At 71.5% G+C, this 56,714-nt stretch carries 52 protein-coding genes (2 of these 52 cut by a window edge); 26 read left to right on the top strand and 26 right to left on the bottom strand.

Annotation, left to right across the window (positions count from 1 at the left end; genetic code table 11):
* The 4 genes from AC1DZC_RS13795 to AC1DZC_RS13780 form a co-directional block, all read right to left on the bottom strand.
* Positions 1–888, bottom strand: the 5' portion of a protein-coding gene (locus AC1DZC_RS13795) for a DUF885 domain-containing protein (protein WP_477043711.1). The gene continues 825 nt to the left of window position 1, outside the view; only the first 888 of its 1,713 coding nucleotides appear in the window; its start codon is at positions 886–888; its stop codon lies beyond the left edge, outside the window.
* A 71-nt stretch (positions 889–959) separates the two neighbouring features.
* The gene (locus tag AC1DZC_RS13790) at positions 960–1,199 is read right to left on the bottom strand and encodes an acyl-CoA carboxylase subunit epsilon (protein ID WP_477039640.1); all 240 of its coding nucleotides are present in this window, start codon (positions 1,197–1,199) and stop codon (positions 960–962) included.
* A complete protein-coding gene (locus tag AC1DZC_RS13785) occupies positions 1,196–1,744 on the bottom strand; it encodes a hypothetical protein (protein WP_477039641.1) in 549 nt (182 codons plus the stop codon). The genes AC1DZC_RS13790 and AC1DZC_RS13785 overlap by 4 nt, the downstream gene beginning before the upstream one ends.
* Positions 1,741–3,336 carry an acyl-CoA carboxylase subunit beta gene (locus tag AC1DZC_RS13780; RefSeq protein WP_477043665.1) on the bottom strand — a complete coding sequence of 532 codons (1,596 nt, stop codon included), beginning with the start codon at positions 3,334–3,336 and terminating at the stop codon, positions 1,741–1,743. The genes AC1DZC_RS13785 and AC1DZC_RS13780 overlap by 4 nt, the downstream gene beginning before the upstream one ends.
* A 104-nt stretch (positions 3,337–3,440) precedes the next feature.
* Here AC1DZC_RS13780 and AC1DZC_RS13775 point away from each other — a divergent pair, with 104 nt between their 5' ends.
* The 3 genes from AC1DZC_RS13775 (at position 3,441) to AC1DZC_RS13765 (ending at position 6,089) form a co-directional block, all read left to right on the top strand.
* Positions 3,441–4,316 (top strand): biotin--[acetyl-CoA-carboxylase] ligase, encoded by an 876-nt coding sequence (locus AC1DZC_RS13775; protein ID WP_477039643.1) that lies wholly within the window; start codon positions 3,441–3,443, stop codon positions 4,314–4,316.
* Between the two features lie 14 nt (positions 4,317–4,330).
* A complete protein-coding gene (locus tag AC1DZC_RS13770) occupies positions 4,331–5,404 on the top strand; it encodes an adenylate/guanylate cyclase domain-containing protein (protein WP_477043664.1) in 1,074 nt (357 codons plus the stop codon).
* 103 nt (positions 5,405–5,507) lie between these two features.
* Positions 5,508–6,089 carry a DUF2867 domain-containing protein gene (locus tag AC1DZC_RS13765; protein WP_477043663.1) on the top strand — a complete coding sequence of 194 codons (582 nt, stop codon included), beginning with the start codon at positions 5,508–5,510 and terminating at the stop codon, positions 6,087–6,089.
* A 6-nt stretch (positions 6,090–6,095) separates the two neighbouring features.
* On the opposite strand, the gene AC1DZC_RS13760 is transcribed toward AC1DZC_RS13765, so the two are convergent.
* On the bottom strand, positions 6,096–6,830 hold the full coding sequence (locus AC1DZC_RS13760; protein ID WP_477039646.1) for an SOS response-associated peptidase: 735 nt from the start codon (positions 6,828–6,830) through the stop codon (positions 6,096–6,098).
* Between the two features lie 113 nt (positions 6,831–6,943).
* Between AC1DZC_RS13760 and AC1DZC_RS13755 the strand changes: the two genes are divergently transcribed.
* Together AC1DZC_RS13755 and AC1DZC_RS13750 are read left to right on the top strand one after the other, a co-directional pair.
* On the top strand, positions 6,944–8,245 hold the full coding sequence (locus AC1DZC_RS13755; protein WP_477039647.1) for a multidrug effflux MFS transporter: 1,302 nt from the start codon (positions 6,944–6,946) through the stop codon (positions 8,243–8,245).
* Between the two features lie 249 nt (positions 8,246–8,494).
* Positions 8,495–11,611: an Ig-like domain-containing protein gene (locus AC1DZC_RS13750; RefSeq protein WP_477043662.1), complete on the top strand. Its 3,117-nt coding sequence runs from the start codon at positions 8,495–8,497 to the stop codon at positions 11,609–11,611.
* Positions 11,612–11,615: 4 nt separating this feature from the next.
* On the opposite strand, the gene AC1DZC_RS13745 is transcribed toward AC1DZC_RS13750, so the two are convergent.
* The 7 genes from AC1DZC_RS13745 to AC1DZC_RS13715 form a co-directional block, all read right to left on the bottom strand.
* Positions 11,616–12,845, bottom strand: coding sequence for a pyridoxal phosphate-dependent aminotransferase (locus AC1DZC_RS13745; RefSeq protein WP_477043661.1), 1,230 nt, complete (start codon positions 12,843–12,845; stop codon positions 11,616–11,618).
* A gap of 94 nt (positions 12,846–12,939) precedes the next feature.
* On the bottom strand, positions 12,940–13,068 hold the full coding sequence (locus AC1DZC_RS13740) for a molybdopterin oxidoreductase (RefSeq protein WP_477039650.1): 129 nt from the start codon (positions 13,066–13,068) through the stop codon (positions 12,940–12,942).
* 161 nt (positions 13,069–13,229) lie between these two features.
* Positions 13,230–13,721 (bottom strand): hypothetical protein, encoded by a 492-nt coding sequence (locus AC1DZC_RS13735; protein ID WP_477039651.1) that lies wholly within the window; start codon positions 13,719–13,721, stop codon positions 13,230–13,232.
* Between the two features lie 157 nt (positions 13,722–13,878).
* Positions 13,879–16,668: a bifunctional acetaldehyde-CoA/alcohol dehydrogenase gene (adhE, locus tag AC1DZC_RS13730; protein ID WP_477043660.1), complete on the bottom strand. Its 2,790-nt coding sequence runs from the start codon at positions 16,666–16,668 to the stop codon at positions 13,879–13,881.
* 174 nt (positions 16,669–16,842) lie between these two features.
* The gene (locus tag AC1DZC_RS13725; RefSeq protein ID WP_477043659.1) at positions 16,843–17,796 is read right to left on the bottom strand and encodes an HNH endonuclease signature motif containing protein; all 954 of its coding nucleotides are present in this window, start codon (positions 17,794–17,796) and stop codon (positions 16,843–16,845) included.
* A gap of 86 nt (positions 17,797–17,882) precedes the next feature.
* Positions 17,883–18,320, bottom strand: coding sequence for a hypothetical protein (locus tag AC1DZC_RS13720; protein WP_477043658.1), 438 nt, complete (start codon positions 18,318–18,320; stop codon positions 17,883–17,885).
* A 246-nt stretch (positions 18,321–18,566) separates the two neighbouring features.
* Positions 18,567–20,285 carry a cation:proton antiporter gene (locus AC1DZC_RS13715; protein ID WP_477039941.1) on the bottom strand — a complete coding sequence of 573 codons (1,719 nt, stop codon included), beginning with the start codon at positions 20,283–20,285 and terminating at the stop codon, positions 18,567–18,569.
* A gap of 86 nt (positions 20,286–20,371) precedes the next feature.
* Here AC1DZC_RS13715 and AC1DZC_RS13710 point away from each other — a divergent pair, with 86 nt between their 5' ends.
* Entirely contained in the window at positions 20,372–20,956 is a 585-nt protein-coding gene (locus AC1DZC_RS13710) for an isochorismatase family protein (protein ID WP_477043657.1), read from the top strand.
* Positions 20,957–20,982: 26 nt separating this feature from the next.
* Positions 20,983–21,651, top strand: coding sequence for an AIM24 family protein (locus AC1DZC_RS13705; RefSeq protein ID WP_477043656.1), 669 nt, complete (start codon positions 20,983–20,985; stop codon positions 21,649–21,651).
* A 4-nt stretch (positions 21,652–21,655) separates the two neighbouring features.
* Here AC1DZC_RS13705 and AC1DZC_RS13700 read toward each other — a convergent pair whose 3' ends face one another.
* The gene (locus AC1DZC_RS13700) at positions 21,656–22,021 is read right to left on the bottom strand and encodes a DoxX family protein (protein ID WP_477039944.1); all 366 of its coding nucleotides are present in this window, start codon (positions 22,019–22,021) and stop codon (positions 21,656–21,658) included.
* Between the two features lie 90 nt (positions 22,022–22,111).
* Here AC1DZC_RS13700 and AC1DZC_RS13695 point away from each other — a divergent pair, with 90 nt between their 5' ends.
* The 5 genes from AC1DZC_RS13695 (at position 22,112) to AC1DZC_RS13675 (ending at position 25,685) form a co-directional block, all read left to right on the top strand.
* Positions 22,112–22,615, top strand: a complete 504-nt coding sequence (locus AC1DZC_RS13695) for a MarR family winged helix-turn-helix transcriptional regulator (protein WP_477043655.1) — start codon at positions 22,112–22,114, stop codon at positions 22,613–22,615.
* A gap of 69 nt (positions 22,616–22,684) precedes the next feature.
* Positions 22,685–23,173 carry a histidine kinase gene (locus AC1DZC_RS13690; protein WP_477043654.1) on the top strand — a complete coding sequence of 163 codons (489 nt, stop codon included), beginning with the start codon at positions 22,685–22,687 and terminating at the stop codon, positions 23,171–23,173.
* Between the two features lie 79 nt (positions 23,174–23,252).
* Entirely contained in the window at positions 23,253–24,098 is an 846-nt protein-coding gene (locus AC1DZC_RS13685; RefSeq protein ID WP_477039947.1) for a DUF4097 family beta strand repeat-containing protein, read from the top strand.
* A gap of 34 nt (positions 24,099–24,132) precedes the next feature.
* On the top strand, positions 24,133–24,924 hold the full coding sequence (locus AC1DZC_RS13680; protein ID WP_477043653.1) for an ABC transporter ATP-binding protein: 792 nt from the start codon (positions 24,133–24,135) through the stop codon (positions 24,922–24,924).
* Positions 24,921–25,685 carry an ABC transporter permease gene (locus AC1DZC_RS13675; protein ID WP_477039949.1) on the top strand — a complete coding sequence of 255 codons (765 nt, stop codon included), beginning with the start codon at positions 24,921–24,923 and terminating at the stop codon, positions 25,683–25,685. The genes AC1DZC_RS13680 and AC1DZC_RS13675 overlap by 4 nt, the downstream gene beginning before the upstream one ends.
* An 80-nt stretch (positions 25,686–25,765) precedes the next feature.
* Here the strand turns inward: AC1DZC_RS13675 and AC1DZC_RS13670 are convergent, their stop codons facing one another.
* From AC1DZC_RS13670 to AC1DZC_RS13655, 4 genes are all read right to left on the bottom strand, one after another.
* Positions 25,766–26,632: a universal stress protein gene (locus AC1DZC_RS13670; protein ID WP_477043652.1), complete on the bottom strand. Its 867-nt coding sequence runs from the start codon at positions 26,630–26,632 to the stop codon at positions 25,766–25,768.
* A gap of 155 nt (positions 26,633–26,787) precedes the next feature.
* Positions 26,788–27,585 (bottom strand): lysostaphin resistance A-like protein, encoded by a 798-nt coding sequence (locus AC1DZC_RS13665; RefSeq protein WP_477043651.1) that lies wholly within the window; start codon positions 27,583–27,585, stop codon positions 26,788–26,790.
* Positions 27,582–28,442, bottom strand: coding sequence for a CPBP family intramembrane glutamic endopeptidase (locus AC1DZC_RS13660; RefSeq protein WP_477043650.1), 861 nt, complete (start codon positions 28,440–28,442; stop codon positions 27,582–27,584). Before AC1DZC_RS13660 ends, AC1DZC_RS13665 begins: the two co-directional genes overlap by 4 nt.
* Before the next feature lie 239 nt (positions 28,443–28,681).
* Positions 28,682–29,686, bottom strand: coding sequence for a glycosyltransferase family 4 protein (locus tag AC1DZC_RS13655; protein ID WP_477039953.1), 1,005 nt, complete (start codon positions 29,684–29,686; stop codon positions 28,682–28,684).
* 202 nt (positions 29,687–29,888) lie between these two features.
* Here AC1DZC_RS13655 and AC1DZC_RS13650 point away from each other — a divergent pair, with 202 nt between their 5' ends.
* Genes AC1DZC_RS13650 through AC1DZC_RS13640 form a run of 3 tightly spaced genes read left to right on the top strand, consistent with a single transcriptional unit; the run spans position 29,889 to position 33,462 of the window.
* The gene (locus AC1DZC_RS13650) at positions 29,889–31,019 is read left to right on the top strand and encodes a glycosyltransferase (RefSeq protein WP_477043649.1); all 1,131 of its coding nucleotides are present in this window, start codon (positions 29,889–29,891) and stop codon (positions 31,017–31,019) included.
* A 14-nt stretch (positions 31,020–31,033) separates the two neighbouring features.
* Complete coding sequence (locus AC1DZC_RS13645; protein WP_477043648.1) at positions 31,034–32,032, top strand: glycosyltransferase; 999 nt, start codon at positions 31,034–31,036, stop codon at positions 32,030–32,032.
* Positions 32,029–33,462, top strand: a complete 1,434-nt coding sequence (locus AC1DZC_RS13640; protein WP_477043647.1) for a glycoside hydrolase family 130 protein — start codon at positions 32,029–32,031, stop codon at positions 33,460–33,462. Before AC1DZC_RS13645 ends, AC1DZC_RS13640 begins: the two co-directional genes overlap by 4 nt.
* 54 nt (positions 33,463–33,516) lie before the next feature.
* Here the strand turns inward: AC1DZC_RS13640 and AC1DZC_RS13635 are convergent, their stop codons facing one another.
* The 4 genes from AC1DZC_RS13635 to AC1DZC_RS13620 all read right to left on the bottom strand — a co-directional run bounded on the left by AC1DZC_RS13635 (position 33,517) and on the right by AC1DZC_RS13620 (position 40,292).
* Positions 33,517–34,446 (bottom strand): bile acid:sodium symporter family protein, encoded by a 930-nt coding sequence (locus AC1DZC_RS13635; protein ID WP_477043646.1) that lies wholly within the window; start codon positions 34,444–34,446, stop codon positions 33,517–33,519.
* Positions 34,447–34,603: 157 nt separating this feature from the next.
* Positions 34,604–36,781: a helix-turn-helix transcriptional regulator gene (locus AC1DZC_RS13630; RefSeq protein WP_477043645.1), complete on the bottom strand. Its 2,178-nt coding sequence runs from the start codon at positions 36,779–36,781 to the stop codon at positions 34,604–34,606.
* Between the two features lie 116 nt (positions 36,782–36,897).
* Positions 36,898–38,766 (bottom strand): glycoside hydrolase family 15 protein, encoded by a 1,869-nt coding sequence (locus AC1DZC_RS13625; protein ID WP_477039959.1) that lies wholly within the window; start codon positions 38,764–38,766, stop codon positions 36,898–36,900.
* A 23-nt stretch (positions 38,767–38,789) separates the two neighbouring features.
* The gene (locus tag AC1DZC_RS13620; RefSeq protein ID WP_477043644.1) at positions 38,790–40,292 is read right to left on the bottom strand and encodes an FAD-dependent oxidoreductase; all 1,503 of its coding nucleotides are present in this window, start codon (positions 40,290–40,292) and stop codon (positions 38,790–38,792) included.
* A 373-nt stretch (positions 40,293–40,665) separates the two neighbouring features.
* Between AC1DZC_RS13620 and AC1DZC_RS13615 the strand changes: the two genes are divergently transcribed.
* From AC1DZC_RS13615 to AC1DZC_RS13600, 4 genes are all read left to right on the top strand, one after another.
* A complete protein-coding gene (locus AC1DZC_RS13615; RefSeq protein WP_477039961.1) occupies positions 40,666–42,123 on the top strand; it encodes an MFS transporter in 1,458 nt (485 codons plus the stop codon).
* Between the two features lie 61 nt (positions 42,124–42,184).
* Positions 42,185–42,910: a VIT1/CCC1 transporter family protein gene (locus tag AC1DZC_RS13610; protein WP_477039962.1), complete on the top strand. Its 726-nt coding sequence runs from the start codon at positions 42,185–42,187 to the stop codon at positions 42,908–42,910.
* An 11-nt stretch (positions 42,911–42,921) separates the two neighbouring features.
* Positions 42,922–43,587, top strand: a complete 666-nt coding sequence (locus AC1DZC_RS13605) for a response regulator transcription factor (RefSeq protein WP_477039963.1) — start codon at positions 42,922–42,924, stop codon at positions 43,585–43,587.
* Positions 43,584–44,825 (top strand): sensor histidine kinase, encoded by a 1,242-nt coding sequence (locus AC1DZC_RS13600; RefSeq protein ID WP_477043643.1) that lies wholly within the window; start codon positions 43,584–43,586, stop codon positions 44,823–44,825. Before AC1DZC_RS13605 ends, AC1DZC_RS13600 begins: the two co-directional genes overlap by 4 nt.
* On the opposite strand, the gene AC1DZC_RS13595 is transcribed toward AC1DZC_RS13600, so the two are convergent.
* From AC1DZC_RS13595 to AC1DZC_RS13585, 3 genes are read right to left on the bottom strand one after another with little or no spacing between them, the layout of a single operon-like run.
* Positions 44,782–45,516, bottom strand: coding sequence for an FAD:protein FMN transferase (locus AC1DZC_RS13595; RefSeq protein ID WP_477043642.1), 735 nt, complete (start codon positions 45,514–45,516; stop codon positions 44,782–44,784). The genes AC1DZC_RS13600 and AC1DZC_RS13595 overlap by 44 nt on opposite strands.
* 24 nt (positions 45,517–45,540) lie before the next feature.
* Positions 45,541–46,041: an FMN-binding protein gene (locus AC1DZC_RS13590; RefSeq protein WP_477043641.1), complete on the bottom strand. Its 501-nt coding sequence runs from the start codon at positions 46,039–46,041 to the stop codon at positions 45,541–45,543.
* Positions 46,041–47,408: a ferredoxin reductase family protein gene (locus AC1DZC_RS13585; RefSeq protein WP_477043640.1), complete on the bottom strand. Its 1,368-nt coding sequence runs from the start codon at positions 47,406–47,408 to the stop codon at positions 46,041–46,043. Before AC1DZC_RS13585 ends, AC1DZC_RS13590 begins: the two co-directional genes overlap by 1 nt.
* Before the next feature lie 112 nt (positions 47,409–47,520).
* On the opposite strand from AC1DZC_RS13585, the gene AC1DZC_RS13580 reads away from it, so the two are divergent.
* Complete coding sequence (locus AC1DZC_RS13580) at positions 47,521–48,024, top strand: DUF2231 domain-containing protein (protein ID WP_477039968.1); 504 nt, start codon at positions 47,521–47,523, stop codon at positions 48,022–48,024.
* Positions 48,025–48,143: 119 nt separating this feature from the next.
* On the opposite strand, the gene pdxR is transcribed toward AC1DZC_RS13580, so the two are convergent.
* Complete coding sequence (gene pdxR / locus AC1DZC_RS13575) at positions 48,144–49,616, bottom strand: MocR-like pyridoxine biosynthesis transcription factor PdxR (protein WP_477043639.1); 1,473 nt, start codon at positions 49,614–49,616, stop codon at positions 48,144–48,146.
* An 81-nt stretch (positions 49,617–49,697) separates the two neighbouring features.
* On the opposite strand from pdxR, the gene AC1DZC_RS13570 reads away from it, so the two are divergent.
* Genes AC1DZC_RS13570 through AC1DZC_RS13555 form a run of 4 tightly spaced genes read left to right on the top strand, consistent with a single transcriptional unit; the run spans position 49,698 to position 52,842 of the window.
* Positions 49,698–50,684: an aldo/keto reductase gene (locus AC1DZC_RS13570; RefSeq protein WP_477043638.1), complete on the top strand. Its 987-nt coding sequence runs from the start codon at positions 49,698–49,700 to the stop codon at positions 50,682–50,684.
* A gap of 39 nt (positions 50,685–50,723) precedes the next feature.
* Positions 50,724–51,353 carry a TetR/AcrR family transcriptional regulator gene (locus AC1DZC_RS13565; protein WP_477043637.1) on the top strand — a complete coding sequence of 210 codons (630 nt, stop codon included), beginning with the start codon at positions 50,724–50,726 and terminating at the stop codon, positions 51,351–51,353.
* Positions 51,350–52,069, top strand: coding sequence for an ABC transporter ATP-binding protein (locus AC1DZC_RS13560; protein ID WP_477039972.1), 720 nt, complete (start codon positions 51,350–51,352; stop codon positions 52,067–52,069). The genes AC1DZC_RS13565 and AC1DZC_RS13560 overlap by 4 nt, the downstream gene beginning before the upstream one ends.
* Positions 52,066–52,842 carry an ABC transporter permease gene (locus AC1DZC_RS13555; protein ID WP_477039973.1) on the top strand — a complete coding sequence of 259 codons (777 nt, stop codon included), beginning with the start codon at positions 52,066–52,068 and terminating at the stop codon, positions 52,840–52,842. Before AC1DZC_RS13560 ends, AC1DZC_RS13555 begins: the two co-directional genes overlap by 4 nt.
* A 36-nt stretch (positions 52,843–52,878) precedes the next feature.
* Here the strand turns inward: AC1DZC_RS13555 and AC1DZC_RS13550 are convergent, their stop codons facing one another.
* Positions 52,879–53,661, bottom strand: coding sequence for a DUF4118 domain-containing protein (locus tag AC1DZC_RS13550; RefSeq protein WP_477039974.1), 783 nt, complete (start codon positions 53,659–53,661; stop codon positions 52,879–52,881).
* A gap of 469 nt (positions 53,662–54,130) precedes the next feature.
* Between AC1DZC_RS13550 and kdpA the strand changes: the two genes are divergently transcribed.
* Both kdpA and kdpB read left to right on the top strand, forming a co-directional pair.
* Entirely contained in the window at positions 54,131–55,795 is a 1,665-nt protein-coding gene (kdpA, locus tag AC1DZC_RS13545) for a potassium-transporting ATPase subunit KdpA (RefSeq protein ID WP_477043636.1), read from the top strand.
* Positions 55,792–56,714: the beginning of a potassium-transporting ATPase subunit KdpB gene (kdpB, locus tag AC1DZC_RS13540; protein ID WP_477043635.1), read on the top strand. Its footprint extends 1,189 nt past the window's final position; 923 of the gene's 2,112 nt are visible here — the first part of the coding sequence; the start codon lies at positions 55,792–55,794; its stop codon lies beyond the right edge, outside the window. Before kdpA ends, kdpB begins: the two co-directional genes overlap by 4 nt.

Genomic DNA, 56,714 nt, shown 5'->3' with positions numbered 1-56,714 from the left:
CGCGACCGCGTCCGCGACCGTCGCGCCCGGCCCGGCGATCTGCGCGGCGACGGCCTCCTGCTCCGCGACCACCCGCGCGAGCTCCTCGAGCCCCCACTGGTACGTCTCGTCGAGGTCGACCGTGGCGCCCAGGAACTGCCGCGACCACAGGGCGTACCGCTCCCGGCCGGCCGCGTCCGACGCGGGCGCCAGCGGTGCGAGCTCGTCGCGCAGGAAGGCCGCGAGCGTCCCGTAGGCCTGCCGGGCGGCCGCCGCGCCGTGCTCGAGCTCGGCGCGCACCAGCGAGCACGCGGCCGACTCGTCGAGGACCGAGTCGACGAGCTCGCCGGTGATGAACGTGGTGAAGAACGACTCCTGCGGGTCGGCCAGCTCGGCGGACTGCCGGGCTGCCTCCTCGACCTGGCGCGCGGGTGCGACGCCGGAGAGGCTGGCGCCGAGTCGCAGCGACTCGATGTAGCCGTCGATCGCGAAGGGCATGGCGTTGAGGCGGGCGGCGATGTTCGACCAGCCCTCCACGGTGTCCGTGGGCATCACGTCGAAGATGTCGCGCAGGTTCTGGACCGGCGAGGCGATGTTGTTCAGGTAGCGGTGCTCCTCGCCCGCGTCGTGCAGCTCGATCGCCAGGCCCAGGCGCTCGCGCATCGCGGCGAGCGTCAGCTCGTCCACCGTGTCGACCGGGGTCTGGTCCTCCAGCGACGCCAGGGTCGTGCGGGCCAGCGCGACGCGCTCGTCGAGGGCCGCGGGCGAGAAGTCGGTCATCTGGTGGTCGTGGCCGGAGATGCCGATGGCGGTCGCTGCGAGTGGGTCCAGGACGGCGTACCGCGTGAGGTAGGACTCGGCGATCCGGTCGATGGGCGTGCTCGCGCGTTCGGCTGACCCCGGCGTCATCATCACGGCGCGAGCGTACTTGCCGGTACGGCATGCCGCAGGCGTTCAGCGCGTGGGCGTACCTCGCGCGGTCAGGCGCGCAGGCTCCAGCGCCAGGCGTCCGGACCTGGGCGCAGCACGTCGTCGCGGACGCCCCGCATCGTCCGGCGGCGGTCCGCCCACGGAGCGGAAACCTTGTCGGCGGCCGTCTCGGCGTGCATCGCGCGCTCCGACGCCGCGGCCATGAGGCCCGCGACGAGCGCCGCGAGCTCGACGTCGTCCGGGGTGCCCCGCACGACCTGCATCTGGGTGCTGTCGGAGGAGTCGCTCACGCGTCGTCGTCCGGCTCGTCGTCGACGTCGTCCTCGTCGAAGTCGAACGGTGCGCCACGGGACGCGCCCCACCCGTCGACGACGAACCCGGCCTCGACGAGCCGGCCGGCCAGCTCGGAACCGCCCTGCTCGACGAGGTCGAGCACCGAGTCGAGCGAGAGGTCGGACGTCCCGACCGGGGGACCGATCAGGAAGCCGAGGTGGAACGTGTCGACCTCGAGCGGCTCGGGCAGGCCGTCCGCGTCGCCCTCGTCCTCGTCGCCCCACGACATGCCGGTGAGGTCGGCGTGCAGGCCGAGGCGCTCGTGCAGCAGGTCGTAGATGCGGGCGTTGAGGCTGCCGATCTCCGACTCGATCGCGAGGATGCGCGGGTCCTCGTCGGCCTCGGTCGAGCCGAACTCGGCCCGGACGCCAACGGCGGTGTCCACGTACCCGTGCAGGGCGGCGGCCAACTGGTCGACGGCGGCGTGCAGGTCGGCGGCGTCCACCCCTTCGAGGGGCGCCGGTCCGTGCGCAGCGTGGTCGTGGTCGTCGTGCTCGCTCATAGGGGGATGTTCCCGTGCTTCTTCGGGGGCAGCGATGCCCGTTTGGTGCGCAGCAGGCGCAGGGCCTTGGTGACCTCGGCGCGGGTCTTGCTCGGGGCGATCACCGCGTCGACGTAGCCGCGCTGGGCAGCGTCCCACGGGTTCACGATGGCCTCCTCGTACTCCGCCGTCAGGCGCCGGCGCTCGGCCTCGACGTCACCCTCGGCGTCGGCCACCTTCTTGAGGGCTCCGCGCTGCAGGATGTTCACCGCACCACCGGCCCCCATGACGGCGATCTGCGCCGTGGGCCAGGCGAGGTTGACGTCGGCGCCGAGCTGCTTGGACCCCATGACGATGTACGCGCCACCGTACGCCTTGCGGGTGATGACGGTGACGAGCGGGACGGTGGCCTCGGCGTAGGCGTAGATGAGCTTCGCGCCGCGCCGGATGATGCCGTTCCACTCCTGGTCGGTGCCCGGCAGGAAGCCCGGGACGTCGACGAACGTCAGCACCGGGATGTTGAACGCGTCGCAGGTGCGCACGAAGCGGGCGGCCTTCTCGGCGGCGTTGATGTCGAGCGTGCCGGCCATGGACATGGGCTGGTTGGCGACGATCCCCACCGGGTGGCCTTCGACGTGCCCGAAGCCGATGAGCACGTTCTGGGCGTACAACGGCATGACCTCGAGAAGTACACCGTCGTCCAGGACGTGCTCGACGACCGTCCGCATGTCGTACGGCTGGTTGTCCGAGTCGGGCAGCAGCGAGTCCAGGGACTCGTCGTCCTCGGTGATCGACAGGTCCGAGACGTGGTCGAAGGTCCACGGGTCGGTGAGGTTGTTCTGCGGCAGGTAGGTGAGCAGCGCGCGGACGTAGTCGAACGCGTCGTCCTCGTCGGAACCCATGTAGTGCGCGACGCCGGACCGCGTGTTGTGCGTGGTCGCGCCGCCCAGCTCCTCGAAGCCCACGTCCTCGCCCGTGACGGCGCGGATGACGTCCGGGCCGGTGATGAACATGTTGGACGAGCCGTCGGCCATGACGATGAAGTCGGTCAGCGCGGGGGAGTACACCGCGCCGCCGGCGGACGGGCCGAGGATGAGGCTGATCTGCGGGATCACGCCGGACGCCGCCACGTTGCGCCGGAAGATCTCCGCGAACTGGGTGAGGGCCGCGACGCCCTCCTGGATGCGCGCCCCGCCGCCGTCGCTGATGCCGATGAGCGGCACGCCCGTGCGCAGCGCGAGGTCCATGACCTTGGTGATCTTCTCGCCGTGCACCTCGCCGAGGCTCCCGCCGAAGACCGTGAAGTCCTGCGAGTAGATGCACACTGGGCGGCCGTCGATCGTGCCGTGCCCGACGACCACCCCGTCGCCGGCGACCTTCTTCTTGTCCAGGCCGAAGTTCACGGACCGGTGCTGCACGAACGCGTCGAGCTCGGTGAACGAGTCCTCGTCCAGGAGCTGCTCGATGCGCTCGCGGGCGGACCGCTTGCCACGCGCGTGCTGCTTGTCGCGTCCGCTCTGCTCGGCCTCGGCCTGCGCCTCGTACCGCGCCTCGAGATCCGCGAGCTTGCCGGCCGTGGTGCGCGGTGCCGCAGTGTCCTTGATGTCAGTCACCCGACGAGGCTAGTTGTCGATTGCCTCCATGCACGTGCAGGCGCATCACGGTGTTCGTCGCGTCGGGGTGTCGGGTTCCCACAACGCGCGACAGGATGGGCGCCATGACAGCGCCTGGTCCCGAGCCCCGCCCCGTCCTTCGCGCCGACGAGCTCCGGTCGCTCCTGCTCGCGCCGCACGGGCCGCTCGCGCGTGTCGAGATCGTCGACGTGACCGCATCGACGAACTCGTCCGTCGTCGCCGACCTCCGCGCCGACCCGGCCTCCTGGCCCGACGGCAGCGTCCTGGTCGCCGAGCACCAGGCCGGTGGTCGCGGTCGTGCCGGCCGCTCCTGGGAGACGCCGGCCGGTACGTCGTTGACCTGCAGCTTCGTGGTCCGGCCGCAGATCCCCACGTCGTCGCTCGGCTGGCTCGGGCTGCTCGCCGGGCTCGGTGCCGTCAACGCGCTGCGGGCCACCGCCGGCGTGCCGGCCGTGCTCAAGTGGCCCAACGACCTGCTCGTCCCCGCCGACACCGAGGTCGAGGGCTGGGGTGCCGTGCGCAAGATCGGCGGCATCCTCGCCGAGGTGGTGCCCCTGGGCGACGGAGGCAGCCCGGCCGTCGTCATCGGGATCGGGATCAACGTCTCCCAGACCGCCGACGAGCTCCCGGTGCCTAGCGCGACGTCGCTCGCGCTTGCCGGTGCGCAGCACGTGGACCGCGAGGGGATGCTCGTCGCGCTGGTCGACGCCCAGCTCGAGGTGGCCCGTCGATGGCGCGACTCCGGCGGGGACGCGACCGCGTCCGGGCTCGCCGACGAGGTCGCGCGCGTGTGCGCCACGCTCGGGGACACCGTGCGGGTCGAGCTGCCCGGCGGGTCGTCGGTCGAGGGTGTGGCCGCGCGGCTCGCCGACGACGGCGGGCTGGTCGTCGTCGCGCAGGACGGGACCGAGCACCACGTGCTCGCGGGTGATGTGCGCCACGTTCGCACGGCTGGGTGAACTACCCTCGACCCGTGCCCGACGATCGATCGCAGGACCTCGACTTCCTCGAGTCGACGGTGGGGGAGCTGGACGCCGAGCTGCTCGGCGGGCCCCGCACGCTCAGCGCCCGGGACCTGGCGGAGCGCGCCAAGATCGACGTCGAGATCGTCCACGGCTTCTGGACCACGATGGGGCTGCCGCACGCCGGCTCGGACGACAAGGTCTACACGGAGCGTGACGCCGAGGCCGTCGACCGGGCGGCGGAGCTGGTCCGCGACTACGGCCTGGACCTGCGGACCGTCATCACCGTCACGCGCGCGCTCGGGCACACGTCCGACCGCCTCGCCCTCTGGCAGGTCGAGGCGCTCGTCGAGGACATGGCCGACCGCTACGAGCTCGACGACACGTCCGCGCGGCTGCTCGTGCTGGACCGGCTCGGCGCGCTGGCGCCCGTGCTCGAGGCGCAGCTGGTCCACTCCTACCGCCGCCAGCTCGCCGCGATCGCGGGCCGGTACGCCGCCGAGTTCGGCGAGCTGCGCGCCCCGGGTCCCGACCGGACCGCCCTGCCCCTCGCCCGCGCCGTCGGCTTCGCCGACATGGTCTCGTTCACGCGCCGCACCGCCGGGCTGGGTTCCACCGACCTGTCGCAGTTCGTCCAGCGGTTCGAGACCGCCGCCCGGGACATCGTCTCGGCCGGAGGCGGTCGCGTGGTCAAGACCATCGGCGACGCCGTCCTGTTCGTCGCCGACGACGCGGCCACCGGTGCCGCGATCGGGTTGCGGCTGGCGGACGCCCTGGGCAAGGAGCTCGACGTCGACCGGGAGACCACCACCGGCGGCCTGTTCGAGGGCGCGCGCGGTGTGACTCCGGTGCGGGTCGGGCTCGTCTGGGGTCGCGTCCTGTCGCGGTTCGGCGACGTCTTCGGACCGCACGTGAACCTCGCGGCACGGCTCACCGACATCGCCGACCCGTCCACCGTCCTGGTCGACGAGGCCACGGCGCAGGTGCTCTCGACCGATGCGCGCTTCGTGCTCGAGCCCCGCCCGCCGCGCCGGCTGGCCGGCATCGGCACGGTCACGCCGGTGCGGCTCCACTCGGCGCCCTGAGAACGCGGCCGCTGTCCTGCTGAGGATCTGCTGAGGCTGCGACCCACGTCATCACCGTCGTCGCTACGGTCGAGGGACCGGACCGTCGACGAGGGGCGAGCGCATGAGGCTCCCGAGCTCGGAGTACCTGGACCGTCCCTGGCGGCTGCACGAGGTCGCCCCGGACTTCGAGGTGGAGGACGTCTGGGAGCTGCCGACGCCCGGCGGTCCCGACGACCTCGACCGGCTCGTCCAGGGGTTCGCCGGCGGCGACGGGTCGCCCGTCCGGGGCGGTGTGGTCGGCTTCCTGTTCGCGGCCCGCTGGAAGCTCGGCGCGTGGTTCGGCTGGGACGCGCCCGACAACGGCGTCGGTGGTCGCGTGCGTTCCGTGCGGGAGCGGCTGCCCGCCGACCTGGCCGCGGGACCGCGTGGCCCGGACCCGAAGGTCCTGCCGTTCACCTCCGTGTTCCAGACCCACGACGAGTGGGTCGCCGAGACGGCGAACAGCACCGTGCACGCGCTCCTGCACCTGGGCTGGGTGTGCGACGACGCCGGTGTCTACCGCGCGCAGATGACTGCGCTGGTGCGGCCGAACGGACGGGCGGGCCGGGTCTACATGGCCCTCATCGCACCGCTGCGCCGGGTCGTCGTGTACCCGCGGATGCTGCGCGCGATCGGTCGCCGTTGGGCGACGACCCCGCTCTGAGGTGGGTCAGCCCTCCTCGAGCGGCACCTCGTCCACCAGGGCCGGGCTGTTGTTGGCCACCGACCCGACCGCCGTGGAGACCGGCGTCGCGACGATGTCCGGCGCGGGTGCCTCGAGCAGCTTGGCGGCCTCGTCGGCGCCGACCGCCGGGTCGAGCCACGCGTCCCACGCCTCGGGCCGGAGCATCAGCGGCTGCCGGTCGTGGATGTGCGCGAGCTCCTCGGACGCCGGTCGCGTGATGACGGTCGCGCTGACCACCCACCGCTCGGGGTCGTCGTCGGCCTTGCTCGGGTCCTTCCAGAACTCGTACAGCCCCGCCAGGGCGACGACGTCCCCGTCCGCGGGGTGCAGGTAGTAGGGCTGCTTGCGCTTGCTGGCGGACTCGGGTGACGGCTTCTTCCACTCGAAGTACCCGTCGGCCGGCAGGAGCGCACGCCGGGCCGCGAACGGTCGCGCGAACGCGGGCTTGTCCGCGATCGACTCGACGCGCGCGTTGATCATCCGGCTGCCTACCGAGATGTCCTTGGCCCACGACGGGACCAGGCCCCAGCGCGCGACGCGGAGCTGGCGCGTGATCTCGCCCGTCTGCTTGTCGGCCCGTTCGACGACCATCCGCACGCCGTCGGTGGGCGCGACGTTCCACGACGGACCCAGCAGGCGCACGTCGTCGGCGATCGTCGCGATGGCGAACTCGTCGGCAAGTGCCTGGTCCTCCCGGAAGGAGGCGTATCGACCGCACATGCGCCCAGCCTGCCAGCCCGCACCCACATACCGCCTGGCGACGAGAAACGATGGCCAACGTCACATCGAATCGATTCGACAAACTGCCCGGGGCAATGAAAACATGGCTCGCGATGAGCTTGCGCACCTCCCCGCCCAGAACCACTGCACCGGCCGCACCGGCACCGACCGCGGCCGGCCTCGACGCACCCCGGCGGACGTACACGCCGGACTTCCGCTACGTCCTGCTGCTCGGCATGATGTGCGCGCTGCCGGCCATCTCGGTCGACATCTATCTGCCGTCGCTGCCCGAGGTCGCGCGCGACCTGGGCACCACCGCGACCATGGCGCAGCTGACCATGACCGCGATGCTCGTCGGCGGTGCGGCCGGCCAGCTCGTGATCGGGCCGCTGTCCGACCGGTTCGGTCGACGGCTGCCCGTGCTCCTCGGTGTCGCGATGCACGTGGTCACGTCGCTGCTGTGCATGGTCGCGCCGGCGATCATCCCGCTCATCGCGCTGCGGACCTTCCAGGGCTTCTTCAACGCGGCGGCGTCGGTCGTGGCGATGGCGATCATCCGCGACCGGTTCGTCGGCTCGGACGCGTCCCGCCTGATGTCCCGGCTCATGCTCGTGATCGGCGTGGCGCCCCTGTTCGCCCCGTCGATCGGCGGGCTGATCGCCGGACAGCTGGGCTGGCGGGCGGTCTTCGGTGCGCTCGCCCTGTTCGGCGCGGCGCTCTGGGTCGTGGTCTGGCGACGCATGCCGGAGACGCTGCCGCCGGAGCGCCGCCGCGAGGGTGGCCTGCGCACCGCGATGGCCGGCTACGGGCGGCTGGTCCGCGACCGCCACTTCGTCGCGCTCTCGATCCTGCCGGGCCTCGGCGTGGCCGTCCTCATGGCCTACGTGGTCGGGTCGCCGTTCGTGCTCCGCGAGGGGTACGGGATGACGTCGAGCCAGTTCGCGCTGCTGTTCGCCGTGAACGGCATCGGCCTGGTCGCCGGCGCCCAGGTGAACGCCGCGCTGGTGCGCCGCGTGGCGCCGATCCGGATCCTGCGGGTCGTGCTGCCGGTCTCCGTGTCGCTCGCGGTCGCGCTCCTCGCGATCGCCGTCACCGGCTGGGGCGGGCTGCCCGCCCTGCTGGTGGTCCTCTGGCTGATCCTGTTCATGGTTAACTTCGTGCCGCCCAACGCGTCGGCGCTCGCGCTCACCCGGCACGGCGCCATCGCGGGCACCGCGGCGGCCGTGATCGGCGCGACGCAGTCGGGGGTCGCGGGCGTCGTGAGCCCCCTGTCCGGACTGCTCGGCGGCGACGCCGTCGCGATGGCCTCGGTCATGCTCGCGTCGGCCGTCGGGGCCCTCCTCGTGCTGGCGTTCGGCACCCCCGCCTACCGGCGCGACGGAGCGTGGACGAGCGGGTCGCCCGTCCTGGACTGAGGTCCGCGGAGCACGACGACGAGACGGCCGAGCTGCGCTTCCCAGGCTCGCGACGAGGCGAAATGCACATCGCCGGACAAGTCGCACGGGTGAAGTCGATGTCGTCGCCGCGATCCACCCGAACGGCGCAGGGCCGGCCGCGAGAACGCCCGTAGCGTGCCCGCGACACCCCGCCCACGGGGTCGTGCGCAGCCAGGGAGATGTCGACGCGCCACGATGCTCGGCGGGCACCGAAAGGACCGCCCGACCGTGCTCCGTCGCCTCGCTCTCTGCTTCCTCGTCTGCGTCCTCGCCCTCGGGGGTGCCGCCACGCCCGCGTTCGCGTCGGGCAGCGCCGACCTCTACCCGAAGGTCGGCGGCGTCGATCCCGCGTGCAGCGGCACCACGACGTGCCGGGCCGCGATCGAGTGGCGCACGAACGCCTACGGACCCGCGGGCGACACGCGCATCCAGCGACGGACGCTCTTCTCGGTGTTCGTGCGACAGGGCGAGCAGATCCTCACGGGATCGTCGTCGGTCGGCACGGGAGCCGCGGACGTCGCCATCTGGAACCCCGGTCAGATCACCGACGCGGAGGCTGCCGTCCTGCCGACGGTTGTCGACGGACCGAACGGCTTCCTGTGCTCGGCGCACCGCGGGACCGCGACGACCGGGCTCATCTCGACGCGTGCGCAGGAGCTGGCGCGCGCCCGCTCCGTGGACGGGTCGGCGAACACCGCCGGGTACGAGCCGTGCGTGTACGTCGCGCCGACGACCGGGCTCTACCGGGTCGCGTTCTACGGCGAGGCCGGACCTGCGGGCTCGGCCGACGGATCGCCGGACGCGGCGCTCGACCCGGGGACCTTCCGGCCCAACGCCGGGACGGCGGTGAACGCCTGGGACATCACGGTCCGGGCGGGTGGCGACACCACGGGCACGGGTTCTTTCACCGGCCGCGTGTTCACCTACGTGCTCGCCGCGTTCACGGGCAGCAACCCGCGCCCGGTCACCATGTCGATGTACCTGAACACTCTCGACGGCTACCGGTACCTGGTGAACACCAACGGCTTCGACCCCAACGGCTTCGTGTTCTACGGCAACCGCGAGGGCTTCCTCGACGCCGACGGCGTGACGCCGCTCAACCACGACGTCGTGGGCACGGGGACGAATCCGCAGCAGCTGCCCCAGCTCGTCGGCAGTGTCCACCTGGCCGCGCCGGAGTACCCGCTCTCGTTCGAGCCGCTCGCGCCCGAGACGCTCGCCGCGCTCGGCATCCCGAGCAACCCCGTCCCGCCCGTCCTGTCCGCCGTCGACTTCACCGGTCGCGCGACCGCGCGCGGCAGCTACATCGACCAGGGCGGGACGTTCACGCTCAACGCCGGCACCGGCGGCACCTACGAGATCGTCGTCTCCCGCGACGGCACGAGCTACGACCCCGGTGCTCCCGCCAACCGCGTCCTGCGAGGCGTGGTCGCCGCCGGGGTCTCCACCGTCACGTGGGACGGTCGCGACAACGCCGGCACCCCGTTCCCCGTCCAGGACGACTACAAGGTCAAGGCCGTCCTGCGTGCCGGCGAGTACCACGCGCCCATGCTCGACGTGGAGAGCTCGACGAAGGGCGGCCCGAGCATCACTCTGCTCAACCCGCCGAACGGGCAGTGCCCGTTCACCGGGGTGGCGAGCACCGGGACGAACTGCACCCGGGTCTTCTTCGACGACCGCAGCTACACCGCGAGCAACGGCACCTTCGTGGGCGACGTGACGAGCGGGCTGCTCTGCCCGTCGTTCGTCGGCGCGCTGCCCAGCCTGCCGTTCGCCCGCACCGAGCCCACGATCGTCTCCGGCGTGCTGGTGCAGCCTGGCGTCGACAGCACGAGCACGGCCCGCGCGTTCGGCGACGGCCTCGGCGCGAACGCCAACTCGCACTGCGCACCCAGCAACGGCACGCTCGGCGACGCCAAGGGCCTCGACGTGTGGACCTACTTCCCGTCCGTCCAGTTCCAGACGACGCTCGACGTGCTCGACATCCCGGACGCCCCGGTGGCCGTGGGCGAGTCCGAGACGACGACCGTCGACACCCCGCTCGTGGTCTCGGCGACGCCCGGTCCGCCGGACGGGCTCCTGGTCAACGACGAGGGCACCCGGCTGAGCGTGCGCACCACCGTCACGACCCCGCCGGTGCACGGCGCGGTGGTCCTCGGCGCGGACGGCTCGTACACCTACACGCCGGCGGCGGGCTACATCGGCACGGACAGCTTCGTCTACACGATCGCCGACGACGCCGGCCAGACGGCGAACGCGACGGTGCTCCTGACGGTGACGCCGCGGGCGGTCGACGACAGCTGGACCACCGTGGTCAACACCCCGCTGACGGTCGCGGTCCCGGGCGTCCTGACCAACGACGCGGGCACCGGGCTCGTCGTCGCGGTCGTCGCGCCGCCGACGCACGGGACGGTCGTCCTCGCCCCGAACGGCTCGTTCGTCTACACCCCGGCCCACGACTTCTCAGGCACGGACACCTTCACGTACCGGGCCACTGCCGGTGCCCTGCCCTCGCCGGTCGCGACCGTGACGATCGTCGTCACCCCCACGGCCGCCGACGACGACGCGGGCACGATCCCCCCGAACACGACGCACACCGTCGCGGGTCCGGGCGGCGTGCTGCCCAACGACCACGGCGCGCACCTCACGGTGGTCTCGGTCGGGACGCCGCCGGCGCACGGCACGGTCGTCATCGACCCGGACGGCGGCTACCGCTACACGCCCGCGCCCGGGTGGGGCGGCACGGACGGGTTCACCTACAACGCCGTCGACGGAGCGGGCCAGCCGGTCGCCGCCCGGGTCACGGTGCGCGTCACCGCGCCCGTGCAGCTCGCCGCGGCGACCGACGACTCGGCGGACGGCGTCCCCGACCTGCCCGTGACGCTCGCCGAGCTCGAGAACGACGTGCCGGGGGACAACCTCGCGTTCGACCCCGCCACGGTTCGCCTGCTGGATCCCGTCAGCAACGCGGCCGTCACCAGCGTGACCGTGGCGCACGAGGGAACGTGGCTGGTCACGTCCGCGGGCGTCCGGTTCACACCCGTGCCCGGGTTCCAGGGCGTCGCGCACCTGCGCTACAGCGTCGCCAACACCGCCGGTCAAAGCGTGTCGGCGCGGCTGTCGGTCAAGTACCCGGAACCACCGGCCGCCGTCCCGACGCTCGTCGCGTCGGCGACGGTCGCGGCGCCGGTGTCGCCTGCGGTCGCGGACGAACCCGAGACCCCGTCGCTGGCGCTCACGGGCTCCGACCCGGCCAGCGGGGCGGCGCTCGCGCTCGTGATGCTCAGCGTCGGTGTCGCGCTCGTCGTCGCCCGCCGCCGGACGGCCGGTCGAGCCCGCGCCTGATCGCTCAGGTGTGCAGGCGGTGCAGCCGCCGGACCGCGTCCTCGAGCACGTCATCACGCTTCACGAAGGTGAACCGGACCCACGAGCGGAGGGCGGTGTCGACCGGCGAGCCCTCGTGCGTGAACGCGCTCACGGGGACGCCGACGACCCCGGCCAGTCCCGGCAGGGCGCGGCACAGCTCGGTGCCGTCCGCGTAGCCCAGCGGCGCCGCGTCGGCGAGCACGAAGTAGGTCCCCTGCGGGCGCACCACGGTGAAGCCGGCGTCCACGAGGCCCTCGCACAGCAGGTCGCGACGACGCGACAACGACTCGGCCAGCTCGTCGACCCAGAGCCGGACCGTCGGGTCGCCCAGGGCGAACGCGATGGCGGGCTGGAACGGCGCACCCGAGACGTACGTGAGGAACTGCTTGACCGTCCGGACCGCGGTGACCAGGTGCTCCGGGCCGGTGACCCAGCCGATCTTCCAGCCGGTGAACGAGAAGGTCTTGCCCGCCGACGAGACCGTCAGCGTCCGCTCGGCCATGCCCGGCAGCGTCGCGATGGGCACGTGCGTCGGTCGTCCCCCAGTGTCGTCGCGCAGCAGCAGGTGCTCGTAGACCTCGTCGGTGAGCACGAGCGCGTCGTGCACCTGGGCGAGCCGGGCGATCGCCCCGAGCTCGGTGCCGGTGAGCACCGTCCCGGTCGGGTTGTGCGGCGTGTTGACCAGGACGATCCGCGTGCGGTCGGTGAACGCCGTCGCCAGTGCGTCGAGGTCGAGCCGGAAGCCGTCCGCCGTGGCGCGCAGCGGGGCCGTCGTGTGGGTCGCGCCCGACATGGCGATCACGGCCGCGTAGGAGTCGTAGAACGGCTCGAGGGTGAGCACCTCGTCGCCGGGGCCGGCCAGGGCGAGGACCGCGGCAGCGAGGGCCTCGGTGGCGCCGGCCGTGACGAGCACCTCGGTGTCCGGGTCCCAGCGCAGGCCGTAGCTCGCCAGCTGGTGCTCGGCGATCGCCTGCCGCAGCGCGGGGATGCCCGGACCCGGCGGGTACTGGTTGGCTCCGTCGAGGATCGCGTCCGCGGCCGCCCGGGCCACCGACTCCGGCCCGTCGACGTCCGGGAAGCCCTGCCCGAGGTTGACCGCGCCGGTGCTGGCGGCGAGGGCGGACATCTCCGCGAAGACGGTGGCGCGCGGGACGCCGTCGGCGCCGAGCAGGCCGGTGGCGCGGGCGACGGCCTGCCAACGAGCGTCAGTCATGCGGTGAGGATAGGCGGGTACGAGGTCCAGCACCCGAACCGGCGACCGTGCGTCGAGGCGGACCCGCCGCAGCGGGTCCACGGAGCGTGTGCGCTCAGCTCACCAGTCCGGCGGCGGCTGTGAAGCCCGCTGCCACGACCAGCCCGAGGGACGCCCAAGCAGTCACGATCCACCACTCGACGTGGTGGCGTCGCAGCTCGCGGTGCGCCTGACGATCTTCCATACAATCAAGATCGGCACGGAACGACTTACGTACAACATCCCGCGCCGACAGGTGGCTAATTCACCCCTTCGCAGGGCACCAAACCGCCCGAACCTCGTGAATTCGCGGGTGTGGAGGTACCGACGGCCGCGTGACGTCCGGCGACGAAGGCCGCTCGCTCGTCAGGAACCGGCGCTGTCGAGCTTGTCGCTGAGGGTGCTCAGCTGCGCGGCGAGCGCGTCGAGGGAGTCGGCTGCCGAACCCGTCGCGTTCGCCTTCGCCGACTCGACCTCGGCCTTGGCGTCGTCGACCTTCTTCTTCGCGTCGTCGATGGCCGTCTGCGCCTGCTCGGTGCCGTTCGCCTTCGCGTCGTCGAGCGCGGACTGTGCGTCGGTGACCGCGGTGCCCGCGTCGTTGACGGCCTTCTGCCCGGCGCCGTCCAGCGACTGCAGCTCGGCAGCGAGCTCGTCGACCTTCGCCTTCGCGTCCGAGGCCGCCGACTTCGCCTCGTCGACCTTGGCGGTGATCTCGTCGACCGCCTGGCTCGCCGACGACGCCGCGTCCTTGGCCTTCTGCGCCGCGCCGTCGATGTCGGACGAGGAGCACGCCGTGAGGCCGAGGGTCAGCACCCCGGCGACGAGGGGAACGGCGAGGCGGGAGATGCGGGTGGACATGCGGGGTTCCTCCGTCGTCACGTGGGACAGGCGTTGAGCCCACGAGACTATCGCCGTGGCGGACGGGCGCCACCCCGGAAACCCGCCCGCCACGGCTGCTTGCTGACCCGGACCCCGTGGGCGCTCTCTCGCGAGGTCCAGGTCGTCCTGTGGTACCTCAGACCCGGGCCGCGTCCTGCGAACGGCGTTCGCGCGCGTCCTGGACCGAGGTTCCGTAGTAGGCCGCGACCATGAGGTCCTTCATGTCCTCGATCATCGGCATGCGCGGGTTGGCCGGTGCGCACTGGTCCTCGTAGGCGCCCATGGCGACGTCGTCGAGCTGGTCGAGGAACGACGTCTCGTCGACGCCCTGGCTCTGGAACGAGCCCGGGATCCCGACGGCCGTGCGGAGCAGCTCCACGGCCTGCGCGTACGACTCGACGCCCTGCGCCGGCGTGGCTGCGGGCAGCCCGAGCATCGCGGCGATCTGCTGGAACCGCTCGGGAGCCACGTAGTGCTCGTACTTCGGCCAGCTGGTCAGCTTGGTGGGGACGGTGCCGTTGTAGCGGATGACGTGCGGCAGCAGCGTGGCGTTGGTGCGGCCGTGCACCAGGTGGTGCGTGGAGCCGACCACGTGGGCCATCGCGTGCACGATCCCCAGGAACGCGTTGCCGAAGCTCATGCCCGCGATCGTCCCGGCGTTGTGCATCTTCTCCCGGGCGTCCTGCGTGGCCGGTGCGAGCGGGTCGCCGTTCACCGAGACCGCGAGGTTCTCGAAGATCAGGCGGATCGCGTGCAGGGCCAAGCCGTCCGTGAAGTCGTTGGCGTAGACGCTCACATAGGCCTCGGTCGCGTGCGTCAGGGCGTCGAAGCCGGAGTCCGCCGCCAGCGACTTCGGCATCCGCGAGGTCAGCACCGGGTCGATGATCGCGACCGACGGGGTCAGCGCGTAGTCGGCCAGCGGGTACTTCTTGCCCGCGTCCGGGTCCGAGATCACCGCGAACGGCGTCACCTCGGCACCGGTGCCCGACGTCGTCGGGATGCAGACGAGCTGGGCGAGCGCACCGAGCGTCGGGAACTTGAACGCGCGCTTGCGGACGTCGAAGAACTTCTGCTTCAGGTCGGAGAACTCGATCTCCGGGTGCTCGTACAGCAGCCACATCACCTTCGCGGCGTCCATGGGCGAGCCGCCGCCCAGCGCGATGATCGTGTCGGGACGGAAGTGACGCATCTGCGCCGCGCCGGCCTGGACCGTCTTGACCGACGGCTCCGGCTCGACCTGGTCGATGATCTGCAGCGCGACCTTGCGGGGGCGCCGGTTCAGGACGTCGATGATCTTGTCGACGAAGCCCAGGGTCGTCATGGTCGCGTCGGTGACGATGGTGACGCGCTCGACGTCGGGCATGTCCGCGAGGTACCGGATCGAGTTCGGCTCGAAGTACGTCTTGGCCGGCACCTTGAACCACTGCAGGTTGTTGTTGCGACGACCCACGCGCTTGATGTTCAAGAGGTTCACCGCCGAGACGTTGTTGGACACCGAGTTGTGCCCGTACGAGCCGCAGCCGAGCGTGAGCGACGGGATGAACGCGTTGTAGATGTCGCCGATGCCGCCCAGCGAGCTCGGGGCGTTGACGATGATCCGGACCGCCTCGACCCGCTTGCCGAACTCCTCGGCGAGGGCGTCGTCGCGGGTGTGGATCGCAGCCGAGTGGCCCAGACCGTCGAACTCGACCATCTGCTCGGCGAGCGTGATGCCGTGCTCGGTGCTCGTCGCGCGCAGCACCGCCAGGACCGGCGCGAGCTTCTCGCGGGTCAGCGGCTCCTGCGGTCCGACCGAGGCGACCTCGGCCAGGATGATCGACGTGTCGTCGGGCACCGTGAAGCCGGCCTGCTCGGCGATCCACCGCGGTGACTGGCCCACTACCGCGGCGTTGAGCTTGGCTCCGGCGCAGTTGACGCCCTCGGCGGTGACTCCGAAGATCAGCTGCTCGAGCATCGTCTTCTCGGCGGGCGTCGCCAGGTAGGCGTGCAGGACCTGGAGCTCGCTCATCGCGGCGTCGTAGATCTCGTCGTCCAGGATCACTGCCTGCTCGGACGCGCAGACCATGCCGTTGTCGAACGCCTTGGACAGCACGATGTCGTTCATCGCCCGCTTCAGCTTGGCCGACTTCTCGACGTATGCCGGGACGTTGCCCGCTCCGACGCCGAGCGCGGGCTTGCCGCACGAGTAGGCGGCCCGGACCATCGCGTTGCCGCCGGTGGCCAGGATGAGCGCGACGCCGGGGTGCTGCATCAGCGCGGTGGTCGCCGCGATCGACGGGTTCTCGACCCACTGGATGCAGTCCTCGGGGGCGCCGGCGGCGACCGCTGCGTCCCGCACGACGCGGGCGGCCGCCACCGACGAGCTCTGCGCGCTCGGGTGGAACGCGAAGATGATCGGGTTGCGAGTCTTCAGCGCGATCAGCGCCTTGAAGATCGTGGTCGATGTCGGGTTGGTCACCGGGGTGACGCCGCAGACCACGCCGACGGGCTCGGCGATCTCCGTGATGCCGGTCAGCTCGTCGTGCGAGATGACGCCCACCGACTTCAGGCCGGCGATCGAGTTGGTCACGTGCTCGCAGGCGAAGATGTTCTTGACGGCCTTGTCCTCGAACACGCCGCGGCCGGTCTCGGTGACCGCCTTCCGCGCGAGGGCGCCGTGCTGGTCGAGCGCCGCGACGGAGCCCTTCTTCACCAGCCGGTCCACGTCCTCCTGCGTGAAGTGCGCGTACTCGGCGAGCGCCACGGTCGCCCGCGTCACCAGCTCGTCGATCTCGTCGGCGACCGCCGACTCGAGCGTCCTGGCATCGGTTGCCGGCGCGGGTGCGTCAGCGGGCGTGGCGTCAGGTCCGGGCGCGTCGGGTGCAGGCGCCGCGGGGGGCGCTTGCGTCGTGGTGCTCTTGCGGGTGGCGCGGTCCGTGACGGTCACGGTGAAGCTCCTTGTCGATGCCGGGGTGGCTGATGACTTCGACGCTACGGAGCGGGGCCGTGCCCGCGATAAAGGCAAAGGTCCCTAGTCGTGGGACGAGTTGGTGCCGAGCGGCATGGGGGTGCCTGCCTTCGATCCCCGTGCCGCCGCAGGCAGGCCAGCGTGGACGCACCCTCACACCCCGCCTGGCCACCCATCGGGTGCGCTGACGACATGGCCGGTGGGGTCGCGGAAGGTGTAGCGCATGGGTTGGCGGCCGATGCCGGGTGTGGTCGGGTCGATCGCTGTGCAGTGGTCGTCGTGGTCGTCGTGGTCGTCGTGGTCGTCGTGGGCGGCGTCGCGGCTGGTGGTGTGTTGTCGGGCTGTCCAGCCGGGTGGTTTGGCGAGGCGTTGGACTGTGAGGTCGAGCTGGTGGATGAGTCGGTGGTGGTGTCCGCAGAGGAGCCCGGCGTTGGTCAGGGAGGTGGCTCCGTGGTGCTTGTCCCACCAGCGCAGGTGGTGCATCTCGCAGCGTGAGGCTGGTGTGGTGCAGCCGTTCCAGATGCAGTGCTGGTCGCGGGCGATGGCTGCGCGGCGCATGGCGGTGGTGAACAGGCGTTTGGCTCGGCCGACGTCCAGGGGTAGGCCTTCGGCGGACATGACGATGCGGGTGATGTCGGCGTCGCACAGGGCTCGGGCGAGCTCGGACATGGGCACCGGGGTGCCGTCCTCCAACGTCGCGGGTGGCACCGGCATCCAGGGGGCGACGGTGGACCAGGGTGGCGTGATCACCGGCGCGACCCGGGACGTGGAGTCGTGGCGGTTTGTCGGCAGGTCGGAGCCGCGTGCGAGCGGGGCGAGAGGTTCGTCGCGCACGGTGGCTGTGTCGAGTGCCCGTTGGTGGTGGATGAGTTCGACGAAGGTCTCGGCGGGCACGAGCAGGGACAGGTGCGGACGGGACACGGTTCCGGACCCGCGGGTGGCGGGTTCGTCGCCGCTCAGGGCGCTCCCGGCGTCGCCGTCGCCGAGGGCCGCGCGGCTGGGTGTCGGTGTCGGACCCGAACCGGCGCAGGCGTGTTCGGCGAGCAGGGCCAGGGCGTCGGCGGAGGCTTGGCCGGGGGTGCGGTGCTGGTCGGGGTGTTGTCCCATCAGGTCCAGGGCGGTGCGCAGGGTCTGGGCGGTCAGGACGTCGAGGCGGCCTTTGAGGAATGCGCCGTGGGGTTGGACGGAGAGGGTCAGGAAGCGTTCGCGTCGTTGCGCCTCGAACGCGTCCTGCAGGGCGGCGGGGTCCTGGGACGCGACCGCTGGGCCAGGGATTTCGCGAAGTCGGGTGCGGACAACGAGCGGGCCATCTGCACGACCCGGTCCTGTGTCGCGGGGGTGCGCAGCTGGGCGGCGACCTCGGGTGCGGCGGTGGCGGCGACCCGGGCCAGGGTGTCCAGGTGCCCGAGGGGCACGAGCCCGTCGCGCACGCCCGCGGCGACCGAGGGCATGGACACCAGGGCGTCGGCTTGTCGGACCTGCCGGGTGGCCTCGAGGGAGCCGGCGCGGGTGGTGCGGGCCAGGGCGTTCTCGAAGGACCGGTCCCCGGGGCGTTCCAGCTCCCCGGTGGAGCGGGCCGCGACCAGCAGGTGCGCTCGTGCCTGGGCCAGGGCGGCTTCGGCGGCCCGCACGCAGGCCAACGCCGACGCACGGTCTGCGGCGGTCCAGGTCGCGCAGGTTCGGGTGTCGGACGCGAGGTGGTGGCAGCGTCGCGGACCTGCGACGCCACCTCGACCACACCCACCGACGGCTCGAACATGTGTTCGATGCTACGTCAGCAACAGGCACCCGTCAAGACCAAAACCGCACCTGACCTGCACAAACACCAACGCCGAGCCGTCCACAGCCCCGCCGACCCAACCAGCCTGTGGACAACCTCACGTCCGCACCCGCGAGAGCCACGACGACGACAGGCTCTCGTCCTCGAGGTCCAGCTCCCGCATCACGCGCCGCATCACGACCTCGTCGAGCTGCCCGGAGTCGCGCCATTCCATGAGCACCTCGCGCTGCGCGGACACGATCTCCCGCTGCAGCTTCTGGGTCCGCTTCCCCTCGGACGGCGTCGGCACGTCGGACGGGCTGACGGTGCGGATGGCGCTCGTGACCCCGGAGACCTCGTCGGGCCGCAGGCCCTCGTCGGGCACGATGTCGTCCGCCGACGCGGGGTCGAGCATGACGGCGGCCGCCGTCGCGCGGGCGCGCCAGGCTGAGGACAGCTTCTCGATGAGCTCGTCGGCACGCTCGGGCCCGAGCGCCTTGGTCCAGTCGGTGCGTTGCTTCTCGAGCACGCCCTGCACGGCGTCGGCGGTCGCCAGGCGCAGCGAGGCCTCCTGCGCGGCGTCGCTGGCGGTCTCGTCGGCAGACCCGACCTTGAGCCGGCGGATGACCCACGGCAGGGTCAGCCCCTGGACGAGCAGCGTCCCGATGGCCACCGAGTAGGCGACGAGCTGCAGGGTCGCGCGCTCGGGGAAGGGCGCGCCGTTCGAGGTCAGCGGGATCGCCGCGGCGGCCGCGAGCGTCACGACGCCGCGCATCCCGGCCCACGACACCACCGCCGACTCGCGCGCGGACAGCGAGTCGAACGCGGGCCGATGGGACCCGCGCAGGCGCAGATGGTCGAACCGGGAGGTCGCGAAGATGTAGACCGGGCGCACGAGGATGACGGTCACCAGCACGCCGACCGACAGGACGAGCGCGTGCCGCAGGCCCTGGTCGGACGCGATCACGTCGCGGATCACCCACGGCAGCTGGAGGCCGATGAGCGCGAACGTGAACGACTCGAGCAGCAGGTCGGCGGTCGACCAGATCGGCTCCTCGAACAGTCGCGTGGCGTAGCCGGCCTGCGGCGAGGTGTGCCCGAGGTAGAGCCCGGCCGTCACGACGGCGAGCACGCCGGACCCCTCCAGCTGCTCGGCGCCCCAGTAGGCGGCGAACGGCGTGAGCAGACCGATCACCGAGGCGACCACAGGGTCGTCGAGACGCATCCGCACGAAGTGGACGACGAGGCCCAGCACCAGCCCCACGGCCACGCCGACGACGACCGCCAACCCGAAGATCGCGAGCCCCTCGCCGATCGCCCAGGTGCCGGTCGCCACGCCGAGCAGAGCGACCTTGTAGAGGGTCAGCGACGTGGCGTCGTTGATCAGGCTCTCGCCCGACAGCAGGGTCATCACCCTGCGGGGCAGGCCGAGCTTCCGGCCGACGGCGGCCGCGGCGACAGCGTCCGGTGGCGCGACGACGGCTCCGAGCGCGAGGGCCGCGAGGAAGGGGATCGCCGACTCGTCGAGCGCCCAGTAGGCGAGGGCGGCGACGAGCGCCGTGACCAGAACGAGGCCGACGCCGAGGCGGATGATCGAGTTCCGCGACGTCCGAAAGTCCCGGTACGAGCTCGACAGGGCCGCCGAGTAGAGCAGCGGCGGCAGGACGAACTCGAGGAGCAGCTCGGGCCGGATCTCGTACCGCGGCACACCGGGGATCAGGGAGACGACGATCGCCGTGCCGACGAGCACCAGGGGAGCGGGCCACCCGCGCCGGCGGCACAGGGCCGTCACGGCGACGGCAACGATGACCAGCGCAAACACCTGGACGTGCTCCACCCCGGACTCCTCCCGACGGGTCACTGGCGACCCTACAAGCGCTCGGTCGCCCTACGCTCGGGGAGAGGGAAGGGCAGGGAGACCACATGGGTACGGCACTGATCGTCGTCGACGTCCAGAACGACTTCTGCGAGGGCGGGTCGCTCGCCGTCGCGGGTGGCGCCGCCGTCGCAGCGCGGATCACCGAGTTCCTCGAGGACCACGAGTACGACGTGGTCGTCGCGACGCGCGACTGGCACGCCCCGCTGCCCGACACGAACGACGGCCACTTCGCCGTCGACCTCGAACCCGACTACGTCACGACGTGGCCGGTGCACTGCGTCGCCGGCACGCCGGGCGCCGACTACCACCCGCAGCTCCGCCTGCCCGCGCGAACTGTCCACGTGGTCAAGGGGGAGTCCCGGCAGGACTACTCCGGCTTCACGGGACGGATCGTCGACGAGGACGGGGTGGACCTGGCGACGGCGCTGTCGGCCCGAGGTGTCGGGCACGTCGACGTCGTCGGCCTCGCGACCGACCACTGCGTCCGTGCCACCGCCCTGGACGCGTCGGCCGCGGGCTTCGAGGTCACCGTGCTCACGGACCTCACGGCGGCCGTCGCCGCACCCACCGCGGTCGCGGCCCTCACCGAGCTCGCCGTCGCGGGGATCGGGCTGGCGAACTCGTCGTAGAGCCGTCGAGCGGCCATGATCGACGGATGCGGACAACCCTGAGCACCTACGCCGAGCGCAGCACCGAGCCCGGGGCGTTCGCCCTGCAGAACGAGCGGATGCTCAAGGTCCAGCTCTCCGGCACGGAGGGGCACTTCCTGGCCAAGCAGGGCTCGATGGTCGCCTACCAGGGCGACGTCGACTTCGCGCACCAGGGCAGCGGCGGCATGGGCCGCATGCTCAAGAAGACGTTCACGGGCGAGGGCATGTCGCTCATGAAGGTCTCGGGCAGCGGAGACGTGTTCCTGGCGCAGGAGGCCGACGAGATCTTCCTTGTGCACCTCGAGGGCGAGTCGGTCACCGTCAACGGCGAGAACGTCCTCGCGTTCGAGGCCTCGCTGACCTGGGACATCAACCGGGTCGAGGGTGCGTCTGCGCTCTCCGGCGGCCTGTTCAACACGACATTCACGGGCACGGGCGCGCTCGCGGTCACCACGTACGGCACGCCCGTCGTGCTGCAGGTCGACCAGCCGACGTTCGTCGACATGCAGGCCGCGGTGCTGTGGTCGAGCACGCTGACGTCGTCGATCCGCAAGACCGCCAAGGCGTCGGCCATGATCGGTCGCGGCTCGGGAGAGGCCTACCAGCTCGGGCTGTCGGGCGAGGGTGTCGTCGTCGTGCAAGCGTCCGAGGGGCACATCCGCCCGTCGAAGTAGGGCGTCAGAGCCAGATCGTCGCCAGCCACACGAGCGCGGCCGTCACGACGACGAGCCCGATGTTCAGGCCGATGTTGTCCTTCTCGCCGCGCGAGAGGTGGAACAGGGTCGCGACGACCTGCAGGACGAGGAGCCCGATCGCGGCGGCGAACGCGAGCGCCGGGGCGATGCCGAGCAGCGGCGGGAGGATCAGGCCGACGGCGCCGAGGAGCTCGGCGACCCCGATCGCGCGGACCGCCGGCATCGGCATGTCGTCGACCCAGTTCATCATCGGCTGCAGCTGCTCGCGGCTGCGCAGGACCTTGCTCCCGCCCGAGAAGAGGTAGAGGAGGGCGAGCAGCCCAGCGAGGATCCAGTACGCGACGGTCACGTGCAACTCCTTGGTAGCGGTGCCGCGTTACTTTCCGCGGCACGTGATGATCAGCCACCGTCACTTTCCATGTCAAGTAATGTGCGGGGCATGGTGGATCACACGGAACCGCGCTGGCTCTCCGACGAGCAGTCCGCCGCGTGGCTCGCTCTCGCCAGCGTCACGGTTTTCCTGCCGGCGGCGCTCGACAGTCAGCTGCGACGCGACGCGGGCCTCACGCATGTCGAGTACGGCGTCCTGGCGGCACTGTCGATGGCGCCCGGGCGACAGGCGCGGATGAGCAATGTCGCCGCCTTCGCCAACGTGAACCTCTCCCACCTGTCGCGCATCGTCGCGCGCCTGGAGAGGAGCGGCTGGGTGCGGCGCGAGCCCGACCCGAACGACGGCCGGAGCACGCTGGCGATCCTGACGCCCGCCGGCTGGGACAAGGTCGTCGCTGCGGCGCCCGGGCATGCCGAGGAGGTGCAGCGCCTCGTGTTCGACAACCTCACCGACGCTCAGGTCCGACAGCTGACGGAGATCGGTCGCCGCGTCATGGACGCGGTCCGGCCGGGCACCGACCACCTGCCAGAGGGCCCCTGGCGCCAGGGCTGACACCACTCTTCGGCGAACTGACACCACAATGGCTTGACGTGACACCACAGTGGTGTCACGATGGTGCACATGGACCTGGGAAAGCACGTCAACGACCTGCAGCGGCAGCTCGTCGAGTCCGCCGAGAACGGCACGGAGGAGACCCGCGTCGTCGCCGAGCGGCTCGTCGCCGGGCTGGACGCCGCGGCGCGGCTCGTGCTGCTCGACGTCCTGTCGGCCGCCGCGGGGGAGATCACCCGCGACCTCGCGCCTGGCTCCGTCGAGCTTCGGCTGCGTGGCAGGGAGGTCGAGTTCGTCGTCGCCCAGCCAGGCGGCGACAGCGACACCGACGAGGAGCCGGCCGCGCACGTCGACCTCGATGACGTGAGCACGTCGCGCACCACGCTCCGCCTGCCCGACGCACTCAAGGCGAAGGTCGACGAGGCGGCATCGGCGGACGGCCTGTCCGTCAACACCTGGCTGGTGCGCGCGGTCGCCGCCGCGCTCCAGCCCAAGCAACGACGATCCGCGCAGCGCACGCTGCGCACCGGCGACAACTTCGCCGGCTGGGCGCGCTAGAGCCCGGCCCCTACCGCTTGCAGAAGCCCCGCGCACCCGCGGGGCCGGCCGAACACACCCGAAACCCGGAGGCGTGAGCATGCCCACCTACACCACCCCCAGCCCGATCGACCTCGCGATCAACCTGCAGGTCGGTGAGGTCGTGGTCGTCGCGAGCGACCGCACCGACACGGTCGTGACGGTCTCGCCCACCAACCCGGCCAAGGCCGTCGACCGCCGCGGCGCCGAGGAGACCAAGGTCGACTTCGACGGCCAGCGTGTCACCGTCAAGGGACCGCGGCCGCGCGTCAGCTGGATCGGCCCGACCGAGTCGGTCGACCTGCGGATCGAGCTGCCGACGGGGTCCCGGTTCACCGCTGAGGTGTCGCTGGGTGCCGTCCGCACGACCGGTTCCCTGGGTGCCACCCGGATCAAGGCCTCGATGGGATCCGTCGACGTCGAGACCTCCGGCGACCTGTGGCTGCGCGCCGGGCACGGCAACGTCACCGTCGGATCAGCCGGAGGCGGCGTCGAGATCACGGCCGACCACGGTCAGATCCGCGTCGGCACCATCGCCGGCGACGCGATCCTCAAGGCCTCGCACGGCAGCATCCAGGTCGGTGAGTCGGGCGGCGACGTCGACGCGAAGCTCGCGTACGGCGACCTCGAGATCACCAGAGCCCTCGGCTCCGTGACCACGAAGACCTCCTACGGCAGCATCCGGCTGCACGAGGTGTCCAGCGGCTCCATCGCGGTCGAGAGCGGCTTCGGCCAGGTCGACATCGGCGTGCGGGCCGGCGTGCCCGCCTGGCTCGACCTCTCGTCCAAGAGCGGCCACGTCCGCAACCACCTGGACGACAACCGCGCCCCCGAGCACAACGAGCAGTCCGTCGCCGTCCGCGCCCGCACCCAGGCCGGCGGCATCAACATCCAGCGCGCCCTGTGACACCGGGCGACCACCAGAAGGGACGACACACACCATGACCACGACAACACCTGCCATCCAGGTGACCAGCATCGAGAAGTCCTACGGCGACCTGCAAGTGCTGCGAGGCGTCGACTTCGAGGTGGCACCCGGCAGCATCTTCGCCCTGCTCGGCTCGAACGGAGCCGGCAAGACCACCATGGTCAAGATCCTGTCCACGCTACTCCGCTCGGACGCCGGCGCGGCCAGCGTCAACGGCTTCGACGTGGCGACCGACCCGCTGGCCGTCCGGGAGTCGATCAGCCTGACCGGGCAGTTCGCGGCGGTCGACGAGATCCTGTCCGGCCGGGAGAACCTGGTGCTCGTCGCGAAGCTGCGGCACCTGAAGGACCCCGGCCAGGTGGCCGACGACCTGCTCGCCCGCTTCAACCTCACGGACGCGGCGGCGCGCCGGGTGGCCACCTACTCGGGCGGCATGCGCCGTCGTCTCGACATCGCGATGAGCCTCGTCGGGAAGCCGAAGGTCCTGTTCCTCGACGAGCCGACCACAGGGCTGGACCCCGAGGCGCGCATCGACGTCTGGAAGGTCATCTCGGAGCTCGCCACGAGCGGCACGACCGTCCTGCTCACCACGCAGTACCTCGACGAGGCCGAGCAGCTCGCGGACCGCATCGCGATCCTGCACGAGGGCCGGATCATCGCGAACGGCACCCTGGCCGAGCTCAAGGCGCTCCTGCCCCCGGCGACGGTCGAGTACGTCGAGAAGCAGCCCACCCTCGAGGAGATCTTCCTCGCCCTCGTCGGCACCAAGGCCGCCCCGTCCCAGAACACGGAGGTCCAGTCATGACCACGACCCACTTCTTCGGCGACACCGCCGACCTGACCGGCCGCTCGCTGCGGCACATCACGCGCAGCGTGGACACGATCATCACGACGGCCGTCACGCCGATCGCGATCATGGTGCTCTTCGTCTACGTGTTCGGCGGGGCGATCGACACCGGCACCGACAACTACGTCAACTACCTGCTGCCGGGCATCCTGCTGATCGCGATCGCCTCGGGCATCGCCTACACGGCCGTGCGGCTGTTCACCGACCTGCAGAGCGGCATCTTCGAGCGGTTCCACTCCATGCCGATCAACCGGTCGTCGGTTCTGTGGGCGCACGTGCTGACGTCGCTGGCGTCCAACGCGATCACCGTCGTGATCATCGTGCTGGTCGGCCTGCTGATGGGATTCCGGACCTCGGCAGGGGTGGGGGCATGGCTCGCGGTCGCCGGGATCCTGGCCCTGTTCACGCTGGCCCTCACCTGGGTCGCCGTCATCGCCGGTCTCTCGGCCAAGTCCGTCGACGGCGCCGCGGGGTTCTCCTACCCGCTGATCTTCCTGCCGTTCATCAGCTCGGCGTTCGTCCCCACGGACACCATGCCGGCCCCGGTGCGCGCCTTCGCCGAGAACCAGCCGGTCACGTCGATCGTCAACGCCCTCCAGGACCTGTTCGCGGGCAACCCGGTGGACAGCGACATCTGGGTCGCGCTGGCCTGGTGCGTCGGCATCCTGCTGGTCGCGTACTTCTTCGCGATGCGGGTCTACCGCCGCAAGATCAGCTGACTCGCCCGCTCCGATCCTCGACCGGCCACGGCTCTGTGGCCGGTCGGGGATCTGCCGTCCACCGAGTTCCGCGCATGCTCCTACCTGGGATGGACGACGACGACCGGGCACGTCGAGTGGTGCAGCACCGCCTGGCTCACCGATCCCAGCAGGAGGCCACGGAAGCCCCCGCGTCCCCGCGATCCGACGACGAGCAGCCCGGCATCCTGGGCGGCGGCCAGGACGACCTGCGCGGAGCCGCCGCGACGCACCATCGGCTGCACCTCGACCTCGGGATACCGCTCGGCGTGGCCGGCCAGGCTCTCGGAGAGCAGCGCCTTCTCGGCAACCTGGAGCTCCTCGACCTCGTCCGGCGTCCACCCCGGCACCGGCCCGGCCATCGGAGGCAGCTCCCACGCATGGATCGCGACCAGCGGGACCCCGAGCCGCGACGCCTGGTCGAACGCGAGGTCGATCGCACGGACGCTGGTGGGGGAGCCGTCCACTCCGACCACGACAGGGCGTGATGTGCCCGACGGTTCCCGGGCGGCCTGGCGCACGACGACCACGGGGCAGTGCGCGTGGGCGGCGACGGCGACGCTGACCGATCCCAGGAGCAGACCCGCGAACCCCCCGCGGCCTCGAGAGCCGACGACCACCAGGGCGGCGTGCGTGCTCGCCTCGACGAGCATGGCGGCGACGCTCTCCTGGACCTCGAGCTGCGTGGTCACGACGAGGTCGGGATCCGCGGCGTACGCGCGCTCCACGCCTCCGGCGAGGACCTGGTTGCCGAGCTGGCTGGTCAGGTCCAGGTGCGGGTCGGCGACCACGTAGGCGTCGACGACGGAACGGGCCACGTGCAGGATGTGGAGCGGGGCGCGGAGCCGTCCGGCTTCCTCGGCCGCCCATCTCAGCGCCTGGTCGGCGCGGTCGGAGCCGTCATAGCCCACGACGATCGTGCGGTTCATCTCGCACCTCCGTTGGTGCTGCGCGAATACCTTCGACATGTCCACACTCGTCCGCCCTCGGGCGCGCGAACAGGGTCCGAGGTCCCGAGCTCTCGCGTGCCAGGGTCGGACCTACGCCGTCGGCCGCCTGCTCGGCGTGACGGGACTCCAGGCGCTCACTGCAGGGGTGTGATCGCGTCGCGTGCGGGGTCGTGGCGGTAGCGGACGAGCAGGACGACCAGGGTCACCGCGGCGAGCACGTAGACCACGGGGATGAGGAACGAGCCGAGGCTCGAGGCGAACCCGTCGCCGGGCTGCACGCCGACGAGGAAGGCCGAGAAGTCCCACGACCCGTGCAGCACCATGGCGGCGACGATCACGCCGGTGCCTCGTCGGACGAGGTAGAAGCCCAGCCCGGCGAGCCCGGCGAAGAACACCTGCACGACCGCACCCGGCTCGCCGAGCAGCAGGTTCGTCAGGTGGAACGCCCCGAACCAGAGCGTGGTCCAACCCAGGGCGGCGGCCTCGGACCGGGTGCCCTGTCGCAACGCGCGCAGCACGACCCCGCGGAACAGCGTCTCCTCGGTGAACCCGACCAGCACGCTCGCCAGCAGCACCGCGAGCACGTGGCTCACCTCGAACTGGTCCCAGGCCACGCCGACGAGGCCCAGGACGAGGGACACGGCCATCACGATCGGCAGGGCCCACACCATGGCGCCCGACGAGAGCCGGCGGGCGTCGCGGAACACGAAGTCCCAGCGCGACCAGAGCAGGAACGCGATCAGCCAGACGGCACCGACGGCCAGCGGCAGGACCGCCGAACGCAGGGTCGTGCGAGCCGTGTCGAAGAAGTGCTCGTACTCGACGCCCGAGACCCGCATGAGCCCGACGACGAGCATCACGTAGACGACGAACACCACGGCGGCGACCGGCACCGACGGGGTGATCCGCGCCGCCGGACGCACTCCCGTCATGCCGGCAGTGGTTCCGGTGCGCGGCGGTCCGCGACGCGACCACGGATGAAGATCAGCAGGATCAGGCCGGTGGCGATGAGCGGGAACGTCGCGAACGCCGCGCCGGACAGGAAGCCGTTCTCGGCGGAGCCCGTCTTCAGCTCGTCGAGCGCACCGGTGGCCAGGATCGTCGTCGGGTCCGTCAGGCCGTGCAGGACCATCGCGACGGCGAGGAAGCCCGTCGCCCGCATGGACAGGTACATCAGGACGCCGAAGGCGAGCGTGTACAGGACCGTGGGTCCGACGGTCGTGAACGACTGACCGCCGATGAGGTTGACGAGGTGCGAGAGCCCGAAGAGCAGCGACGACAGCGCGGCCACCGCCCACTCGCCGTGACCACCGTCGCGCAGCATCTTCACGCCGAGCCCACGGTAGGTGAGCTCCTCGACGAAGCCGATCAGCAGCCCGGTCGCAAGCATGAAGACAACCACGGCGACGGTGTGCGCGCCCCAGTCGATCCCGAGCAGGCGGAGCACGATCGGGACCAGCACGACGACCGGCGCGATCCACATCCACCACGACCGGTAGATCGGCTGTCGGGCGAACAGCTCCCGCGTCCAGCCCATGTACGCCGAGAACGCGAGCAGGACGACCGCCCCGACGACCAGCCCGAAGGTGACCTGGAAGAAGATCGCGCCCACGCTGCTCAGCAGGTCGTCGTCCGTGTAGTGACCGCCGATCGCGCCCCCGAGACGGCCCGCGAGCTGGTACACGACCAGGTAGACCACGAGGACCAGCAGGAACCGCCAGAAACCMCCGCGGTTGAGGAAGCCCCGCAACCCGGCCTCGGTCGGTATCCCCGCCTCGACCTCAGACATGGCGGGCCCCCCGCCGGGGGAAGGAGGTCGTTGCGGAGGGAGTGCGCATCAGGGCCCCAAGTCGTCGTGAGCGAGGACCTGACGTCACCGCGCATCGGACGATGACGACGTTGTGCAGCTCCGCCAGGCCGTGCCCGCGACGCTACCGGCTCCCCGAGACGGCGCAAGTGATCGTGTCGAGGATGCCCGCGCACAGGGGCGGTGATGCAGGACCCGGCTCCGCGGTGCCCGGCAACGCGTCATCGCTCCGCAGCGGCGACACGTTCGAAGAGCAGCTCGTAGTCGTCGACCATGCGCCGGGCACTGAACCGGGTCTCGGCGTCCTGCCGGCACACCGTCCGATCGATCGCGGACAGGCGACCGACTGCGGTGACAGCGTCCTGGTCGTCGCGGACGAGGAATCCGTTGCGACCGTCGCGGATCAGCTCCCGCATCGAGCCCCGCGGGGTGGCGATGACGGGCGTGCCCGCGGCGAGCGCCTCGACGACCGAGAGCCCGAACGGCTCCTCGAAGTCGATGAGGTGCAGCAACGCGACCGCGCCACCCAGCAACCGGTCCCGCTCGACGGGCCCGACCGAGCCGACGAAGCGCACCCGCGAGCCATCGACGTGCGGCTCGACGAGAGACCGGAAGTACGGCTCGTCGTGCACGACGCCGGCAATGACCAGCGGCAGCCCGGATCGCTGCGCGACCTGGATCGCTCGGTGCGTGCCCTTGTCGGGATGGATGCGACCGAGGAACAGCAGGTACCCGCCGCCGCCCGTGCCGGCGGCGAACTGCGTGAGGTCGAGACCGTGGTGGATCGTCGCGGCATAGGTGAGGTCCCGATGGCGGTCGGAGTCGCTGATGGAGACGTAGTGCGCGATGTCGTCGTAGGCGCGATACACGCGCACGATGCGTTCCGAGGAGAAGCCGTGGACGGTCGTCACCACGGGCGTCGGAGTGAGACGGCTGTAGGTGAGCGGCAGGAAGTCGAACTGGTTGGAGATCACGTCGAACTGCGCAGCGCGCTCGAACACCGCCGCGATGTGCAAGGACTCGAACACCTTGACGTCGATCGTCGGGTCCTCCTCGTAGCCCGTCGGCGCCTCGGCGTGCAGTCGTGCACGAGTCTGCGAGTCGGCCGTGGCGAAGAGGGTGACGTCGTGGCCCCGCTCGACCAGGCCCTCGGCGAGGGTCGAGGCGACCTGCTCCCACGGCCCGTACGAGCGCGGTGGCGTGCGGTGTGCGATCGAGGCGAGCACGGCGATCTTGACGGGGTGCCTCCACGGCTGGACCGGCCACGGGTCCCCGAAGGGGACCGACCGCGACTGGTAGCCTAGCCATGCGGTGCCAGGCCCGGCTGCGCAGCGACCGGCGGGCCAGGACGCCCGGGGATGTCGATCAGGCCCCGCCCGAGGTCGGTAGCGCACTCCGCTGCAAGCACCACCAGTGCGAAGGGCCTTCATGGCCACCAGGTTCGGCATCCTCAGTACGTTTCCCCCCACGCAGTGTGGCCTCGCGACCTTCTCGTCGGCGCTCGCCACCCACCTCATCGAAGCCGGTGCCGACGTCTCGGTGATCCGGGTCGTCGACAGCCTGCAACCCCCGCTCCCGCTCGTCACCCACCAGCTGGTCACGGGAGCGCCGGACGAGGCGAGGGCAGCGGCGGCGGCGCTCAACGCCTGCGACGTCGCGCTGGTCCAGCACGAGTACGGAATCTTCGGTGGTCGCGACGGAGCAGACGTCCTCGACGTCCTCGCCCGGGTGCGCGTCCCGGTCATCACGGTCCTGCACACCGTCCTCGCCCACCCGACGCCCCATCAGCACGAGGTTCTCGCGAAGGTGGTCGCGGCGTCGACGGTGACGGTGACCATGACCGAGGCGGGTCGGCAGCGGCTCATCACGGGCTGGAGCGTGGACCCGGCGTCCGTCACCGTGATCGCCCACGGCGCCCGGGACGACCGCAGGATCGACGACACGGTCACGCCCGTGCGCACAACCCCCACGGTGCTGACCTGGGGGCTGCTCGGCGAGGGCAAGGGCATCGAGTGGGCCCTCGAGGCGCTGGCCGACCTCGCAGACCTGCGTCCCCTCCCGACGTACCGGATCGTCGGCGAGACCCACCCGAAGGTCCTCGAGCGCAACGGCGAGGCGTACCGGCGAGGGCTCGAGCGGCTCGTCGACCACCTGCGCCTCGGGCCGATGGTGCAGTTCGACGCCCGCTATCTCGACGTCCCCACGCTGCAGCGCATCGTGCGCTCGGCCGACGTCGTGCTCCTGCCCTACGACTCCCCGGACCAGGTGACGTCCGGTGTTCTGACGGAGGCCGTCGTCGCCGGGAAGCCCGTCGTGTCGACGGCATTCCCGCACGCGGTCGAACTTCTGTCCGGTGGCGCGGGACTCCTTGTCCCACGCCGCGACCCCGCCGCGATCGCAGCGGCACTGCGGCGCGTGCTCACCGAGCCCGGCCTCGCCGGATCGATGGCCGCCGCCTCGCGTGCCGTCGCGCCCAGCCTGCTCTGGTCCGCCGTGGCCGAGCAGTACGTCGACCTCGCCGCCGGCGTCGTCCGCGCGCGCACCCTGTCCGCGGCCTGATGTACCCCGCCCCGGTGTTCGACCACCTCGCACACCTCAGCACTCCGATCGGGCTGTTCGAGCACGCGCTGCTCACCGAGCCGCGGCCCGAGCACGGCTACTGCCTCGACGACGTGGCGCGGGGGCTCGTCGTGACGTCGCGCCAGCACGGGGCAACCCCGCAGGTCGACGCGCTGACCGACACCTACCTGCGGTTCACCCTCTTCGCTCAGGACGGCCTCGGCCGGTTCCACAACCGACGCGACGTGGCCGGTCGCTGGACCGACACCGCGACGGTCGAGGACCACTGGGGCCGTGCCCTCTGGGCCCTCGGCACGGCGGCGGCCGCCACCGGCGACCCCCGTGTGCGTCGGGCCTCGCTGGACGCGGCCGCCGTGAGCCTCGAACGCCGTTCCCCCTGGTGGCATGCCATGGCCTACGCGACGCTCGGCGCGGCCGAGGTGCTCGAGGTCCAGCCCGACAGCCGTGTCGCGTACGGATTGCTCTTGGATGCACGCACGGTCCTCGCCTGCCCGACCGACCCCGCGTGGCCGTGGCCGGACGCGCGTCTGACGTACGCCAACGCGGTTCTGCCGGAAGCGCTCGTCGCCATCGGTGCCGCGCTCGGCGACGACGAGGTCCTGCAGGCGGGGATCGACCTCCTGCACTGGCTCGTCGCGCAGGAGACCCACGAGGGCCACCTCTCGATGACCCCGGTGGGTGGCCGGACGCCCGGCGAGGGCCGGCCCGGCTTCGACCAGCAACCCATCGAGGTCGCGGCACTCGCCGAGGCGTGCTGGCGTGCCTTCCGCGCGACGCGGCACGAGGTCTGGCTGACCTATCTCGACCGGTGCGTCGGCTGGTTCCTGGGCGACAACGACACGGGGATGGCGCTCTACGACGACCGCACCGGCGGCGGCTACGACGGCCTGCACGTGCACGGGGTCAACCAGAACCAGGGTGCCGAGTCGACGCTCGCCGCCCTGTCCACCCTCCAGCTCGGGCGCCTGGCGCTCGTCCAGGCCGTGGCGTGACGCTCGTCGACGCCCCGCCACTGGTTCGGCGCACGCCGCACGTGCTGCGTCCGGACGCGGCGCGAGTGGTCAGTACCCCGTTCCTGCCGGGCGAGGAGATCCACGGGGCGGGCATCTCCCGCATGTCTGCCGTCCTCGGGCGCGTGCTGGCGCTGCCGGACGCCGAGGTGGAGCGCGCCCTCGCCGGGGTCATCGCGTCCTTCGGCCGGCGCCACCACGACCTCGTCGCCCTCCTCGACGAGCGGTTCGACCTCGTCGCACGCCACCTCGGCGACCCGGGCGGCCTGTCCGTGGAGCGGCGAAGGCTCATCGGTGCGTGCATGAGCCAGGAGTACGCGATCGAGTCGGCCGCCCTGTTCAACCCGTCGATGGTCGCGCACCCCGACCAGACCGGGCTGCCACCGGGGAGCACCCGGTTCGTGATGAGCGTCCGAGGGGTGGGTGAGGGGCACATCTCCTGCGTCGAACTGCGGACCGGTGTCATCGACGCTGCCGACGACATCACCTTCGACGTCGTCGGCCCGACGACCACCGTGCCGCGGCGCCACGAGAGCGTGCACTCCCGCGACGACCTGCGACGGCAGAACGAGGAGCTCGCGGGCGACAGCGACGACGCCGACGCGCTCCTGCGCTCGCTGCCCGCCACCTTCCCGGCCTCGGCGGTTGAGGCAAGCCCGCGGCTGGGATGGTTGGCAGCGTGCACGTATGACGTCGCGTTTGCCGCGGAGAGTGCGATCAGCTCCCGCGTGCTGCTCCCGAGCAGCCCCGCCGAGCGCCACGGCATCGAAGACCTGAGGCTCGTCGAGGTCGAGTACTCCGGCGGTCGGCGCAGCTATCTCGGCACCTACACGGCGTTCGACGGGGAGACCGTCGCGCCGCACCTCGTCGCCACCGACGACTTCCGCTCGTTCCGGATGAGCCGGCTCAGCGGTCCCGGCGCGAAGAACAAGGGCATGGCGCTCTTCCCGCGCAGGGTCGGCGGTCAGTACCTGGCTCTCTCCCGGTGGGACCGCGAGAGCAACTCGCTCGCCGGGTCCTCCGACCTGCGGCACTGGGACGACCTCGGCACCTTGAGCTCCCCCGACCGGGCGTGGGAGATCGTCCAGGCGGGCAACTGCGGGTCACCGATCGAGACCCCCGCCGGATGGCTCGTCCTCACCCACGGCGTCGGACCGATGCGGCAGTACAGCATCGGCGCGATGCTTCTCGACCTCGACGACCCGCGTCGCGTCCTGGGCAGCCTCGCGGAGCCGTTGCTGACCCCGTCGCCCGACGAGCGCGACGGGTACGTGCCCAACGTCGTGTACTCGTGCGGGGCGTTGCTGCACGGTCGGACGCTCGTCCTGCCGTACGGGTGCAGCGACGCAGCGATCCGGGTCGTGCTCGTCGACCTGCCAGGGCTGCTCTCGGCCATCACCGCGGGCCGGTGAGGGACGCCGTCGAGCAGTCGGGCGGCGGGCCGGAAGCGCGTCGACGCAGCGTTTTCAGGTCCTGGGTAGAGCTTGCGTGGGTGGGCCTGGAGCGTGAGCCTCGGACGGTTCAGCAGCACGTCTCCACATCAGCACGAAGAGCAGCACGATCACGAGGCCGACCGTGTTGAGGATCGTGATCGACACGGTGATCAGGGGGTCGGCCCCGAACGGGAAGATCATCATCAGGAGCATCGGCGCGATGTTGCGCACCGCCGTGGTCGTCTCGGTCGCGTGCCTGATTCTCACGTCCTTGACGCGCAGGACGGACACGAGCAGGTAGCCGCACCCGAGGCCGATGAACGGGCCGGCGAAGGCAGCGATGTAGCTCTCGGTGCCCCAGGTCTGCACGAACTGGCTCCAGTAGGCGGCCAGCGTGAAGTTCAGGTTGAAGAGCAGGCACAGGATGGCCACCCGGACGGCCCATCGCGCCAGCTGCGGCGTCAGGTCGGGCCACCACAGCCGGAAGCCGCACCCGAGCACCATGGGGAGCAGCAGGAAGAGCAGGAGCGGCCACGCGATGTCCCACGACGAGGTGCTGAGCTGCACGTCGACGGCATCGATCGCGAGAGGCAGACCCACCGGCAGGGCGACGATGGTCGCGACCGTCAGGACCACCAGGAGAGTCGTGGCGATGCCGACGTCTGCCCTGGCCAGCTTCGCGAGGACGGGGGCGAAGGGCATTCCCGCGCACAGGGCGGCGATGCAGAACCCGGCCTTGATCTCGTCGGGGATGGACGACGCCACCGTCAGCAGGTACCCGATGAACAAGGCGGGGATGACGACGAAGTTGATCACCAACGCCCACACCGCGATCTTCCAGTGCGCAACGGCTTGAGCCAGGAGCTTGCCGATCGACAGCCGCAGACCGAGCCCGAACGAGTTCAGGATCACGAAGAGGACGCCGAACCCGTTGATCAGGATGCTCTCGCTGGATTGTGCCATCGTGTCCCGTCCTCTTCGTGAGCGGCCGATCAGGCGAGCGGGGATGGTCGCCGGTGGCCGCGACCGGGTCGAGCAGCGCCGGCCGACTCTGCCAATGTGGCAGCGGGCCGATCAGGTGCGCGTCATCCCCGGCGGGTGATGCCGCACCCCGTGTGGGCTACGCCCCGTCGAGACGCTCCCAGAGAGCCACGGCCTCCATCCGCGACGAGACGCCGAGCTTGCGATAGCTCGAGATCGCCTGCGTCTTGACCGTGTTCCCGGTGATCCCCAGGCGCTCGCCGATCATCGGGAACGTGAGCTGGGTCGCGAGGTAGGGCATGAGTCGAACCTCGGCCGGGGTGAGCTTGTCGACGCGCCCCTCGGAGCTGGCCTCGTGCACGAGCATGCCGATCGCCTCGACTCTCTCCGGCAGGTTCCCGAGTCCCGGGCGCCGCCGCATGATCTCGGTCGCCTGCTGGACGGTCGCGGAGGCTGACTGGAGATCGCCCAGGGCCAAGGACGCCTGCGCCGTGGTCAGGAGGGCCTGCGTCGAGACCACGGGCAGGGCGTGGGTGAGCAGCGGGCGCAGGTCGAGCGCGTTGCGTGCGTGCCGGGCCGCCTCCGTGCGCCGACCCTGGTGCACGGCCGTTCGCGCCGACCAGGCATGGACGAGCGCGCTCGTCCAGTACGACCCGTAGCCACCTTCGGCGACGATCTCGGCCGCACGCCGGACGGCCGGCACAGCAGACCTCCACTCGCCCCGCTCGACGGCGACCGTCGCGCGCTCGCAGAGCACCATGGCCACCAGCGGATCGATCCCCGCGGCCTCGCCGGCCTCCAGGGCCTCGAAGAACAGGTCGTCGGCGCTGTCCAGCTCGCCGGCGAGCAGGGCGGCGAGTCCCTGCGTGTGCAGCATGGTCACGCGGAACGGGCTCGCGGCAGACATCCCGTCCCATGCCTGACGAGCATCGAGCCGCATCTGCTCAGCGCCCTGTCGGGCCTCGATCGCCCGCAGGTAGGCGAGCGTCGCCGCGACCGTGCTCCCGTCCGAGAGCGTTCCGTCGCCGGCCGCCTCGCTCGCCATCGCCGACCAGCGGTCAGCCCGTGCGGGCTCCCCGACCAGCGCGAAGATGAGGGCGGCGTGTGCGGCGACCGCGGGAAACGCGGGAAAGTCGTTCGCCTCTTCGAGCCACGACATCCATCGGTGCACGGTGTCGATGCGACCGCTCGCCCAGGTCGTCTGGGCGCACTCGAGCACCATGCGCGCCAGGCCCGCCACGTCCCCGCCTCGGTGCGCGTGCTCGATGGCCCGTTCTGGCATGCCGTTGTCCGCCAGCCAGCCCGCTGCCCGTTGATGCAGCACCGGGACGAGCATCGGCTCCTTGCGATGCAGCTCTGCGCGCAGCAGGTCGTGGAGCAGGGGATGGCACTCGTACCGGTCGCCGTCCCGTCCGACCGGCCGGATCACCCGGTCCGTCGCCAGGTGGTCGAGCGTGGCGCCGGACGACCGAACGCGAAGCACGGCGTCGCACATCGGGCCCGAGAGCTCGTCGAGGATCGCGCAGCGGATCAGGAGCGACGTCTCGCGGGGACCGAGGCCGGACATCACCTCGGCGCGCAGGTACTCCCGGACGAAGCGGTCGTCGCCGGAGAACGTCGACGCCGCGGCCTCCCCGCCCTCGAGGGTCGCCATCGCGGCCAGGGCCACGCCGGCAGGCCAACCCTCGGTGCGGTCGTGCAGCGCGTCGGAGGCCTCGGCCGACAGCCTGACGCCCAAGGACTCGAGGACCTGCGTCTGCTCGTCGACCCGCATCGAGAGCTGTTCCTCGTCGAGCTCCAGAAGGTCGCCGGCCGCACGGAGCCGGGCGATCGGGAGCCGAGGTCGGTTCCGGGAGGCGAACGCCACGCGCCAGCTGTCCGGCAGCCGGTCGATGACGTCGGTCAGGACGTTGAGGCTTCCCGCCTGCGTGACCTTCTGAAGATCATCGAGCACGAAGACTCGCGGGGGGCTGGAACGCGCAGCCGCGACGAGTGAGGCGACCGTCACGATGCCCGGTCCCAGCCCGGCCGCCTCGCCGAGCGCTGACAGGAGGTGGGCCGGGTCGTTGTCCTCGTCGACGCAGATGTGCCACGCGGCCAGCCCTGCCAGTCGTTCCGCCCATTGGTGCAGGACCGTCGACTTGCCGTACCCGGGACCTGCGACGAGGGCGACCACCCGGAACCAGGTCGCGCTCAGCCTGTCGAGAAGGTCCCGGCGCGGCAGCAGGACGAGTCCGGTGCGCGGCGTCAGAAGCGCGACCGTGGACGGCGTCCGCAGGGCCGCCGACGAGCTTCGGACCGTGGACCAACCGGGCAAAACGGGACGTTCCCCCACGTCAGGCACACTACCGCTCGGTCGCACGGGCACCGCAAGCCCCCGGGCCGTGCCGTCCCGGGTACACCGACGTGTGAGCGTGACGTCGGTCAGGTGTCTCAGAGGGACATCTCGTGAACCCTCTCGGCGAGGATGATGCGTGCTGCGGCCTCGATCAGTGCGAGGTGCGAGAACGCCTGCGGGATGTTCCCGAGGTGTCGCGCGGCGTCCACCTCGAACTCCTCGGCATAGAGGCCGAACGGCGACGCGATCCGCAGCAGGCGTTCCATGAGGTCCAGCGCCCGCTGGTTCTCGCCCACGACCATGAGTGCGGACACGAGCCAGAACGAGCAGATGATGAACGTGCCCTCCTTGCCGGACATCCCGTCGTCGGTCTCGTCGGTCTTGTAGCGCAGGACGAAGCCGTTCTCGGACAGCTCGTCGGCGATGGCCAGGACGCTCGCGTGCAACCGCTCGTCCGTGCCGGGGAGCAGGCCGAAGTGCGCCGCCAGCAGCGTGGACGCATCGAGAGCATCCGTCTCGTAGTGCTGCCGGAGGACCCCGCGGTCGCTGACCCCGTGCTCGAGGATGTCCGCCTTGATCTCGTCGGCCGTGGCGCGCCAGCTCGACTCCAGGTCGGGTTCGCCGCGGATCCCGGCGAGCTGGGCCGCGCGGTCCATGGCCACCCAGCACATGATCTTCGACGACACGTAGTGCTGCGGCTTGCCCCGGGCCTCCCAGATGCCCTGGTCGGGCTGCTGCCAGACCGCCGCCGCGCACTCGGCCTGCGCCTTGACGATCGGCCACAGGCGCGCGGGCAGGCGCTCGCTGCGGCGCGTGTGCAGGAGGATCGAGTCGAGCACGGAGCCGAACACGTCGTTCTGCCGCTGGTCGAACGCACCGTTGCCGAGCCGGACCGGTCGCGCGCCCTGGTACCCGGTCAGCTCGTCCCGGGTGGTCTCGGTGAGGTCGCGACGACCGTCGATCCCGTACATGATCTGCAGCCCACCGTCCTCGTTCGCTTCGACGTCGGCGACGAACTGCATGAACTCGTCCGCCTCCCAGTCGAGCCGCAGGTAGTGCAGGGCCTGGAGCGTGAACGTCGAGTCGCGCATCCACGTGTACCGGTAGTCCCAGTTGCGCTCTCCGCCGGGGGTCTCCGGCAGCGAGGTCGTCAGGGCCGCGACCGTCGCGCCCGTCGGCATGTAGGTGAGTCCCTTGATCACCAGAGCCGACCGCTCGACGTAGGGCCGCAGGCGGTGATCGGGCAGCAGCGCGCGGCTGAGCCAGCGCCGCCAGAAGTCGCGGGTCGCCGCGATCCGCGCCGTCGCGTCGTCGGCGGTCGTGGGGCCTTCCAGCGCGGCGCCCCAGGACAGCGCACAGAACACGGTCTCGCCCGCGGAGAGCTCGTGCCGGGCCCGGAGCGCGTCCCCCTCGACGCCGAGCGCGAGGTCCGTGGTCAACCGCAGGGACACCCCAGCACCGCTGATGTCCGCCGTGTGCGCACCCGGCGCGCCGAGAGACCACGGTGCGCGGTGCCGGCCGTAGTCGAAGGCAGGGTCGCACACCAGCTCGACCCGCACCGTGCCCTCGAGGCACGTCGCGGTCCGCACCAGGACGTGCTCCGCGTCGTCGTCGGCGGGAGGGCGGGTGTGCGGGGTCGTGTCGTCCGCGCCCTCCCGCCGCACCATCGTCAGCGCGTCGCGGATCTCGAGCCAGCCCGACGGCGTGTGCCACGTGGTGACCAGCACGTTGGTGCCGGGGTCGTAGGCCCGAGACGTCGGCACGTTGATCCCGTAAGGCGCGAACCGGAAGTAGCCGGCGCCGCGGTCGAGCAGGCTCCCGAAGATGCTCGGGCTGTCGAACCGCGGGGCGCACAGCCAGTCCACCGACCCGTCGGGTGCCACCAGCGCGCCGGTGTGGCAGTTCGACAGGAAGGCGTACTCGGCGATCGGCGGGAAGGGTGAGGCGGGGCTGTTCGCGTCCATGGGTTCCTCCTTGAGTGGTTGTCTCAGCCGAGCCGGTCCAGCAGGTGGTCGCCCACCCGCAAGGCGTTGGCCATGGCTGTCAGGGCCGGGTTCACCGCGCCGATGCTGGGGAAGAAGCTGGTGTCGACGACGTAGAGGTTGTCCACCTCGTGCGCGCGGCAGTCCCGGTCGAGCACCGACGTCGCGGGGTCGTCGCCGAAACGGACCGTCCCCGCCTGGTGCGCGAAGTCAGCGACGGCGGTGTCGGCGCTCCTGGACGAGTCGCGTCGCACCAGAGCGTGCCCGGGCACGCCGAGGTTGCCCAGGACGCCCTGCAGCCGCCCGTACAGCTCGTCGAGCGGGCGCCGGTTGTTCGGGGTGTAGGCCAGCACGACGTTGCCGCGGATCCCGAGCGTCACGCGGTTGGCGGGGTCGGGCAGGTCCTCCGTGCACAGCCAGAAGTCGACCGCGTGCTCGGCGGCCCCGTCGGCTGGGAGAGACGACGTGCCGCCCAGCTGCACGTTGCCCATCGGGAACCTGAAGGTCTCGTCGCCGAAGTAGAAGTCGTTGATGCCGAGCGTCGTCTCGGAGCGGGTGTCGGGGCGCTCGCGCGAGGTCGCCATGTACGTGCGGCGGTTCTGGAACATGACACGCCGTCCCACCTGGTCGGAGCCGTTCGCCAGCCCTCGGGGGTGCCGGTCGTTGGCGCTGGCCAGCAACAGCTTCGCCGAGTTGACGGCGCCCGCCGACACGACGACGACATCGCCCGAGAACCGCTGGTCGACGCCGTCGACCTCCGCCACCACCGAGGTCACGGCCCGTCCGGAGTCGTCCGTCCCGAGCCGGCGCACCTGGGCGTTGGTCACCAGGGTGACGTTGGGATGCCGGAGCGCGGGCCGCACCGCGATGACCTCTGCGTCCGCCCGTGCGTGCAGCAGGCTGGCGGACCGGTCGCAGGCGGCGGGCCGGACGCGCGCGCTGGACGCCGCGCTCGACTCGTCCACCACGATCCCGCAGGGAGCGTGATAGGGGTGCAGGCCGAGGGCAGTCAGGTCGCGGGAAAGCTCCTGGATCCGGCGTTCGGGCAGGACCGGGGGGAAGGGGTACGGGCGGCTCGAGCGGGGTTCCGTCGGGTCCTCGCCGCGTGTGCCGTGCACCTGGTAGAGGTCCTCCGCCTGGTCGTAGTACGGCTCGAGCTCGTCGTAGGTGACCGGCCAGGCGGGGGAGACGCCGCCGTGGTGGCGAAGTTCGCGGAAGTCCTTCTGCCGCAGCCGGTCGAGAGCGGCGTCGTAGACCTTCGTCGCACCACCGACGGCGTAGTGCACCTGCGGCTGGAACGCCGTGAGGTCCGAGTCGTACCAGGTGTCCGGCGAGGCGTACCGGTCCCCGACGAGCACCTCGGTCGCGTCCCCGCTCGAGGACTCGCGTGGCGACCAGCCGCCCCGCTCCAGGAGGAGGACTCTCTTGCCCGACGGTGCGAGGCGGTGCGTCAGGGTCGCGCCGCCCGCGCCCGACCCGATGACGACGACGTCGTAGTGGTCGGTCATCGCACCCACATGTTCACGTCGGCGCTCCTTCATCGAGAGGCGCGGACCGAGCCGTGCCGGGTCCGCTGTGCGCCACCGACGTCGCTGGCGTCCCGCCGATCTGCACGCCCGTTCCGGGGGTCGTGGTGGCGCCGGCGTGCCCCGGTCTGATCGTCCGGATGTCGCCCCGACGCCAACTCGACACTAAGGGCGTCGAGCGTGACCGACCATCATGCCGACGGGATGACGACGGCGGCCGCTCGACGGTGCTGGACTCGACCTGCACCTCACCGTCGAGGACGTAGGGACGCGTCCAGCTCAGGGCGCACGAGGGAGTTGTCGCCGTGGACGCTCAGACCTGGACGCGCGCCGCTTCGACCGAGGAGGTGACCCGATGAGCACCAGCGCGGTCATCCGGTCGACGATCCCGGCGCGGCTGGATCGACTCAGCTGGACCCCGTTCCACACCCGGATGGTGGCCGGCCTCGGCGCGGCATGGATCCTGGACGGGCTCCAGATCACGATCTCGAGCTCCGTGACCGGCGTGCTGACCAGCCCGGAGACGCTGGGCATGACCTCCGAGGAGATCGGGCTCATCGCGTCGGTGTACCTGATCGGCGAGATGCTCGGCGCGCTGGTCTTCGGCCGCCTCTCCGACAAGCTCGGACGCAAGCGCCTGCTCATCGTCACGCTGCTCCTCTACCTGCTGGGTACCGGTCTGGCTGCGTTCATCACCGGTCACCACACCGGGTGGCTCGTCGCCTTCTACGCGACCAGGTTCATCGCCGGCATGGGCATCGGCGGTCAGTACGCGGCGATCAACTCCGCGATCGACGAGATGATGCCGTCGAAGTACCGCGGGCGCGTCGACATCTGGATCAACGGGACCTACTGGGCCGGCGCCATCATCGGGTCCTTCGTCTCGCTCATCTTCCTCAACGCGTTCCCGATCAACGTCGGCTGGCGCCTGGCCTTCCTCATGGGCCCGGTCCTGGCGCTGGTCGTGATCATCGTCGGAAGAACGCTGCCGGAGAGTCCTCGCTGGCTGATGAGCCACGGACGCGTCGACGAGGCCGAGCAGGAGCTCGCCAAGATCGAGGACAACGCACGCCAGCACGGCCAGGTGCTCGAGCCTCTGGACGACAGCAAGGCGATCTCGCTCGTGCCTGATCAGAAGTACGGCTATCTCGTCTTCCTGCGACTCGTGTTCCGGGAGTACCCCAAACGCGCCGTCCTGGGCGCCACCTTGATGATCACGCAGTCCTTCCTCTACAACGCGATCTTCTTCACCTACGCCCTGGTGCTGACAGAGTTCTACGGGGTCTCCGCCACGAAGGTGCCCATCTACGGGCTCGCGTTCTCCATAGGCAACCTGCTCGGGCCGCTGCTGCTCGGCCCCCTGTTCGATACCGTCGGCCGCAAGAAGATGATCTCCGGCACCTACCTGATATCGGGCGTGCTCCTGGCCATCAGTGCGTGGATGTTCGGAGCCGACATCCTGGACGCCACGACGCAGACCCTCGTGTGGGTCATCATCTTCTTCTTCGCCTCGGCAGGTGCCAGCTCGGCCTACCTGACCGTGAGCGAGACCTGGCCCATCGAGATCCGCGCCGAGGCCATCGCCGTGTTCTTCGCGATCGCCCAGATCTTCGGCGCCATCGGACCGTTCTTCTTCGGGTGGCTGATCGGCGACGGGCAGGATCGGACCGGCCTGGTCGTCGGGTATGTCATCGGTGGCCTGATCATGGTGATCGGTGGCATCGTCGAGATCGCCTTCGGGATCAACGCGGAAGGAAAGTCCCTGGAGGACATCACCAAGCCGATCACGGCGGTGGACGAACCCGCGGCCTGAGCCGGCGAGGCCAGCCACACCTTCGTGGCGCCGCGTCGTCGAGCGGCCTAGCGTCGATGTCATGGCAGCGTTCGGGGGAACGACGGCCCGGCTGGTCGACGACGGTCGGGGCCGCGACGCTGCGCGGCTGAACTGGCTGCGCGCCGGGGTGCTCGGCGCCAACGACGGGATCATCTCGACGGCGGGCCTGGTCGTCGGGGTCGCCGGGGCGACGACGCAGATCGGGCCGATCCTCGTGGCGGGCATCGCCGGACTGGTGGCGGGTGCGGTGTCGATGGCGCTCGGCGAGTACGTGTCCGTCAGCAGCCAGCGGGACGCGGAGCGCGCCTTGATCGAGCAGGAGCGGCGCGAGGTGGAGAGCGACCCCGAGGGCGAGCTGGACGAGCTCGTCGGGATGTACGAGTCCAAGGGCCTCTCGCGTGGCACGGCCCGCGCGGTCGCCGAGGAGCTGACCGCCCGCGACCCGCTGGCAGCGCACCTGGACGTCGAGCTCGGTCTCGACCCCGGGGCTCTGACGAACCCGGTGCACGCGGCGATCTCGTCGGGCGTCTCCTTCACGGCAGGGGCGCTCCTGCCGTTGCTGGCGGTGTCGCTCGCCCCGGCGTCGGTCCGGGTCGCGGTGACGTTCGCAGCGGTCCTGGTGGCGCTGGCCGTCACCGGCGGGATCAGCGCGCATCTTGGCGGTGCCCGACGGCTGCCGGCCGTGGTGCGTCTGGTCGTCGGCGGAGCCGTGGCCATGACCGTGACCTACGCCGTCGGCCGGCTGCTCGGCGTCTCCGGTCTGTAGGCGAGCGAGACATGGGGACCGGGGTGCCGCTGCTCCTGGTCGAGGACGACCGCCAGCTGGCCGAGATGCTCGAGCAGATCCTGTCCGGCGAGGGGTACGACGTCGACGTCGCACCGGACGGGCAGCGCGGCCTGCACCTGGGACTGACCCGCAGCTACGACGTCATGGTCCTCGACCGTGGCCTGCCTGCGATCGAGGGCCTCGACCTCCTGGCCCGGCTGCGCTCGCGGGGTGTCTTGACGCCCGCGCTGGTGCTGTCCGCGCTGGGGAACCCGGCCGACCGGGTCGCCGGCCTGGACGCGGGGGCCGAGGACTACATGAGCAAGCCGTTCGACCTCGACGAGCTCGCCGCCCGGCTGCGGGCCCTGCGTCGACGGCATCACGACGAGGCGACGACGATCCCCGTGCCGGGCGGCTCGCTCGACCTCGGCTCCCGGGAGGTCACGCTCGGCGGCGGACGGTCCGTGGGCCTGACCGAGCGCGAGAGCGCCCTGCTCGAGGTCCTGGCGCGGCGGCCCCGCCACGTGTTCAGCAGGCCTGACCTTCTGGACCGGGTGTTCCCGGACGCGGAGGACGAAGGGGTGGTCGACACCTACGTGTACTACCTGCGTCGCAAGCTCGGCCGCACGACCGTGTCGACTGTCCGGGGCTCCGGCTACCGCCTGGGTGACGCATGACCGACCTGACGGCCCACGAGCGACTTGTCGTCCGACGTACGTCGTGGCGGCTGGGCCTGCAGATCGCCGGGCTGGCACTCGTGGTGCTCGGCGCGGTGTCCGCCACCGTCCTGGTCATCGTGAGCCGGTCGCAGCACGCCGCGTCCCTGTCCCAGGCGCGTGCGGCGGTGCACTCCATCGACGACGTCCACGACGCCCCCGCCGGCATGTGGGTCACGGTCGTCCACCACGGCGAGCAGGAGTCCTCGGCCGACCTGCCGACCGGCCTCCCCGACGTCGATGCCCTGCGCGACGTGGCCGAGGCCGGGAACGACGTGCGCACGACCGTCTCCACCGGTGCCGGGGAGGTGACGGTCGTGACCGGGCGCTCCGGGGACCGGGTCGTGCAGGCCGCGATCGACCCCCGCGCCGGCCACGAGGAGCGTGAGCGGCTCGTCGCTGCGCTGCTGGTCGCAGGCGGCGTGGGGGTGGCACTGGCCGGACTGGGTGGGGCGTGGCTCGCCCGTCGAGCGGTCAGGCCGATGGTGGGCGCGCTGAGCCTGCAGCGGCGCTTCGTCGCCGACGCCAGCCACGAGCTGCGGACACCGCTCACGCTGCTGTCGACGCGGGCCCAGCTGCTGGACCGGCACATGACGGCCGACTGGGGGACGTCGCCGCCGGACCGCGTGCAGCACGACGTCGACGGGCTCCTGGCCGACACCGCCGCGCTCACGGCGGTCCTGGACGACATGCTGCTGGCGGCAGACGCCCGGTCGGTCGACCCGGTCCCGGTCGACGTCGCCGGTGTGGCCGACGACGTCGTCGAGGCGGCGCGCGCGTCCGGGCAGCTCCGCGGCGTCACGCTCACCCGGTCCGGCGAGCCCCGCGCCGTCGCGCTGGCGTCGGCCCCCTCGGTCCGACGGGCTGTGACTGCGCTCGTCGACAATGCCCTCGACCACGCGGCCGGGAGCGTGGAGGTCTGCGTCGAGGTCGCATCCGACCGCGTGTCGGTGTCGGTGCGTGACGACGGTCCGGGACTGTCCGCCGACGAGGCCGACCTGTTCCGACGGTTCGCGTCGCACCGTAACGAGACGGACGGCGAGCCCGGACGGCGCCACTACGGGATCGGGCTGGCGCTCGTCGCCGAGGTCGCGTCCCAGCACGGAGGCTCGGTGCGGGCGGAGTCACGTTCCGGCGGGGCCGCCGGAGCGGTGATCACCCTCGAGCTGCCAGCAGCTCCGCGCCCGCCGGGTCGGTGAGGATCCGCCCGTCGGCGGCCACGGCGATCACCGCGGTCGCGCCGGCGCCGGACGCCCACCTGATGCCGTCGGGCCCGAGCGCCAGGACGCTCGTGGCCAGCACGTCGGCGGTCGTGAGGTCCGGGGCGACCACCGTCGCGGACAGCAGGGCCGTGGCGGGCGCACCCGTCCGGCCGTCCCACACGTGGTTCCCGCGCTCGTACGTGCCGGACGTCGCGACGGCACCGTCGCGCAGCTCCAGGACGGCCAGGAACGCCTCGCCGCCCAGCGGGTCCCGCACGGCCACGTGCCATCCCCGCCCGGCCTCCGGCTCGCCACGGGTCACCACGTCGCCTCCCGCGTTCCAGCAGAAGCGCGTCAGCCCGCCGGCCGCCAGGATGTCCGTGGCCCGCTGGACAGCCCACCCCTTGACCACGCCGTCGGTGTCCACCGACCCGTCGGGGCGGCGGACCGAGAAGGCCCCGCCCGAGTCCCGCCAGGCCCGCCCGGCAACGCCCAAGACCTCTCTCAGGTCCTCGGACAGGTCCGCCGGGAGCAGCTCGCCGCGCCCGAAGCGGCTGACTTCGCTGCGCGGGTCGTACCGGCTGAACCGTCGGTCCGCCGCGTGCAGAGCCGTGAACGCTCTCGCGACGAGGGCGGGCGTCGTGGCCGGGTCGCCGTCTCGCACGTCCACCGACACGGGGATGCCCATGACCGTCTCCAGCCGGCGCACGCGTCAGCCCCGTTGGTCGATCGCCGACTGGACGGACTCGCGGTAGCCCTGCGACGTGTACGTGGCGCCCGAGACCGTGTCGATGTGCGCCGACTGCGCGGCGATCACCTCCTGGGCCAAGCGCGGGACGGAGCGTTCCGAGATCTGCGCGCTCTCGCGCTCGCGGCTCGGCGACTGCAGCGTCTGCACATCGGTGATCTGGCTGCCTGTGAAGGTCACCGCGACCTGCACCGAGCCGTAGCGGTTCTGCGCGACGGCACCGACGATCGTCACGGTGTCGGACGTCGTGGTCGAGCCGCCGTCCGTGCCGGTCGCGTCGGGCCCGGCGGCCGTCGACCCGCTCGGCGCGGAAGGGACCGCCGATCCGGTGCCCTGCGCTCCGGCTGCAGGCGCCTGGGTGGCCGGCTGCGGCACGACGCCGGCGAACCGGCTGACACCCGCGGCGGCCATCGCCGCTGCGGTGCCGACGAAGATCAACGTCCCTCGCCACGGTCGGGAGGCCATCAGCCCAGCTCCTCTCGGTGGATCGCCGTGGCCGGCACCCCGAGGGCGCGGGCCGAGCGAGCGACCGTGGACATCATTGCGTCGGGTCCGCAGACGAACACGTCCCGCTCGGCGATGTCCGGGACGGTCCGGGCCAGGTACGCGGGCGCCAACGGGTCGTGCCGGAGCTGTGTGCGCCGGCCGGGGACCGGGACGTAGCGCAGCCACGGCGACGGTGTGAACTCATCGGCGAGGGCCAGACCGTCTGCGGTGTGCGCACGGTGGATCACCACGATCTCGTGGCCGCGTGCCAAGAGCTCCTCGGCCAGCGCGCGGATGGGTCCGATCCCGGCGCCGCCGGCGACCAGAAGGACCTTGGTAGCGGTCGCGCGCTCCGCGGTGAACCGGCCGAACGGTCCCTCGACGAGCACGCGTGTCCCGGGCCGGATCTGCGCGACGGCCGAGGAGTGGTCGCCGAGCGCGCCGACCGTGAAGCGCAGGCTCTCGTCCGTCGGGACCATGGACAGCGAGTACGGGTGGGCCGTGCCGAGGTGCCCGCGTGCCAGGAAGCGCACGAGGAAGTACTGGCCACCCTGGGCACCGAGCCGCTGCAGGTCCGCGCCCTCGAGCCAGACGCTCGCCAGGCCGCGTCCCTCGGGCACGACGGCCGTCACCCGCAGGCGATGTCTCCCGTGGTCCAGCAGCGGCAGGGCCACGCGCCACGTGACGATCGCCGCAGCGGTCCCCACGTACAGGAGGATCCAGGCGAGCCGGGCCAACGTGTCCGACACGAAGTGCGTCCCGCCCGCGACCTGGTGGAAGAACGTCAGGAAGATCGCCACGTAGCTCGTCAGGTGGACGGTGAACCACACCTCGTACGACAGGCGCTGCCGGGCCAGGCGGGCGCTCGAGAGCCCGACGGCAAGGAACAGCGCCGTGCCGATCACGGCGGGCCACAGGTACGGCTGGGTCGCCAGCACCCCCGGCACCTCGGACCACACCGTCGTCCGGTCCAGCCACGCACCGCCGAGGATCATGAGCACGACATGGGTGACGATCAGCAGGACGACCGTGGTCCCGAGCGACCGATGCCACGACACGAGGCGGTCGAGCCCGACGGACCGCTCGAACCAGGGCACCCGTGCGATCAGCAGGAGCTGCGCACAGACGAGGAACGACCCGAGCAGACCGGCCAGCTCGCCCAGGCTCATCACCGCACCGCCCGGCGTCGCCCCGACCAGCGGCGACGTCCCCAGCCACCAGAACATCAGCACCGCGAGCGAGCCCGCCCACAGCGCGGTGAGCACACCCGACGGACCACGCCCCGTGCGCCGTGCCACGGGGGCGGCGACCATCGGCCGTGCGTCGTGGGCGGTGGTCGTTGCCATGCCGACGAGTCTGCCGCCGCGTTCTCAGAGGATTCTCGGAACGCCTACCTGTAAGAAACCTCTGAGAATCCGTCCGTAGCGTCCCGCTGGCATCCCAACGACGGAGGTCGGCGTGAACGAGGTCAACGGTCTGCCCACGCACATCCTGCTGGTCCACGCGGTGGTGGTCCTGCTGCCGCTCGCCGCGCTGCTCGTCGCCGTGACCGCGTGGTGGCCGACCCTGCGGCGCAAGCTCGGTGTGCTCACGCCGCTGCTCACCCTCGGCGCCACGTTCCTGGTTCCGCTGACCACGCACTACGGCGAGTGGCTCGAAGGTCACGTGCCCCAGTCCGACCTGGTCGAGGAGCACGCCGCGTTGGGCGACCAGATCCTCCCGTGGGCGCTGGCACTCTCGGCGCTGTCGGTCGCGGTCTGGCTGTGGGGCCGATACATCGACGCCCACGACGGCGCGCGCAACGGGAGGGACCGCTGGCTCGGGGTCGTCGGCGGGATCCTGGCGGTCGTCGTCGCCGCGGGCACGATCGTCGCGGTGGTGCGCGCGGGAGACTCCGGCGCGCAGGCCACCTGGGACGGCAGGGTCTCCACGCAGCAGTCCGGCGAAGGCGACGACGGCTGAGGGACCGTCGCCTCGACAGCGAGATCCGGCGGGCTCATGCCTCCGTGGAGGATTCTCGTCGCGAGTGCCTCCATCCTCAGGCGGCGAAGACGCGAGGGCTCCGCGCAGCGACCGCCCGGCTATGACCCGTGGGTGCTCGGAGCTCGCGAGCCGGCGAGCCCGCGGGCTCCGTGCGACGCCGCCTCGCCGACGGCCGCGGCCAGGCGGGCCACCGCCTCGTCGAGCCGTGCGTCGACCAGGTTGCCGTACCCGACGACGAGCGCCGGTGGGCGGGTCACGGTCCCGACGCGATAGCGACCTGCCGGCACCACGCGCACGTCGCGTCGCGCAGCCAGCCGGGTCACGCGGTCCTCGTCCGCCCCAGGCGGCAGCCCCAGCACGACATGCAGGCCCGCCGCCAGGCCAGTCACGGGCAGGCCCGGCAGCCGTTGCGCGAGCGCGGCGAGCAGTGCCGCCCGTCGGCGCCGGTACCGAGCGCGGGCCGAACGCAGGTGCCGGTCGTAGCCCCCGTCGGTGAGCAGCGCCGCGCAGGCGAGCTGGTGCAGAGACGGCGGAGCGCTCCCGTCGACGTCGAGCCCGACGCGCGCGGCGGGGACGTCCTCAGGAGGGACCAGCCACCCGACACCGAGCCCCGGGGCGAGCGTCTTGCTCCACGAGCCCACCAGTGCGACGCGGTCGGGCGCGAGCGCGCGCAGTGCCGCCACGGGGCGGCGGTCGTAGCGGAACTCGGCGTCATAGTCGTCCTCGACGATCAGTCCGTCGACCGAGCGGGCCCATCGGACGAGCGCCTCGCGCCGCGCCGGGACGAGCGCGGCGCCGACGGGGAACTGGTGCGAGGGCGTCACCAGCGCGGCGCGAGCTCCGGTGCGCTCGGCCGCCGCCACGAGTGCATCGGTGTCCACCCCGTCCTCGTCGACCGGCACCGGCACGGGGTGCAGGCCGGCGGCCGCCGCGACGTCGCGCAGCCGCGGCCAGCTCGGGTCCTCGACGAGCACGCACTCATGGCCCGCGGCGCGTAGGGATCTCGCCAGGCGCATCATGCCGTCGGCTGCGCCGTGCGTCACGACGACCGTGTCCGGATCGACGAGCGCCGCACGCGTCACGGTCAGCCGATCGGCGAGCGCCTGTCGCAGCGAGGGCACACCCCGGGGGTCCGGCGCGACGAGGTCGCCAGGGGTCGCTGTCGCGACGGCCGCGCGAACCGCCGAGACCCAGGCCGCACGCGGGAAGTGGCGCAGGTCCGGCACACCCGGCCCGAGGTCGAACGCGGGCCGCGGATGGACGGCGCGGTCGGGAGCCCGGGTTGGCGTGGGGGTGGGCCACGACGTGGACGCGACACGGGTGCCCGCGCCCGTGCGAGCGTCCAGCACGCCCTCGGCCGCGAGGCTCCCGTACGCCTCCGTGACCACCCAGCGTGAGACGCCGAGGTCGCGGGCCAGTGATCTGCTCGGGGGTACCGGGTCGCCCGGGCGGAGGCGTCCCTCGCGGACCGCCGCACGCAGCGCCCGCTCGAGCGCGACGTGCACCGGCTGGCCGCCCTCGATGGTGACGAGCACGTCACCGATCCACCGATTGGTCTGGTCATCTGCCACAGAAATGGACCGTACTCCCGGTCCGCTGCCCGCCTAGCGTCGGATCTGTCACCGAACGACAGCCGTCACCAGGAGAACACCATGCAGCAGCGCACCATCGGCTCCGGCCCCACCTCCACCGACGTCAGCGTCCTGTGCCTCGGCACCATGCACTTCGGCACGCACACGCCGCGTGAGACGGCCTTCGACGTCCTCGACCGGTTCGTGGATGCAGGCGGAACGTTTCTCGACACCGCGAACAACTACAACGCCTGGGACGCGGGCGGCCACGGGCACGAGAGCGAGGACGTGATCGGCGCCTGGCTGGCGTCACGCGGGCTGCGGGACCGTGTCCGCATCGCGACGAAGTGCGGCGCCGCCAAGAAGGACCCGGCGCTGCCCCTCTCGGGCACACCCCCGACCAACTACCAGGGCCTGAGCGCCGAGACCATCCGCCGCGAGGCCGGCACGAGCCTGCGCCACCTGGGCGTCGATCGGATCGACGTCTTCTACGGACACGTGGACGACCGCGAGACCGCCCTGGAGGAGACCGTCGGAGCATTCGGCAAGCTCGTGGCCGACGGGATGATCGGCGTGCCGGGCATCTCCAACGTCACGACGTGGCGCGTCGTCGAGGCACGCGAGACCGCCGCTCGCCTGGGTGTCGAGCCTTACGGGCTCGTCCAGCAGCAGGGCAGCTACGTGTACCCGAGCCCGACGCCGTTCCGGTACAACTGGGTGTCCGGAGACCTGCTCGACTATGCCGCGTCCACGGGGGTCGACGGTCGTCCGCCGCTCGCCGTGACGGTGTACTCGCCGCTGCACCAGGGGGCGTACACACGCGCCGACAAGTCGCTGTTCGGGGGCGCCGACCACCCGAGCAGCCGGCGTCGGCTCGAGGTGCTGCGCGAGGTCGCGCGCGACGCCGGCGCCACGGCGAACCAGGTCGCGCTCGCGTGGCTGCTCGGGGGGCCGACGCCCGTCATCCCGATCGTCGGCGCCCACTCCGTCGCGCAGCTCGACGAGTCGTTGGGCGCGCTCGACCTCGTGCTCGACGACGAGCTGCGCGCCCGCCTCGACGAGGCCTGACGAGCTCCGCGTGCCCACCGATCAACCCCTCGAGCGCCGGTGGAAGGGTGGCTGTCGACATCTGAAAAGTTAGTGACTAACATTTCAGGCATGGAGGCGACTGAGCGCCTGGTCCGCGGCGGTACGAAGGTTGAACGCACCCGTGCTCGGCTGCTCGCCAGCGCCTTCGAGCTGTTCGCGGAGCAGGGATACGAAAAGACGACGGTCGCTCAGGTCGCACAGCGCGCAGGCGTGACGGAGATGACCTTCTACCGGCACTTCCGGAGCAAGGGTCAGCTGGTCGTCGACGACCCGTACGACCCGCTGATCGCTGCCGCGATCAGCTCACAGCCGCACGAGCTGCCGCCGATCGTCCGCGCAGTACGCGGCGTCCGGGCCGCGTGGGAGGGGCAGCCGCTGGACGACGACGACACCCTCAAAGCGCGCATCGCGCTCGCCGGCGCGACCCCGAGCCTGCTTCCGGCGGTCCGAGCCGGAACCGCTGCGACGGAGGCGGCCATCGCCGAACAGCTTGTGGCCGGTGGCACATCGCCGTACGACGCCGCCATCTGTGCCGCCGCTGTCATGGGCGCGCTGATGACAGCGCTGCTCGACTGGCCACGACGGGAAGGCGTCACGCTCGGGCGCGCCATCCTGCGTGCTCTCGACCTCCTGGAGCACGGGCGATGACCGACACCCTCCTGCTCATGGCCGGCGTCGGCTACGCCTATCGCGGCGGTGCCGGTGTCCACGACGTCGACCTCGAGGTCCGCGCCGGGGAGGTGCACGCACTCGTGGGTCTCAACGGAGCGGGCAAGTCGACGCTGATGAAGCTCGTGCTCGGCATGCTCCGGCCCCAGCGAGGCGCCATCGAGGTGCTCGGGAAGAAGGTCGGCGAAGCGGACCGCGAGGTGTGGAGAGCAGTCGGGGCTTTCGTCGAGCATCCGCTCGCCTACGGCGAGCTCGACGCGTCGACGAACCTCGCGCTGGCGGCCCGCCTGCACGGAGTTGCCTCGCGCGACGTCGCCGGGACGGTCGACGCCGTGCTCGGCGAGCTCGACCTCGCGAAGTATTCGAGGGTCCTGGTGCGTCGCCTGTCGGCGGGCAACGCGCAGCGGGTCGGGCTCGCCGCGGCGCTCGCCCACGGCCCCCGGCTGATGGTGCTCGACGAGCCCACGACGGCGCTCGACCCGGCCGGGATCATCACGCTTCGCGAGGCGTTGCTCCGCCGTGCCGCGGCCGGCGCAGGCGTGCTCGTCTCCAGCCACCACCTCGACGAGGTCGCTCGCATCGCCGACCGGATCTCGGTCATCGCTGAGGGCCGGATGATCGGGTCGCTGGACCCGGGTGGCGTCGACATCGAGCGCGCATTCTTCTCCAAGGTGCACGCGGCGGTGACCCGGTGAGCGGCTTCACGACTGCGATGGTCGTCGAGGCGCGCAAGGCGGCGGCGTCGTCGACCTTGCGCGCGACCGGGGTGCTCCTCGCGCTCGGAGTGCCGGCGATCGTCGCCGCGATCCTCGCGGCGGCGCGCGGCGGAGGTACACCGCAGGCGCGTGCACAGCTGCTGGCCAAGCTGGGTCCAGAGATCGCCAAGGCCGACTGGCACGCCCTGGTCCTCGCCTCCACCCAGGTCACGGCCGCCGCGTCGGTGTTCGCGTTCGGGCTCGGAGCCGCGTGGCTCGTGGGTCGCGAGTTCGCCGATGGCACGGCACCGGCCCTCTTCGGGCTGCCCGTGAGCCGCCCGGCGATCGCCGCGGCCAAGCTTGTCGTGCACCTCGGCTGGGCCGCGCTCGTCTCGCTGGTCCTCGCCGGGACCCTCGCCCTGGTGGGGCTGGGCTTCGGGCTCGGTGTGCCCGGGGAGGAGGTGGTCGTCGGTCTCGTCCGGATCGTCGTTCTCGGTGTGCTCTCTGCCCTCATTGCGCTCGCAGCCACGGTCGCGGCGACGCTAGGCCGCGGCATCCTTCCCGGCGTCGCCGTCGCGGCCGTGACCATCGTCGTCGCACAGATCTCCGTGTTCACGGGCGCAACGGCGTGGGTCCCACTCGCTGCTCCGGCTCTGTGGGCCATGGATCCCGGCGCGGTGTCCGGGGGCCCCCTGGCGCTCGTGGTGGCCTTCGGTGCGGCATGCGCCGCCCTCACCATCGCCCTGTGGAACCGGCTCCAGCTCGCGCAATGACCGGCTGCGGGACTCAACGCTCCGTCGTCCGACGGGTCACTTGCCTGGGGCACGACCTGGCTTCGTACCTGCGGCCAGGGCGGAGCCGACCTGGTCAGCGAGCAGGACGACGACGCGGCGCTGTTCGACTGTGGGTCGGACGACCCGCGTCGACGCGGTGAGTGCGAACCGGCCCTGAACAACACCGCCGTGGCTGACGTCGAGCGCGATGACGTCTTCGGTCGGCAGTCCATGGCGGTCGACGTCGACCTCGGCGCCGCGCTGTGTGACCGAGCCGTCGTGATTCAGCCGGGTCGTCGAGCGGCTCTCCGTCCCGCTGGGCTCGAACCGGCACGAGTCGATCTCGAGGATCGCGACGATCTGCCGCCGGACGCGGTCGATCAGAGCATCCGGTGACGTCTCGACCTGGGCGACGACGTCGGCGGTACCGAACACGCCGTCGAGGTAGCCGGCGCGGCGACTCGCCCGCGCCTCCTGGCGGCGGCCCCACAGAGCGAGCTCGCTGACCGCGAACCCGACAACCAGCAGCAGGACCGTCGCCTGGATGTCGTCGCTGTTCGTGACCTTGAAGCTGCCGTACGGCTCGGTGAGGAAGAAGTCGAACCACGCTCCGGCGGACAGGGCGGCCAGGATGCCGGCCGACCGGAGCCCGGTAGCGGCGGCGGCGACGACCAGGAGAACCATCGCGAGCGCCGCCGTGGTGGTCGTCACCCGGCTCCCGAGCGCGTGCAGGGCGGCCGCGACGATCAGCGGTGCCAGCACCGCGAGCGCGAGCAGGACTCCTCGAGGAAACCGGACGAACGACGGACTGGCCACCATGACTCCTGCTCTCGCGTGGGCTCGGGACACGTCGTGGCGGCCTGGGTCGACCGCGCGACCATCGAGCCGTGAACCTCCAGCTCGAGTGCCCGTGCCGGGTGTTCCTCGAGCATGACGCCCCCGGCGGCGTGCGCGCCGACAACGTCGCGTCAAGACGTCGGACGTAGCCGTCAAGGTTCCGTCAAGGCCACGGCCAACGCCGCCGGCAGAGGCGTAGACCTGCGGATGCGACCCCGGTGCGGGTCGTCGGGTGGCGCCCCGAGGGCGCCCCCGCCCGCCGTCGAAGGTGCAGTGAGACACATGGCCGATGTGGCCTTCCTCGCGCTGACCGTGGTGTTCTTCGCCGCCGTCGCGCTCCTCGCCCGTCGGGCAGATCGCTCATGAGCGGGCTCGACATCACCGGCCTCGTGCTCGCCGGCGCCCTGCTCGTCTACCTCGTGGTCCAGCTGCTCCGTTCGGACAAGGTCCGATGAGCGCGACGTGGACCGCGATCGGGCAGATCGGGATCGTGGTTGTCGTCCTGGCCGCAACGCACCGACCGCTCGGTGACTACATCTTCCACACGCTGACGTCGACGAAGCATCTCGCCGTCGAGCGCGCGGGTTATCGGATCATGCGGGTCGACCCCGACGCCGAGCAGCGATGGAGCACGTACCTGCTCTCGCTGCTCGGGTTCTCGCTGGCGTCGGTGCTCGTGCTGTTCGGGCTCGGCCGGCTGCAGGACAAGCTCCCGCTCGACATCGGAATGCCGCCGCTCGATCCTGCGGGTGCATGGAACACGGCCGTCTCCTTCGTGACGAACACGAACTGGCAGTGGTACTCGGGCGAGGCGACCGCCGGTCACCTCTTCCAGATGGCCGGCCTCGCCGTGCAGAACTTCCTGTCCGCCGCCGTCGCTCTGGCGGTCGTCGCAGCGCTGGCGCGCGGGTTCGCGCGGTCGGGAACCGATGGCAGGGTGGGCAACTTCTGGGCCGACCTCGTCCGAGTGACCGTCCGCGTCCTGCTGCCGCTCGCCTTCGTCGCAGCGATCGTCCTGGTGGCCGCCGGTGCGATCCAGAACCTCAACGCCCACACCGAGATCACGACTCTGGCCGGTGGCACGCAGTCGGTGCTGGGGGGCCCGGTCGCGTCTCAGGAGGCCATCAAGGAGCTCGGCACCAACGGTGGTGGGTTCTTCAACGCCAACTCGGCGCACCCGTTCGAGAACCCGACGCCGTGGACCAACGCGCTCGAGGTCGTGCTGCTGCTGCTCATCCCGTTCAGCCTGCCCCGTACGTTCGGGCGGATGGTCGGCGACCGCCGGCAGGGCTGGGCGATCCTCGCGGCGATGTCGACCTTGTGGATCGCAGCGGTCGGGTTCCTGACGTGGGCCGAGATGGCCGGGCCGGGCCTGGTGCCGGCGGCCGCCGGTGGCGCGATGGAAGGCAAGGAGGTCCGGTTCGGCGAGGCCGCGTCGGCCCTGTTCGCTGCGTCGACGACGATGACCTCGACCGGCGCCGTCAACTCGATGCATGACTCGCTCACCGCGCAGGGTGGTGGCGTCGCGCTCCTCAACATGCTTCTCGGCGAGGTGTCGCCGGGCGGCGTCGGCAGTGGCCTGTACGGGATGGTCGTGCTGATCATCGTCGCCGTGTTCCTCGCCGGGCTCATGGTCGGGCGAACACCCGAGTACCTCGGGAAGAAGATCGGTCGACAGGAGATCACGCTCGTCGCCCTGTACATCCTCACGATGCCTGCGGTCGTCCTGATCGGTTCCGCGATCGCCATCTCCACACCGTCCGGTCTTGCCGGTCAGCTGCAGGGGGGGCCGCACGGGTTGTCCGAGATCGTCTACGCGTTCGCCTCCGCAGGGAACAACAACGGGTCCGCCTTTGCCGGCCTGACGGTCAACACGACGTTCTACAACACGCTGCTGGGTCTCGCGATGTTGGTCGGACGGTTCGTGCCGATCGCGCTCGTCCTGGCCATGGCAGGCCGGTTCGCCAGCCAGCGAAAGGTTCCTGAGGGCGCCGGCACGCTACCGACGCACACCCCGCTGTTCGTCGGCCTCCTGGTCACGGTGACCCTCGTCGTGGTCGGCCTGACGTTTGTCCCCGTCCTTTCTCTCGGTCCCGTCGTGGAGTCCCTGTCATGAGCACACCCCTTCTCGAGAAGCCCCCCGTCAAGCCCCACACGGTCGACGCGGCACCGTCCGCGCTGTCCCCGCGGCAGCTCCTCGCCGCGGTACCCGGCGCCCTGCGTGGCCTCGATCCGCGCCGGCTCTGGGACTCGCCCGTGATGTTCGTGGTCGAGGTCGGCGCCGCCTTCACCACCGTGCTGGCCGCGATCGAGCCGAGCATCTTCGCCTGGTCGATCGCCGCCTGGCTATGGCTCACGGTGGTCTTCGCGACCCTGGCCGAGTCCGTGGCCGAAGGACGCGGCAAGGCCCAGGCAGCCAGCCTGCGAGCGACCCAGCGTGAGACGACCGCCCGCAAGGTGGTCGGCGCGCCCGACGTCGCCAACCCGGAAACGACACAGGTCGCGTCCTCGACGCTCAAGGTGGGCGACGTGGTCGTGGTCGTGGCAGGGGAGACCATCCCCGGTGACGGCGACGTGATCGAGGGCGTTGCCAGTGTCGACGAGTCGGCCATCACGGGCGAGTCCGCGCCCGTGATCCGCGAGTCAGGCGGCGACAGGTCGGCCGTGACCGGCGGCACCGTCGTCCTGTCCGACCGGATCGTCGTGCGGATCACGGCGCCCGCGGGGCACACGTTCGTCGACCGGATGATCGCGCTGGTCGAGGGTTCGGAGCGGCAGAAGACGCCCAACGAGGTGGCCCTCAACGTGCTGCTCACCACGCTGACCATCATCTTCCTGCTCGCCGTCGTGACGTTGCAGCCGTTCGCCATCTACTCGGGCGCCCAGCAGAAGCTGATCGTGCTCGTCGCACTGCTGGTCTGCCTGATCCCGACGACCATCGGCGCGCTGCTCTCGGCGATCGGGATCGCGGGCATGGACCGCCTGGTGCGTCGCAACGTGCTCGCCATGTCGGGCCGCGCGGTCGAGGCAGCCGG

The sequence above is a fragment of the Cellulomonas sp. P2_B4 genome, assembly GCF_056404795.1.
Note: the sequence above shows the minus strand (reverse complement) of the source record. Positions and strands in the feature narration are given on the sequence as shown.

Coding starts and splice junctions, on each gene's coding strand:
- AC1DZC_RS13785 (WP_477039641.1), bottom strand. CDS start 1,744: ATGAGCGAGCACGACGACCACGACCACGCTGCGCACGGACCGGCGCCC.
- AC1DZC_RS13775 (WP_477039643.1), top strand. CDS start 3,441: ATGACAGCGCCTGGTCCCGAGCCCCGCCCCGTCCTTCGCGCCGACGAG.
- AC1DZC_RS13765 (WP_477043663.1), top strand. CDS start 5,508: ATGAGGCTCCCGAGCTCGGAGTACCTGGACCGTCCCTGGCGGCTGCAC.
- AC1DZC_RS13760 (WP_477039646.1), bottom strand. CDS start 6,830: ATGTGCGGTCGATACGCCTCCTTCCGGGAGGACCAGGCACTTGCCGAC.
- AC1DZC_RS13755 (WP_477039647.1), top strand. CDS start 6,944: ATGAGCTTGCGCACCTCCCCGCCCAGAACCACTGCACCGGCCGCACCG.
- AC1DZC_RS13745 (WP_477043661.1), bottom strand. CDS start 12,845: ATGACTGACGCTCGTTGGCAGGCCGTCGCCCGCGCCACCGGCCTGCTC.
- AC1DZC_RS13740 (WP_477039650.1), bottom strand. CDS start 13,068: ATGGAAGATCGTCAGGCGCACCGCGAGCTGCGACGCCACCACGTCGAG.
- AC1DZC_RS13735 (WP_477039651.1), bottom strand. CDS start 13,721: ATGTCCACCCGCATCTCCCGCCTCGCCGTTCCCCTCGTCGCCGGGGTG.
- AC1DZC_RS13725 (WP_477043659.1), bottom strand. CDS start 17,796: ATGGGACAACACCCCGACCAGCACCGCACCCCCGGCCAAGCCTCCGCC.
- AC1DZC_RS13710 (WP_477043657.1), top strand. CDS start 20,372: ATGGGTACGGCACTGATCGTCGTCGACGTCCAGAACGACTTCTGCGAG.
- AC1DZC_RS13705 (WP_477043656.1), top strand. CDS start 20,983: ATGCGGACAACCCTGAGCACCTACGCCGAGCGCAGCACCGAGCCCGGG.
- AC1DZC_RS13695 (WP_477043655.1), top strand. CDS start 22,112: ATGGTGGATCACACGGAACCGCGCTGGCTCTCCGACGAGCAGTCCGCC.
- AC1DZC_RS13690 (WP_477043654.1), top strand. CDS start 22,685: ATGGACCTGGGAAAGCACGTCAACGACCTGCAGCGGCAGCTCGTCGAG.
- AC1DZC_RS13685 (WP_477039947.1), top strand. CDS start 23,253: ATGCCCACCTACACCACCCCCAGCCCGATCGACCTCGCGATCAACCTG.
- AC1DZC_RS13680 (WP_477043653.1), top strand. CDS start 24,133: ATGACCACGACAACACCTGCCATCCAGGTGACCAGCATCGAGAAGTCC.
- AC1DZC_RS13675 (WP_477039949.1), top strand. CDS start 24,921: ATGACCACGACCCACTTCTTCGGCGACACCGCCGACCTGACCGGCCGC.
- AC1DZC_RS13670 (WP_477043652.1), bottom strand. CDS start 26,632: ATGAACCGCACGATCGTCGTGGGCTATGACGGCTCCGACCGCGCCGAC.
- AC1DZC_RS13665 (WP_477043651.1), bottom strand. CDS start 27,585: ATGACGGGAGTGCGTCCGGCGGCGCGGATCACCCCGTCGGTGCCGGTC.
- AC1DZC_RS13650 (WP_477043649.1), top strand. CDS start 29,889: ATGGCCACCAGGTTCGGCATCCTCAGTACGTTTCCCCCCACGCAGTGT.
- AC1DZC_RS13635 (WP_477043646.1), bottom strand. CDS start 34,446: ATGGCACAATCCAGCGAGAGCATCCTGATCAACGGGTTCGGCGTCCTC.
- AC1DZC_RS13625 (WP_477039959.1), bottom strand. CDS start 38,766: ATGGACGCGAACAGCCCCGCCTCACCCTTCCCGCCGATCGCCGAGTAC.
- AC1DZC_RS13620 (WP_477043644.1), bottom strand. CDS start 40,292: ATGACCGACCACTACGACGTCGTCGTCATCGGGTCGGGCGCGGGCGGC.
- AC1DZC_RS13615 (WP_477039961.1), top strand. CDS start 40,666: ATGAGCACCAGCGCGGTCATCCGGTCGACGATCCCGGCGCGGCTGGAT.
- AC1DZC_RS13610 (WP_477039962.1), top strand. CDS start 42,185: ATGGCAGCGTTCGGGGGAACGACGGCCCGGCTGGTCGACGACGGTCGG.
- AC1DZC_RS13605 (WP_477039963.1), top strand. CDS start 42,922: ATGGGGACCGGGGTGCCGCTGCTCCTGGTCGAGGACGACCGCCAGCTG.
- AC1DZC_RS13600 (WP_477043643.1), top strand. CDS start 43,584: ATGACCGACCTGACGGCCCACGAGCGACTTGTCGTCCGACGTACGTCG.
- AC1DZC_RS13595 (WP_477043642.1), bottom strand. CDS start 45,516: ATGGGCATCCCCGTGTCGGTGGACGTGCGAGACGGCGACCCGGCCACG.
- AC1DZC_RS13590 (WP_477043641.1), bottom strand. CDS start 46,041: ATGGCCTCCCGACCGTGGCGAGGGACGTTGATCTTCGTCGGCACCGCA.
- AC1DZC_RS13585 (WP_477043640.1), bottom strand. CDS start 47,408: ATGGCAACGACCACCGCCCACGACGCACGGCCGATGGTCGCCGCCCCC.
- AC1DZC_RS13570 (WP_477043638.1), top strand. CDS start 49,698: ATGCAGCAGCGCACCATCGGCTCCGGCCCCACCTCCACCGACGTCAGC.
- AC1DZC_RS13560 (WP_477039972.1), top strand. CDS start 51,350: ATGACCGACACCCTCCTGCTCATGGCCGGCGTCGGCTACGCCTATCGC.
- AC1DZC_RS13550 (WP_477039974.1), bottom strand. CDS start 53,661: ATGGTGGCCAGTCCGTCGTTCGTCCGGTTTCCTCGAGGAGTCCTGCTC.
- kdpA (WP_477043636.1), top strand. CDS start 54,131: ATGAGCGCGACGTGGACCGCGATCGGGCAGATCGGGATCGTGGTTGTC.